Source organism: Rhizobium aethiopicum (assembly GCF_014197535.1).
Classification (GTDB): domain Bacteria; phylum Pseudomonadota; class Alphaproteobacteria; order Rhizobiales; family Rhizobiaceae; genus Rhizobium; species Rhizobium aethiopicum_A.
Map to the genome: position 1 here is coordinate 113,753 of NZ_JACIFV010000006.1, position 57,671 is coordinate 171,423.

48 protein-coding genes, 3 pseudogenes and 1 riboswitch (2 of these 52 running past the window's edge) are annotated in these 57,671 nt (G+C 61.9%); of the genes and pseudogenes, 28 read left to right on the top strand and 23 right to left on the bottom strand.

Going from position 1 to position 57,671, the window contains the following annotated elements; translation table 11 throughout:
• The 5 genes from GGD53_RS11250 to GGD53_RS11270 form a co-directional block, all read right to left on the bottom strand.
• Window positions 1–583: the 5' portion of an ABC transporter ATP-binding protein gene (locus GGD53_RS11250; RefSeq protein ID WP_184455883.1), read on the bottom strand. It extends 968 nt beyond the left edge of the window; 583 of the gene's 1,551 nt are visible here — the first part of the coding sequence; the start codon lies at window positions 581–583; its stop codon lies off the left edge, out of view.
• Complete coding sequence (biuH, locus tag GGD53_RS11255; RefSeq protein ID WP_184455884.1) at window positions 580–1,281, bottom strand: biuret amidohydrolase; 702 nt, start codon at window positions 1,279–1,281, stop codon at window positions 580–582. Before biuH ends, GGD53_RS11250 begins: the two co-directional genes overlap by 4 nt.
• A gap of 104 nt (window positions 1,282–1,385) precedes the next feature.
• Window positions 1,386–2,312 (bottom strand): ABC transporter permease, encoded by a 927-nt coding sequence (locus GGD53_RS11260; protein ID WP_184455885.1) that lies wholly within the window; start codon window positions 2,310–2,312, stop codon window positions 1,386–1,388.
• On the bottom strand, window positions 2,312–3,442 hold the full coding sequence (locus GGD53_RS11265) for an ABC transporter permease (RefSeq protein WP_184455886.1): 1,131 nt from the start codon (window positions 3,440–3,442) through the stop codon (window positions 2,312–2,314). The genes GGD53_RS11260 and GGD53_RS11265 overlap by 1 nt, the downstream gene beginning before the upstream one ends.
• A gap of 21 nt (window positions 3,443–3,463) precedes the next feature.
• Window positions 3,464–4,591 carry a BMP family ABC transporter substrate-binding protein gene (locus GGD53_RS11270; protein ID WP_184455887.1) on the bottom strand — a complete coding sequence of 376 codons (1,128 nt, stop codon included), beginning with the start codon at window positions 4,589–4,591 and terminating at the stop codon, window positions 3,464–3,466.
• Between the two features lie 338 nt (window positions 4,592–4,929).
• On the opposite strand from GGD53_RS11270, the gene GGD53_RS11275 reads away from it, so the two are divergent.
• Window positions 4,930–5,622 (top strand): GntR family transcriptional regulator, encoded by a 693-nt coding sequence (locus tag GGD53_RS11275; protein ID WP_184455888.1) that lies wholly within the window; start codon window positions 4,930–4,932, stop codon window positions 5,620–5,622.
• A gap of 238 nt (window positions 5,623–5,860) precedes the next feature.
• On the opposite strand, the gene atzF is transcribed toward GGD53_RS11275, so the two are convergent.
• From atzF to GGD53_RS11310, 7 genes are read right to left on the bottom strand one after another with little or no spacing between them, the layout of a single operon-like run.
• Window positions 5,861–7,672 carry an allophanate hydrolase gene (atzF, locus tag GGD53_RS11280; protein ID WP_184455889.1) on the bottom strand — a complete coding sequence of 604 codons (1,812 nt, stop codon included), beginning with the start codon at window positions 7,670–7,672 and terminating at the stop codon, window positions 5,861–5,863.
• 3 nt (window positions 7,673–7,675) lie between these two features.
• Complete coding sequence (gene uca / locus GGD53_RS11285) at window positions 7,676–11,215, bottom strand: urea carboxylase (RefSeq protein ID WP_184455890.1); 3,540 nt, start codon at window positions 11,213–11,215, stop codon at window positions 7,676–7,678.
• 2 nt (window positions 11,216–11,217) lie between these two features.
• The gene (locus tag GGD53_RS11290; protein ID WP_184455891.1) at window positions 11,218–11,868 is read right to left on the bottom strand and encodes an urea amidolyase associated protein UAAP2; all 651 of its coding nucleotides are present in this window, start codon (window positions 11,866–11,868) and stop codon (window positions 11,218–11,220) included.
• A 10-nt stretch (window positions 11,869–11,878) separates the two neighbouring features.
• Window positions 11,879–12,700 (bottom strand): urea amidolyase associated protein UAAP1, encoded by an 822-nt coding sequence (locus GGD53_RS11295; protein WP_184455892.1) that lies wholly within the window; start codon window positions 12,698–12,700, stop codon window positions 11,879–11,881.
• An 11-nt stretch (window positions 12,701–12,711) separates the two neighbouring features.
• On the bottom strand, window positions 12,712–13,521 hold the full coding sequence (locus GGD53_RS11300; protein WP_184455893.1) for an ABC transporter ATP-binding protein: 810 nt from the start codon (window positions 13,519–13,521) through the stop codon (window positions 12,712–12,714).
• Window positions 13,518–14,336, bottom strand: a complete 819-nt coding sequence (locus tag GGD53_RS11305) for an ABC transporter permease (RefSeq protein WP_184455895.1) — start codon at window positions 14,334–14,336, stop codon at window positions 13,518–13,520. The genes GGD53_RS11300 and GGD53_RS11305 overlap by 4 nt, the downstream gene beginning before the upstream one ends.
• A gap of 57 nt (window positions 14,337–14,393) precedes the next feature.
• A complete protein-coding gene (locus GGD53_RS11310) occupies window positions 14,394–15,467 on the bottom strand; it encodes a putative urea ABC transporter substrate-binding protein (RefSeq protein ID WP_184455897.1) in 1,074 nt (357 codons plus the stop codon).
• Between the two features lie 74 nt (window positions 15,468–15,541).
• Window positions 15,542–15,653, bottom strand: a riboswitch (guanidine-I (ykkC/yxkD leader).
• Between the two features lie 419 nt (window positions 15,654–16,072).
• Here GGD53_RS11310 and GGD53_RS11315 point away from each other — a divergent pair.
• From GGD53_RS11315 to GGD53_RS31635, 3 genes and pseudogenes are all read left to right on the top strand, one after another.
• Window positions 16,073–18,661 (top strand): caspase family protein, encoded by a 2,589-nt coding sequence (locus GGD53_RS11315; RefSeq protein ID WP_184455900.1) that lies wholly within the window; start codon window positions 16,073–16,075, stop codon window positions 18,659–18,661.
• A 23-nt stretch (window positions 18,662–18,684) separates the two neighbouring features.
• Window positions 18,685–19,020, top strand: a complete 336-nt coding sequence (locus GGD53_RS11320) for a hypothetical protein (protein WP_184455902.1) — start codon at window positions 18,685–18,687, stop codon at window positions 19,018–19,020.
• Between the two features lie 79 nt (window positions 19,021–19,099).
• Window positions 19,100–19,446 (top strand): annotated as a pseudogene (locus GGD53_RS31635) (hypothetical protein); the annotation flags it as partial.
• A 266-nt stretch (window positions 19,447–19,712) separates the two neighbouring features.
• Here GGD53_RS31635 and GGD53_RS11330 read toward each other — a convergent pair.
• Window positions 19,713–21,317 carry a hypothetical protein gene (locus tag GGD53_RS11330; protein WP_184455906.1) on the bottom strand — a complete coding sequence of 535 codons (1,605 nt, stop codon included), beginning with the start codon at window positions 21,315–21,317 and terminating at the stop codon, window positions 19,713–19,715.
• A gap of 247 nt (window positions 21,318–21,564) precedes the next feature.
• Between GGD53_RS11330 and GGD53_RS11335 the strand changes: the two genes are divergently transcribed.
• The 9 genes from GGD53_RS11335 to GGD53_RS11375 all read left to right on the top strand — a co-directional run bounded on the left by GGD53_RS11335 (window position 21,565) and on the right by GGD53_RS11375 (window position 34,299).
• Window positions 21,565–22,155, top strand: a complete 591-nt coding sequence (locus GGD53_RS11335) for a hypothetical protein (protein WP_184455908.1) — start codon at window positions 21,565–21,567, stop codon at window positions 22,153–22,155.
• Between the two features lie 123 nt (window positions 22,156–22,278).
• Complete coding sequence (locus GGD53_RS11340) at window positions 22,279–22,656, top strand: hypothetical protein (RefSeq protein ID WP_184455910.1); 378 nt, start codon at window positions 22,279–22,281, stop codon at window positions 22,654–22,656.
• A gap of 211 nt (window positions 22,657–22,867) precedes the next feature.
• Window positions 22,868–24,829, top strand: a complete 1,962-nt coding sequence (locus GGD53_RS11345; protein ID WP_184455912.1) for a DUF4384 domain-containing protein — start codon at window positions 22,868–22,870, stop codon at window positions 24,827–24,829.
• 21 nt (window positions 24,830–24,850) lie between these two features.
• Window positions 24,851–26,467 carry a caspase family protein gene (locus GGD53_RS11350; protein ID WP_184455914.1) on the top strand — a complete coding sequence of 539 codons (1,617 nt, stop codon included), beginning with the start codon at window positions 24,851–24,853 and terminating at the stop codon, window positions 26,465–26,467.
• Window positions 26,464–29,010: a trypsin-like serine protease gene (locus GGD53_RS11355; RefSeq protein WP_184455916.1), complete on the top strand. Its 2,547-nt coding sequence runs from the start codon at window positions 26,464–26,466 to the stop codon at window positions 29,008–29,010. Before GGD53_RS11350 ends, GGD53_RS11355 begins: the two co-directional genes overlap by 4 nt.
• A 14-nt stretch (window positions 29,011–29,024) precedes the next feature.
• Window positions 29,025–30,206: a serpin family protein gene (locus GGD53_RS11360; RefSeq protein WP_184456157.1), complete on the top strand. Its 1,182-nt coding sequence runs from the start codon at window positions 29,025–29,027 to the stop codon at window positions 30,204–30,206.
• Window positions 30,207–30,247: 41 nt separating this feature from the next.
• Window positions 30,248–32,653 (top strand): protein kinase domain-containing protein, encoded by a 2,406-nt coding sequence (locus GGD53_RS11365; protein WP_184455918.1) that lies wholly within the window; start codon window positions 30,248–30,250, stop codon window positions 32,651–32,653.
• A 293-nt stretch (window positions 32,654–32,946) separates the two neighbouring features.
• Window positions 32,947–33,699 (top strand): NYN domain-containing protein, encoded by a 753-nt coding sequence (locus tag GGD53_RS11370; RefSeq protein ID WP_184455920.1) that lies wholly within the window; start codon window positions 32,947–32,949, stop codon window positions 33,697–33,699.
• A gap of 288 nt (window positions 33,700–33,987) precedes the next feature.
• A complete protein-coding gene (locus GGD53_RS11375) occupies window positions 33,988–34,299 on the top strand; it encodes a DUF982 domain-containing protein (protein WP_183704633.1) in 312 nt (103 codons plus the stop codon).
• Between the two features lie 269 nt (window positions 34,300–34,568).
• On the opposite strand, the gene GGD53_RS11380 is transcribed toward GGD53_RS11375, so the two are convergent.
• Both GGD53_RS11380 and GGD53_RS11385 read right to left on the bottom strand, forming a co-directional pair.
• Window positions 34,569–35,192 carry a response regulator transcription factor gene (locus GGD53_RS11380; RefSeq protein WP_184455922.1) on the bottom strand — a complete coding sequence of 208 codons (624 nt, stop codon included), beginning with the start codon at window positions 35,190–35,192 and terminating at the stop codon, window positions 34,569–34,571.
• Window positions 35,182–37,092, bottom strand: coding sequence for a PAS domain S-box protein (locus GGD53_RS11385; protein WP_184455924.1), 1,911 nt, complete (start codon window positions 37,090–37,092; stop codon window positions 35,182–35,184). The genes GGD53_RS11380 and GGD53_RS11385 overlap by 11 nt, the downstream gene beginning before the upstream one ends.
• A 444-nt stretch (window positions 37,093–37,536) precedes the next feature.
• Between GGD53_RS11385 and GGD53_RS11390 the strand changes: the two genes are divergently transcribed.
• The 13 genes and pseudogenes from GGD53_RS11390 (at window position 37,537) to GGD53_RS11450 (ending at window position 46,357) form a co-directional block, all read left to right on the top strand.
• On the top strand, window positions 37,537–38,511 hold the full coding sequence (locus tag GGD53_RS11390) for an alpha/beta fold hydrolase (protein WP_184456158.1): 975 nt from the start codon (window positions 37,537–37,539) through the stop codon (window positions 38,509–38,511).
• Between the two features lie 98 nt (window positions 38,512–38,609).
• Window positions 38,610–39,236: a pyridoxamine 5'-phosphate oxidase family protein gene (locus GGD53_RS11395; RefSeq protein ID WP_184455926.1), complete on the top strand. Its 627-nt coding sequence runs from the start codon at window positions 38,610–38,612 to the stop codon at window positions 39,234–39,236.
• Between the two features lie 21 nt (window positions 39,237–39,257).
• A pseudogene (locus GGD53_RS31640) lies at window positions 39,258–39,455 on the top strand (DUF1348 family protein); the annotation flags it as partial.
• Between the two features lie 10 nt (window positions 39,456–39,465).
• A pseudogene (locus GGD53_RS11405) lies at window positions 39,466–40,283 on the top strand (GNAT family N-acetyltransferase).
• A 237-nt stretch (window positions 40,284–40,520) separates the two neighbouring features.
• On the top strand, window positions 40,521–41,312 hold the full coding sequence (locus GGD53_RS11410; protein WP_184455930.1) for an SDR family NAD(P)-dependent oxidoreductase: 792 nt from the start codon (window positions 40,521–40,523) through the stop codon (window positions 41,310–41,312).
• A 149-nt stretch (window positions 41,313–41,461) separates the two neighbouring features.
• Window positions 41,462–42,346 (top strand): LysR substrate-binding domain-containing protein, encoded by an 885-nt coding sequence (locus GGD53_RS11415; protein ID WP_184455932.1) that lies wholly within the window; start codon window positions 41,462–41,464, stop codon window positions 42,344–42,346.
• 94 nt (window positions 42,347–42,440) lie between these two features.
• Window positions 42,441–42,950: a nucleoside kinase gene (locus GGD53_RS11420; protein WP_184455934.1), complete on the top strand. Its 510-nt coding sequence runs from the start codon at window positions 42,441–42,443 to the stop codon at window positions 42,948–42,950.
• Window positions 42,951–43,242: 292 nt separating this feature from the next.
• Window positions 43,243–43,590: an ArsR/SmtB family transcription factor gene (locus GGD53_RS11425; protein WP_184455936.1), complete on the top strand. Its 348-nt coding sequence runs from the start codon at window positions 43,243–43,245 to the stop codon at window positions 43,588–43,590.
• Entirely contained in the window at window positions 43,583–44,086 is a 504-nt protein-coding gene (locus GGD53_RS11430) for an SRPBCC family protein (protein ID WP_184455938.1), read from the top strand. The genes GGD53_RS11425 and GGD53_RS11430 overlap by 8 nt, the downstream gene beginning before the upstream one ends.
• A 102-nt stretch (window positions 44,087–44,188) precedes the next feature.
• On the top strand, window positions 44,189–44,554 hold the full coding sequence (locus GGD53_RS11435; RefSeq protein ID WP_184455940.1) for a VOC family protein: 366 nt from the start codon (window positions 44,189–44,191) through the stop codon (window positions 44,552–44,554).
• A 44-nt stretch (window positions 44,555–44,598) separates the two neighbouring features.
• Entirely contained in the window at window positions 44,599–45,426 is an 828-nt protein-coding gene (locus tag GGD53_RS11440; RefSeq protein ID WP_184455942.1) for an aminoglycoside phosphotransferase family protein, read from the top strand.
• Window positions 45,427–45,590: 164 nt separating this feature from the next.
• Entirely contained in the window at window positions 45,591–45,875 is a 285-nt protein-coding gene (locus tag GGD53_RS11445) for a DUF1778 domain-containing protein (RefSeq protein WP_184455944.1), read from the top strand.
• The gene (locus GGD53_RS11450) at window positions 45,875–46,357 is read left to right on the top strand and encodes a GNAT family N-acetyltransferase (RefSeq protein WP_184455946.1); all 483 of its coding nucleotides are present in this window, start codon (window positions 45,875–45,877) and stop codon (window positions 46,355–46,357) included. Before GGD53_RS11445 ends, GGD53_RS11450 begins: the two co-directional genes overlap by 1 nt.
• A gap of 75 nt (window positions 46,358–46,432) precedes the next feature.
• Here GGD53_RS11450 and GGD53_RS11455 read toward each other — a convergent pair whose 3' ends face one another.
• Both GGD53_RS11455 and GGD53_RS11460 read right to left on the bottom strand, forming a co-directional pair.
• Window positions 46,433–46,840 carry a hypothetical protein gene (locus GGD53_RS11455; protein WP_184455948.1) on the bottom strand — a complete coding sequence of 136 codons (408 nt, stop codon included), beginning with the start codon at window positions 46,838–46,840 and terminating at the stop codon, window positions 46,433–46,435.
• 376 nt (window positions 46,841–47,216) lie between these two features.
• Complete coding sequence (locus GGD53_RS11460; protein ID WP_184456160.1) at window positions 47,217–47,987, bottom strand: SDR family NAD(P)-dependent oxidoreductase; 771 nt, start codon at window positions 47,985–47,987, stop codon at window positions 47,217–47,219.
• Window positions 47,988–48,180: 193 nt separating this feature from the next.
• Here GGD53_RS11460 and GGD53_RS11465 point away from each other — a divergent pair, with 193 nt between their 5' ends.
• Window positions 48,181–50,115, top strand: a complete 1,935-nt coding sequence (locus GGD53_RS11465) for an adenylate/guanylate cyclase domain-containing protein (RefSeq protein ID WP_184455950.1) — start codon at window positions 48,181–48,183, stop codon at window positions 50,113–50,115.
• A 364-nt stretch (window positions 50,116–50,479) separates the two neighbouring features.
• Here the strand turns inward: GGD53_RS11465 and GGD53_RS11470 are convergent, their stop codons facing one another.
• The gene (locus tag GGD53_RS11470; protein ID WP_184455953.1) at window positions 50,480–52,237 is read right to left on the bottom strand and encodes an adenylate/guanylate cyclase domain-containing protein; all 1,758 of its coding nucleotides are present in this window, start codon (window positions 52,235–52,237) and stop codon (window positions 50,480–50,482) included.
• Between the two features lie 398 nt (window positions 52,238–52,635).
• On the opposite strand from GGD53_RS11470, the gene GGD53_RS11475 reads away from it, so the two are divergent.
• Window positions 52,636–52,773 carry a hypothetical protein gene (locus GGD53_RS11475; protein WP_184455955.1) on the top strand — a complete coding sequence of 46 codons (138 nt, stop codon included), beginning with the start codon at window positions 52,636–52,638 and terminating at the stop codon, window positions 52,771–52,773.
• Window positions 52,774–53,034: 261 nt separating this feature from the next.
• Here the strand turns inward: GGD53_RS11475 and GGD53_RS11480 are convergent, their stop codons facing one another.
• The 5 genes in view from GGD53_RS11480 to cpaB are tightly spaced (at most 19 nt apart) and all read right to left on the bottom strand, a layout consistent with a single transcriptional unit that may run on beyond the window.
• Window positions 53,035–53,910, bottom strand: coding sequence for an FHA domain-containing protein (locus GGD53_RS11480; protein ID WP_184455957.1), 876 nt, complete (start codon window positions 53,908–53,910; stop codon window positions 53,035–53,037).
• A gap of 2 nt (window positions 53,911–53,912) precedes the next feature.
• Window positions 53,913–54,818 carry a type II secretion system F family protein gene (locus tag GGD53_RS11485; protein WP_184455959.1) on the bottom strand — a complete coding sequence of 302 codons (906 nt, stop codon included), beginning with the start codon at window positions 54,816–54,818 and terminating at the stop codon, window positions 53,913–53,915.
• A complete protein-coding gene (locus tag GGD53_RS11490) occupies window positions 54,815–55,678 on the bottom strand; it encodes a type II secretion system F family protein (RefSeq protein WP_184455961.1) in 864 nt (287 codons plus the stop codon). Before GGD53_RS11490 ends, GGD53_RS11485 begins: the two co-directional genes overlap by 4 nt.
• Window positions 55,679–55,690: 12 nt before the next feature.
• Complete coding sequence (locus tag GGD53_RS11495; RefSeq protein ID WP_184455963.1) at window positions 55,691–57,589, bottom strand: ATPase, T2SS/T4P/T4SS family; 1,899 nt, start codon at window positions 57,587–57,589, stop codon at window positions 55,691–55,693.
• A 19-nt stretch (window positions 57,590–57,608) separates the two neighbouring features.
• Window positions 57,609–57,671 carry the 3' end of a Flp pilus assembly protein CpaB gene (gene cpaB / locus GGD53_RS11500; protein WP_184455965.1) on the bottom strand. Its footprint extends 867 nt past the window's final position, so only the last 63 of its 930 coding nucleotides appear in the window; the start codon falls outside the window, past its right edge; it ends in the stop codon at window positions 57,609–57,611.

Sequence of the window (57,671 nt, forward strand, 5' to 3'; positions counted from 1 at the left end):
CGAGGCCGAGCATCTCGTCGGCTTCGGCGGGCGTCAGCACCGAGGTCGGCTCGTCGAGGACCAGAAAGGAGCGGCCGAGATAGAGCTGCTTGACGATCTCGAGCTTCTGTTTCTCGCCGGCGGCCAGTTCGCTCACCGGCCGGTCGAGCGAAATCTGGAAGGGCATGCGCTCCATGAAGGCGGCGAGATCCTTCCGTTCCTTCGTCCAATTGATGATGGCAGGGACTTCAGCGCGGCTGATGACGAGGTTTTCGGCACCCGTCAGCGACGGGACCAGCGTGAAGTGCTGATAGACCATGCCGAGGCCGTAGCTCGCCGCGTCCCTGGGCGATGCGATCGCCACTTCGCGACCATCGACGGAGAGCGAGCCCGCTGTCGCGTGATAGAAACCCATGATGCATTTGACCAGTGTCGACTTGCCGGCACCGTTCTCTCCGAGCAGCGCATGGAAACTACCGGCTGGCACCTTGATCGAGACATGGTCAAGCGCGGTGAAGCTGCCGAAGCGCATCGTCATGTCAATCGTATCGATGCCGACGGCCTTGCCGGCCTGCGGGAGTGGCGTGTCGCGGATCGTGCTCATGGCAGCTGGCTCACGAGCGCTGCGGAATTGGAGACGGAGCCGAAGACGCCGCCCTGCATCTTCACCATCTTGATGGCGGCGAGATGATTGCCGTAATCGGTCGCGCCGCAGCAGTCTTCCAGCAGCAGGCATTCGAAGCCGCGGTCGTTCGCCTCGCGCATCGTCGTGGAAACGCAGACGTCGGTGGTGATGCCGGTCAGGATGATGTTCTCGATGCGCTTCTGGTTGAGGATCAGCTCCAGGTCGGTGGCGCAAAACGAGCCCTTGCCGGGCTTATCGATGATCGTCTCGCCTTCGATCGGGTAGAGTTCTGTAATGATGTCCCAGCCGGGTTCGCCGCGTGTGAGGATGCGTCCGCACGGGCCAGGATCGCCGATGCCTGCGCCAATGCGCTGTGAACGCCAGCGCTTGTTGGCCGGCAGATCGGCGAGATCGGGGCGATGGCCCTCGCGGGTGTGGATGATGTGGTAGCCCTTGGTCCGCATGGCGGCCAGGACCTTTTTGATCGGCTCGATCGGTGCCTGAACCAGCGACAGGTCGTAGCCCATGTGGTCGACATAACCGCCCTTGCCGCAGAAATCGGTCTGCATGTCGATGATGATGAGGGCCGTATTGTCCGGGCGCAGGGCGCCGTTATAGGGCCATGGATAGGGATCGGCGTCGATATAATGTCCTTTGGTCTCGACCATGGCGTCCATCGTCTTCTTCTCCTATTCACCGGCAAGTTTGAATGTTTTGCTGCCGCGGTTCGACCGTTTCGATCCGTTCAATGCGCCGCGGTTGGACATCAGCTGCTCCCGCCTCACTTCGTCAGCGAGAGCGCCCCCGGCGCACCGGCAAGCGAACGTGTCGGTGAGGAGGTCGCGATCATGATGACGAGGGTGAGCACGTAAGGCGCGGCATAGAAGAGATAGTAGCCCTGGGTCACGCCGATCGATTGCAACGCCGGCCCGAGCGCACCGGCGCCGCCGAAGAGCAGCGCGGCGAGGAAGCAGCCGATCGGGTTCCAGCGGGCGAAGATGACGAGGGCGACGGCCATCAGGCCTTGGCCTGAAGAAATGCCCTCGTTCCACGATCCGGGATAATAGAGCGACAGGTAGGCGCCGCCGATCGCCGCCAGCGAGCCGCCGACGGCCGTGGCAAGCAGGCGCACCCGATCCGGATTGATGCCCATGGCGCGCGCTGCATCCGTGCTGTCACCGACGACGCGCAGGATGAGGCCCAGCCGCGTATTCCGGAAGGCCCACCAGAGGACGAAGGCAAGCAGGGCGCCGAGGATGAAGAGGACATTGATGTTCAGAGCCGCCTGGATCTGCGGCAGGCTCGACCAGAAACCGAAGGGAATCGACGGCAGATGCGGCGCGGCCGGCTGAATGAAGGACTTGCCGAGGAAGAAGGCGAGGCCCAGGCCGAACTGCATCATGGCGATGCCGATCGCGATGTCGTTCACCTTCGGCCATTTGCAGATCCAGCCGTGAACGAGACCGAAGATGGCGCCGGTCGCCATGGCAGCGAGCACGCCGAGCCAGGGCGAGTTGGTCATGACGGCGACCGCATAGGCCGTCATCGCACCGAAGACGAGCGTCCCTTCCAGCCCGAGATTGATGCGGCCGGAGCGCTCGGTGATCGTCTCGCCGAGGCTGACGAAGATGAAGGGGGTGGAAACGCGGATGGCGCCCGCCAGGATTGCGAGCGGCACGCCCCAGATGCCGATGCCCGTCTCTTCCATCAGAGGCTCCTTTTCCAGAGGTCGGGATTGAAGATCTTGAAGCGCCCGTAGAAGGTCTCGCAGAAGAGGATGATGATGAAGAGCGTACCCTGCAGCACCAGCACCGTGGCATCGGGCAGGCCCATGCGGCGCTGGATGAGGCCGCCGGAAGCATCGATGCCCCCGAGCAGGATCGCGACCGGGATGATCGCCAGCGGATTGTGGCGGGCGAGGAAGGCAACGAGGATGCCGGTATAGCCATAACCCGCGGCGAGCGAGGCATTGGCGCTGCCCTGGACGGCAACGACCTCGATCATGCCGGCAAGACCTGCGAAACTGCCGGCGATCGCGGTGAAGCCGGCAATCAGCCTGCCGACTGGCAGACCCTGGATTTGGGCGGCGCGCACGTTGCCGCCGGCGATGCGGGCGGCGAAACCGAAGCTCGTCACCTCGATCAAGATCCAGGAGAGGATGCAGGCGAGGATGCCGATCACGAGCCCCCAATGCACATCCATGCTGGGAATGTTGCCGAGCATGTATTCGGGTGGCAGCGGCTTGGTCGAGGGCTTGTTGAGGCTGGCCGGATCGCGTAGCGGCCCTTCGACAAACTGATTCATCAGAGCGATGGCGATATAGGAGAGCAGCAGCGAAGAAATGGTTTCGTTGACGCCGCGGTAATGGCGCAGGAAGCCGGCAAAGCCGATCCAGATGCCGCCGACGACCATGGCGGCAATCGCCATCAGAACAAGAGTGGGAAACGCGGGGGCCGCGCCGACAAGCGGCATGGCCATGGCTGCGGCGGCAACGCCGCCCAGCACGACCGCTCCTTCCCCGCCGATGATGACGAGGCCGAGGCGGGCGGGCAGGGCTACGCAGAGTGCCGTCAGGAGAAGGGGTGCGGCACGGCTTAAGCTGTTCTGCACCGAAAACCAGCTGCCGAAGCCGCCGGTATACATGAGCTGGAAGAGCATGGCCGGCGATTTGCCGATCGCCAGGATAAAGAGGGAGAAGAGCCCGAGCCCGATCAGGATGGCCGTAAGGCCGATGACCACAGGTTCGGCCCTGCGTGCGATCCATTCGAGCAGGGGACGCAGCGCGGCTGGGTTGTCGGAAGCGACTGATATTGCAGGATCATTGGCCTGAAAGGTCATGGCGCTTCTCCCTCACGCGGTTTACGCCGTGGACCCGACGACACCCTCGACCAGATAGTTCATGCTTTCGAGCTCGATCGCGTCTTCCGCATAGCTCTTGTCGGCTGTGACGACGGTGTTGCCCTTGTTATCCTTCAGCGGCCCTTTGAACACCGAGAAGCCGCCCTTCATCATTTCGGCATGCGCCGCTTCGAATGCCTTGCGGCCCGCCTCGGAAACGCCGGGGCCGAGCGCACTCATCTTGACGAAACCGTCCTTCAGGCCGCCACGCACGAAATTGCCGAGCTTTTCGCCGGCCTGCGCCTTCTTGACGAAGTCGCCATAGACATTGCCCCAGGCCCATTCAGCGCCCGTGAGGTATTTCTCCGGCGCAAGCGGGCTCTGATTGGCGTGGTAGCCGCAGACGAAGGCGCCGCGGCCGGCGGCGGTTTCCACGACCACCTTTGGACTGTCGACATGGCAGGTGATGACGTCCGCGCCCTGATCGACCAGCGCGTTGGTGGCTTCCGCCTCCTTGACCGCAAGCGACCATTCGCCGGTGAAAATCACCTGGCAGGTAATTGTCGGATCGACTGCGCGTGCGCCGAGTAGGAAGGCATTGATGTTCTGCAGCACCTGTGGGATCGGCTTGGCCGCGACGAAGCCGATCTTCTTGCTCTTCGTCGCATGGCCGGCGGCGATGCCGTTCAGATACTGCCCCTGGAAAATATAGCCGAAATAGGAGCCGGTATTGGCGGGGTGTTTTCCCTCCTGCCACATCCCGCCGCAATGACGGAACTGGATATCGGGGTATTTGGCGGCCATGGCCAGCATATGCGGATCGAAATAGCCGAAGGAGGTCGGGAAGAGCAGGGTGGCGCCATCGAGATTGATCATCGATTCCATTGTCTTCTGAACGTCCACCGTTTCCGGCACGTTCTCTTCTTCGACGACGGTGACGCCGGGCAACGCCCTGACGGCGGCGGCACCCTCGGCATGCGCCTGGTTGTAGCCATAGTCATCCTTGGGACCGACATAGACGAAGCCGACGGTCAGGGCCGCCTGCGCGAGCGCGCGGGAGGAGAGGAGACCGGGCGCCGCGCCGACGAGAGTGGCGGCGGCGGAAGCCTGAAGAAAATGACGTCGTTTCATGGAAAGGAGTCTGGTCATCGGAATGCTCCCCTAACGGCGGTTTTGCCGTTTTAGATTGGTTACAGAAAAGTGTATGCAATGGTCATGCCAAATTTTAGTGCATTGATTTTATGTGTGAAATTGTCACGCCTCCGGCCGATGTCCGAAAAGTGCATGCAATTTCATCTTAAAATTAGATGAAAAAATATGCACAGCCTATAAAATCGTCCGACATCTCAGTCGTTTGGCTGGAAGTGCTGGGAATCCGATAGTGCAGAATACACTTTTGCTAGGTATATCAATCAGATATACTGATGTTTGACTTTGCCCGCTTGAGCGGGCATGTGTATGCAATCATAACAGTGTAGAATCATTCCTTGAAGCAAGTCAGGCGCAGAGAAATCATCAGAGCAGGGACAACCGTCGAGCAGATGGTGCGGGCGATCGCGGACATGATCGTGACCGGACAGATGCTGCCGGGCGAGAAGCTTGATGAGGTCTCGCTGGCGGCTCGCTTCGAAGTGTCGCGCACACCGGTGCGCGAGGCGCTCCGTGAACTCGGAGCGATGGGGCTTGTCGACCGGGAGCCGAACCGCAGCGCCGTCGTCACCACCGTCACCGAAACTTATCTGCATTCGATGTTCGAGGCGATGGCTGAACTCGAAGCGATCTGCGCCAGGCTCTCGGCCGAGCGTATGACAGTCGATGAGCGGCGCACGCTGGAGCTGGAGCATAAGGCATCAATGAGGCTCGTGCATGCCGGCGCGGAAGAGGAGTATTCGGTGCATAACACGGAATTCCACACCCGCCTTTATCGCGGGGCGCATAATGATCACATCTTGGAGATGGTGACGCAGACACGGGCGCGGCTCGCCCCATTTCGACGGGCGCAGTTTCGTCTGCCTGGCCGCTTGGCAAAGTCCTACGAAGAACACGGCCGGATCGTGATGGCAATCATGCGGGCGGACGGCATCGCTGCCGCACAGGCGGCCTATTCCCATGTGGAGATGGTCAGCGATGCGAGCGCAGTGTTTGCAACAACCGGAGAGCCGAGCGCGCGAGGCACCTGAAGTCTTGCAGGTCATCTGCGACAAGGCGAAAGCCATGGCGGCCGCAACTGCAGCGGCTGCCCTTTGTCCAAGCGCAGCGAACTTCTTGTTCGCAATCGTCCTCAGGCGTCGAAGCAAATATGGCAAATGCGGTCTCGGCCACCTCGTCATGAAATCCTGCGGCGGCCGAACCGCCTTGAAGCACTTCGTGCCTCGAGGCCCGCAAGTATCGCCAGCAGGATTTTCTTGAGACGATGCTTCATGCTTTTTTCATTTGATCTGAGACGTAGGCGCGCCAGCCCCCCAATTCGGTGATTTCGCGCGCGCCTTCGATGGCATGAGCCTCGCAGAGAAAACCGGAAATTTGGGAACCGTCGTCGAGCGTTACCTTGCCGATGCCGAGCGGGGCCGGGATGTTCTGGACAAAGCGCCCGAAAGCCTCCGGAGTGACTTTCCACACCTCAACTTCGAGACCCGTGCCGTCAAAACCGGGTTCACGGATCAGGCCTGGCTTCGGCGGGACGGTGCCCGGCAGAACGAAGAGGCGGTAATCCGGTGCCGTACGGCAGGATCTGATGCGCCTGCCGCCCGGTCGCGTCAGTTCGTGGTTGAGAGGCATGCCGGTCAAATGCGCCCCGACGACGACGATCGGCACCAAGCCGTCATCGGCCGGCGGCACGCGGCTCGCCTCGGGGATTGCCGACAGGCGGTCCTTGCCCATTCCCGCGTTCGCCGCCCGGTGCATTGCGTCGGCGAAGGCGGCTAGGGCATCATCGGTGAAGGCGGGGCCGATCAGAGTCACGCCGGCCGGGAGATGATCATCGGCGTCGAAGCCGGCTGGAACGGCGATCGCCGCGCAATCGAGCAGATTGACGAAATTGGTGTACCGGCCGAAATGACCGTTTTTCACAATCGGATCCGCCATCATTTCTTCAACCGTATAGGTCGTCGGCGAGGTCGGCAGCATCAGGATATCAGCCTTTTCCCATTCCTTCCCGGTCTTCTGACGTAGCGCTTCGAGCGTGTATCTGCCTTCGAAGGCCGCGACTGCGTCATAGGCTTTCGCGCACTCGATGATGGTGCGAACCGTCGGGTCGAAGTCGACGGCATTGGTGGCAAGAAAATCCTTCACCGCCGCCAGTCGTTCGGCGACCCAGGGGCCGTTGTAGAGCAGTTCAGCCGCCTGCCGGAACGGCGCGTAGTCGCAGGCAACGATGGTGGCGCCGAGCGCGCGCGCCCTTTCGATCGCGGCGTCATAGAGAGCTTCGACTTGCCTGTTGCCGAAGAATTCCCGCTCGGCACCGTCGAGCACACCGATCCGCAGACCGGAGGCTGGCAGGCTGGCTGGAACCGCCTTGCGCGAGAAGGGATCGGCGGCATCGTAACCCTCCATCACCTTGCGGATGGCGACGCCGTCGCCGACCGTTGCAGCAAAGACGGTGACGACATCGACGCTGCGGCAGGCCGGCACGACGCCGCCATTCGGCACCAGTCCCGGCGTCGGCTTGATGCCGACGAGATTGTTGAAGGCCGCCGGCACACGCCCGGAGCCGGCGGTGTCGGTGCCGAGCGCGAAGCTCGCCAGGCCCGAGGCGACGGCAACGGCCGAGCCGGAGCTTGAGCCGCCCGACACATAGTCCTTGTCGAACACCGAGCGCGGCGCCCCATAGGGCGAACGCGTGCCGTTGAGGCCGGTGGCAAACTGGTCGAGATTGGTCTTGCCGATGACGATTGCGCCTGCGGCCCGCAGCCTCGCAACAACGGTTGCGTCTTTCTCCGGCTGGTAGAAAAAGGCAGGGCAGGCAGCTGTCGTCGGCAAGCCCGCCACGTCGATATTGTCCTTTACCGCGAAGGGAATGCCCCAGAGCGGCAGGCTGTTCGGCTCCGGTGAACGCTCCATCAGAGCTCGTGCCTCGGCCCGCAAGGCTTCATCAGGTGCCGGCGTGATGAAGATAGCGGGATCCGTCGCGTCATTGCGACGGGCAATGACGATCTCGATAATATCGAGCGGGCTTTTGCCCGCCTCATAGGCTGCGCGGAGGCTGGTCAGATCAAGAATGGTCGGCAGCATGGGTCAGCACTCCTCCAGAACAACAATGATATCGCCCGCTTTGACGTTTCGTCCGGGCCCGGCGCGCAGGTCGCGGACACGGCCTGGCGCATGTGCGGTGACGTTGATTTCCATTTTCATGGATTCGATGATGGCAAGCGTGTCGCCGGCCGCGACCGGTGCGCCCGGCTCGACCAGCAGTTTCCAGATATTGCCGGGCACGGCGCTGGCAACACCGAAGCAGCCTTCAGGGATGTCTCCGGCTGGGCTTTCGCCGGTGCCTTCGTCGGTAACGAAGCTGTCGAGACCCGCCTCCTTCCAGCGCCGGCGTTCGGCATCGAAGGCGGCCTGCTGGCGTGCCTTGAAGGTCGCGATCGAGGCGGCATTCGCCTGCAATTCCTGCTCATAGGCGGCGTAGGAGAATTCCGTCTCCTCGATCTTGACGGGATAATCGCCATGCGGAAAGGCGCTGCGGGCTTCCGCCAATTCCTGATGGCTGACCGGGAAAAAGCGGATCTGATCGAAGAAATCGAGCAGCCACGGTTTGCCCCTGGCAAAGACCGGCGTCTGCCGCCATGTATTCCAGACCTGGATGGTGCGACCGAACAGCTGGTAGCCGCCAGGCCCTTCCATGCCATAAATGCACATATAGGCCCCGCCGATGCCGACGGCATTTTCAGGCGTCCAGGTGCGGGCCGGATTGTACTTCGTCGTTACCAGCCGATGGCGCGGATCGACCGGGGTCGCCACCGGCGCACCGAGATAGACGTCACCGAGGCCGAGCACGAGGTAGCTCGCATCGAAGACGATATCGCGCACCGCCTGTTCGTCCGCCAGCCCATTGATGCGGCGGATGAACTCGATGTTGTCGGGGCACCAGGGCGCGTTTGGTCGCACGAGTTCCTGATATTTGCGCATCGCAAGTTCCGCATCCGGATCGTTCCAGGAAAGCGGCAGATGCACGATGCGGCTCGGCACGGTGACGTCCTGGGCCGCCGGCAGACTCGTTTCGATTTCGGCCAGCAGGCCAAGCAGGCGTTTGCGCGTCAGCGTCGTGCCGTCATAATGGATCTGCAGCGAGCGGATGCCGGGGGTGAGATCGATGATGCCGGGCAATCGGGCCTGCGAAACGGCCTGCATCAAGAGATGCACCCTCAGCCGCAGGGCGATGTCAAGCGTCATCGGCCCGTATTCGACCAGCAGATTGTCATCACCCTGGCGGCGGTAGAGCACCGAGACCGGCCCGTCGTCGCGCTTGCCGATGACAGGCGAGCCCGTTTCTTCCTGCCCCCGATGCACGACCGGGCCGGCAATCGGATCTTCGGACCGAGCAACGGGATGAAAGCGGATGCGATCACCCGGCTTGAACTGGCCCATTTTCCATTGCTCGTCGCGTGCGATCACCGCCGGGCAGACGAAGCCGCCGAGGCTCGGACCATCAGGACCGAGAATGATCGGCATGTCGCCGGTAAAATCGATCGCCCCGATCGCATAGGCATTGTCATGCAGGTTGGAGGGATGGAGGCCAGCCTCGCCGCCATCGCTGCGTGCCCATTTCGGTGCCGGGCCAATGAGACGAACGCCGGTGCGGGCGCTGTTGAAATGCACCTCGTAATTTGTCGAAAACAGCGTCTCGATATCGCCGTGCTGGAAGAAATCAGGCGCGCCATGTGGACCATAGACAACGCCGACATCCCACTCGCGCATCAATTCCGCAGGCTCGGTTGCCGGCTTTGCGGCATCGGCGGTCGCCTGACGGGCAAGATGCAGCACATGGCCGGTCTTCAACGTCCCGGTGGCGTTGCCGCCGAACTGCCCGAGCCCGAAGGTGGCGCGTGAGCCGAGCACGACCGGAGCGGCAAAACCGCCCGCCACGGCGAGGTAAGCCCGCTGCCCCGGTCCATCGATGCCGCCGATTACGAGGATCTGGCCGGCGCGGATGGTGACGGCCTCGCCATGCGGCAATTTCACACCGTCGACGCTCATCGCCATCCCGGCGCCGGCAAGGGCAACTGTCGTATCGGTATGGAATTTCAGCATCGGACCGGAGACCGTCAGCTCCAGCGCCGCAACCATGTCGCCATTGCCGACGAGGCGGTTGGCTTGGCGGAAGGAACGTTCGTCCATCGGCCCGCTCGGCGGCACGCCGACATGCCAGAGACCAAGCCGACCCGGCAGTTCCTGGATGCTCGATTGCGCGCCCGGCGCGATCACCTCGATGACATCGGGTACGAAGGAAAAATCGCGCAGCGCCGTCGTCGCCACCTTGCCGCTCGCCAGAAGTTCGGAGCCGGCGATGGCCCTGAGATAGTCGAGATTGGTTTCGATGCCCGATATCGATGTTTCCGCAAGGGCCGTCTTCAGCTTTTCGATCGCCGCCGGGCGATCCTCGGCGGAAACGATCACCTTGGCGAGCATCGGATCGTAGAAGGGTGTCACCTCCGTGCCCGTCTCGATCCAACCGTCGATGCGCGCATCTTGCGGGAAGGACACCTCCGTCAGCAGCCCGGCGCTCGGGCGGAAATCGGCATGCGGCATCTCGGCATAGACACGCACTTCGATCGCCGCTCCCTTCGGCTGCAGGCCCTCGGCGCCCGAGAGCACGTCCTCGCCGACCGCTTGACGGATCATCCATTCGACGAGATCGATGCCGAAGACGGCTTCGGTGGCGGGATGTTCGACCTGCAGGCGGGTGTTGACCTCAAGGAAGTAGAATTCATCGCGCTGGGGATCGTAGATGAATTCCACTGTGCCGGCGGATTCGTAGGAGACCGCAGCACCAAGATCGACGGCCGACTTATGCAGGCGGGCGCGGGTCGCGGCCGAAAGGCCGGGGGCGGGAGTTTCCTCGACCACCTTCTGGTTTCGCCGCTGCAGCGAGCAATCGCGCTCCCCGAGCGCGATGACCTTGCCTTGGCCGTCGCCGAAGATCTGCACTTCCACATGCCGGGCCGCGGCTACGAAACGCTCGATATAGACGCGTGCATCGCCGAAGCTTGCCCGCGCCGTCCGCTGCACGCTTTCGAAGGACGCCTTCAGGCTTTCGGCATCGGCACAGAGCTGCATGCCGATGCCGCCGCCGCCGGCCGTGCTTTTCAGCATCACGGGATAGCCGATCGTTTCGGCCGCAGCGAGCGCTTCATCGGCGCTCGACAGCAGGCTCGTGCCGGGTAGCAGCGGCACGCCGCTCGACTTGGCGAGCTCACGCGCCGTATGTTTCAGCCCGAAAGCGGAGAGGTGCTCGGGCCGCGGCCCGATGAAGGTGATACCTTCGGCAGCGAGGCGTTCGGCAAAACCGATATTTTCCGACAGGAAGCCGTAGCCCGGATGCACGGCCTCGGCCCCTGTCGCCTTGCAGGCGGCAATAACCGCATCGACATTGAGATAGCTTTCGCTGGCAGGCGCCGGCCCCAGGCGGATTGCCTCATTTGCCATCATGGCGGGCTTGGCGAAGCGGTCGGCATCGGAATAGACCGCAACGGAAGCAATGCCCATCCGTCGCAGCGTCTTGATGACCCGAATGGCGATTTCGCCCCGGTTGGCGATCAGGACTTTCTTGAACATGCTCAATCCTCGCCATCCCAGATCAGCACCCGGATCGGCGTCGGATCGAAGCCGTTGCAGGGATTGTTGATCTGCGGGCAGTTGGAGATGACGCAGAGCACCTCCATCTCCGCGACGAGTTCGATATAGTCGCCCGGCGCCGAAATACCGTCCACGATCGTCATTTCGCCATTCGGCTTGATCGGTACGTTCATGAAGAAATTGATGTTCGGCACGATGTCGCGCTTGCCCATGCCGTGTTTGCTGACCTCGAGGACGAAGTTATCGCGGCAGGCATGCAGGTATTTCGTGCCATGGCCGAAGCGCACCGTATTGCTCTCGCAGGAGCAGGCGCCGGCCGAGGTGTCATGGCGGCCGCAGCTGTCGGCCGTCATGGTCAGCATGACATTGCCTTCATTCGACATGATTTTGGTGCCGATGCCGATATAGGCAGCACCCTGCATGCGCATCGTATCCTGATTGGAATAGCGCTCGGAGAAATCATCGGCACGGTAGAACAGCGTGTCGATCGCCTGCTGGCCAAGACTGTCCTCGATGCGGATCGTCTGGCCCTTGCGCACGACGCCGGACCATGGGGCTTCGGCCGCGATGAGATGATCCTGCGCGGCATTCTGCAGGCTGCGGGCAGGGGAGGTCTGGATGAAATCGGACATCGCCTTCTCCTCAGGCCTGCATCAGGGCGTTGTTTTCGAAACCCCGCACGGCTTCGGCCGTTGCCGTGCGGCAAAGGTCGTCAGCAGCCGGGGCGGCTGCCCGGTAGCGGGTGATGACGACGGGCTTCGGCTGATAGGTGGGATCCGGGTCGAGCGGATGCGGGCAGGTGGAAAAGCCGACCAGCATATCCATTTCAGCGCGCAGTTCGACATAATCGCCACTGTTCGAGCGCTTGCTCTGCCAGCCGAAACCTCCGCTCTCTGCAAGGCGGACGGGCGCGAAAAGATTGAGGATGCCGGGGATATCGCGCCTGTCGAGGCCGAGCTTGACGGCGACGAGGATCAGGTTGTCGCGGGTGTTGCGTGTCTTCTCGCCCGGATATTTCGCGGCATTCGAGGCGGCCGTCGAGCCGCCCATCAGGCAGTCATGGCCGCCGGAACTATCCTCGATGATCGAGAACATGACGCGGCCCATGTCGGAAAAGATCACCCGCCCCTTGCCAAGCGCGGTCGTCCACTGGACCTTGGCGGTGTCGACGAGATTAATCCGCTCGCTCGTATCCTCGGCATTCCAGGCGACGAGCGCCACGGTTGAATTTCCTTCGCCCTGGTCGATTCGGATCGCCTCGCCGCGCGAGACTTTCGTCGACCAGTACCAGCCGCCCGGTATGATCTCCTGATGAATGATCGCGGCGGCGGCGATGGCGGGCGCCGGCAGCGGGCTGGGGCCGGGCAGGGCCTTGGGGGCGAATTCCAGCCCCTTTTTCTGGTGCTCCTCGTAGCGCGCGCGATTGGCGGCGATTTCTGCGGGGGACCGTCTCACATGCATCATAGCGTCTCTCCTTATGATGCCAGGTCGTCCCGGCTGTGCCCCAGGGAAGCGACCGGGCCGTCCCGGTCGGGGCTGAAAATCGATGGCTGGCCGGCAAGGCGCGGCGGCCAGATGGCAATATCCTTGGTGATGGTGGCGCCGTAACGCTCTTTCTCCTCCGGCCGGTCGCGGCGACGTTCGAAGGCAACGACGCGGCTTGCGAGCGTGAAGGCCTCGCGCATGTCATGGGTAACCATGACGACGGTCATCTGCGTTTCGTGCCAGAGCCGCTTCATCAGCGTGTGGATTTCGGCGCGGATGCCGGGATCGAGCGCGCCGAAGGGTTCATCGAGCAGCAGCACCTTCGGCTTCATGATCAGCGCCTGGGCGAGCGCCAGGCGCTGCTGCATGCCGCCGGAAAGCTGGGCCGGATATTTGTTCTCCGAACCGGCGAGCCCGACCTCGGCAATCAACCGGCGCGCTTCTTCGATCGCGTTGCGGCGGGCGGTGCCGAAAAGCCTGGCCTTGTAGCGCGCATCGGAAAATTCCTTGCCGAGCAGCACGTTGCCTAGCACCGTCAGGTGCGGAAAGACGGAATAACGCTGGAAGACGACGCCGCGATCCGGGCCTGGCTCCGACGGCAGAGGCTCGCCGTCGAGCAGGATCTTGCCCTTCGTCGGCTGCTCCTGGCCGAGCAGCATGCGCAGGAAGGTGGTCTTGCCGCAGCCGGAAGGGCCGACGAGGGCGACGAAGGCGCGCGAGGCGACGGTCAAGGACACGTTTTCGAGTACGATCTGGTCGCCATATTCCTTCCAGACCCTTTCGATCTTCAGCTCGCTCATGCCTGCTTCTCCAGCTCCGACCAGGGGAAGACGACGATGCGCAGGCGATCGAGCAGGGCGTTCATGACCACGGCGAGCAACGTGATCCAGACGACATAGGGGAAGATGATATCCATCGACAGATAGCGGCGGACGAGAAAGATGCGGTAACCGAGGCCGGAATCCGACGAGATTGCTTCGGCGGCGATCAGGAACAGCCAGGCCGGGCCGAGCTGCAGTCTGAGGCAGGTGATCAGCCGTGGCAGGATCTGCGGCAGCACGACGCGCAATCCGATCTGCCAGGAGGAGCCGCCGAGCGTCTCGGCCTTGACGATCTGTTCGCGCGGCAATTCCAGCGCCTTCAGCGCCAGGTCACGGATCATCGTCGGCGCGACGCCGATGACGATAAGCGCGATCTTCGACGTCTCGCCGAGCCCCATGACGGTGAAGAGGATCGGCAGCAGCGCCAGTGGCGGCACCATGGAGATGACGGCGACGAAGGGGGAAAGCAGCGCTCTGAGATAAGGCAGCATGCCGATCAGCATGCCGATAACAAGCGCGATCGCTGTCGAGATGCCAAGGCCGGAGAGCAGGCGGATGAGGCTCGCGCCCGTGTCCGACCAGAGCAGAAACTCGCCGGTACGCGGGTCGGCGACGAAGGCCAGACGGTTGATCGCGTCGGCAAAGCCGGCAAGGCTCGGCAGAAGCTTGTCGTTGGCGTTGTCAGCCAGTCTCGCCGCCGAGCCGAAGGCATAGGCAAGGGCGAGCAGCACGAAGGGCAGCATCGTCAAGGCGAACTGGGCGCCCCGGCTCGGCCTCGTGTTGATCCAACGCATGGGAAATGCTCCGCTGATGAAGGGGAGGGAGCGCGGGCAGACCGCGCCCCTTTGCGATCAGAGCGAACCGTCGGCGGCGGCCTTCATATAGGCCTCGGTGAAGCGCAGCTTCACGTTGCCGGTGTCACCCAGCACCTTGCCATCCGGCATTTCGATGCCGATGACGTCGGCGGATGGCGCGCCATTGCCGAGCAGTCCCTTCTCGAAGAGGAAGTTGCGCACCAGATCCATGGTCTTCGGCAGGCTGGGCGAAGCGGTGAAGGCAACGGCATCGGCCGGCTTGTCGAAGAGCTTGGTGGCGGCAAGTTGGGCCTCGAAGCCGGAAAGATCGGTGCCGGAAGCCGAGCCCATGGCCTCGCGGGCGGCCTTGCCCTCGGCGCTGTCTGCCCGCAGCAGAGCTGCCGTCTCATACCAGATGCCGGCAAGCGCCTTGCCGAAGTTCGGATTGTCCTTCAGCACGCCGCTATTGGCGACCATCAGGTCGATGATTTCGCCCGGCACTTGCGAGCTGTCGAAAACCTTCTTGGCCGAGGGATCTTCGAGGATGGTGGAAACCAGCGGATTCCAAGTGACGACGGCTGTGACATCAGGTGTCTTATAGGCGGCGACCATGTCGGCATCCGATGTGTTGACCACCTTCACGTCGCGCTCCGCCAGCTTGATGCTTTCGAGCGCGCGCGCGAGCAGATAGTGCGAGACCGAGAACTCGACGAGGTTGACGTTCTGGCCCTTGATATCGGCAAGGCTCGCCTTGTCCTTCAGGATCACGGCGTCATTGCCGTTCGAAAAGTCGCCGACGATCACGGCCGTCGTGTCAACGCCGCCGGCGGCCGGGATCGACAGCCCATCCATATTGGTCAGCGTCACCGCATCGAAGGCGCCCGCCGTGTACTGGTTCATCGATTCCACGTAGTCGTTGAACTGTGTGACCTCGATCTTGATGCCGTATTTGTCAGCCCATTTCTTGACGATGCCGTGGTCGGCCGCGTAGCCCCAAGGCATCCAGCCGACATAGATGGACCAGGCCACCTTGAATTCGCTCTTCTGTTCCGCCTCTGCGACGGAAGCAAGCCCAAGCATCAGCGATAGCGCCAGCGCTGTGGCGGAAACAATCTTCGAAAAAGTCTGCATTGAAATTCCCCTTCTGCTTTTCTTCAAAAGGGATCGGCAAAGACCATCGTGCCACCAATCCCTTGGCTTACGAGGTCTCCCGGGCTTTTGTCCCGCCGTGCACCCGGCGGGATTTCTCCTCCGCCGGTGGTGGCTCTCGGACCAGCCGCGCTTCAGAAAAGCGCCGGAACCCTAGCCACCAACTCAGCAAATTACCTGCAAGAGGTGTGCCACCTTATAACCGTTTGATTCTTTTAGCCCCTGGTCCTTGGCTGCCTATTACTGTGTACACTTTGCGGCATTTGCCGAATTTTTGAGCAGCAATCGGCGAGGCCATCCGATCAACGTCGGTTCTTTCGCGGGCACATACGGTGCGACGGCACCGTGTCTGTCCTTGACTGGGCTGGAACGGGTTTTTGCTTGCATCGATCACATTCGGGCAGCCCTCCATCTGCATAAGCCCCGGTAAAGGTTCAGATTTACTGATGGTTGACCCTTGACGATACATTTTTTGGAAGCCCTCCAATTGCCTTGGAAGTAACCAAACTTGCTTTTTTACAGTCGCAGGAATATTTTTATTCGGCCGGTCAATACATCGTCCAACCAGTACTATCTGCGGTGGAGCTATGCCCGAGTTTCACGGAAAGAACCGCCTTGCGGCTATATTGCTGATCTTCTTGGCAGCAGTGGTTTTTCTCGGGCTTGAACGGCCCGCTGTCGCCACATCCGGTGACCAGGATGGCCGGCGGATCGCCTTGATCGTCGGCAACTCCGTTTATAAGACGCTGCCCTCATTGCCCAATCCTGCCAATGACGTCCAGGAAGTCGCGAACACGCTGCGCAGGGCCGGTTTCGACGTGACGATCGGCATTAATGTCGACCGCATCGGTCTTGAGAATACGGTGCGCAGCTTCTTGCGCTCGGCCAATAATGCGGAGGCCGGTCTCATCTATTATTCCGGCCACGGCATCCAGGTCGGCGGACAGAATTTCCTCGTGCCGGTCGATGCAACGCTGGAAACGCCCTATGACGTCGAGACGCAGACCATGCCGCTCGACCTGATCTTGAACCATCTCAAGCAGAATTCGCGCGTGCAGCTTATCTTCCTCGATGCCTGCCGCAACAACCCGTTCAATACGCAGAAATTCTGGATGGCGGAAAAGCTGGAACCGGTCGGCGCGACGCGCGGGCTGGCGCGCATCGACAGCGATCTCGGCAGCCTGATCGCCTTCTCGACGGAGCCGGGCCAGGTTGCGCTCGATGGCGAGGGGGCGCTGAGCCCTTATTCCGAATCCTTCATCAAACGCGCCAGCGAGCCGAACAAGGAAATCCGCCAGGTCCTGACCGATGTGCGCCGCGACGTGATCGCCATGACCAATGGCAAGCAGGTCCCCTGGGAAAATTCCTCGCTGATGGACAGCTTCTATTTCATCCCGGCGCCGCCGCCGCCGAGCGTCGAGCCGATGCAGCAGGTGAGCGTGCCGGAGGGGGCGGCCGCGACCCAGCTGCCGATCGCCCCGCCGCATGACGAAACCGGCTCGGCGCTGCTCGTTACGCTCAACCAGCTTCCGCAGACCGGCAAGCTCATTTTCGACGGCAAGCCGGTGGAGCAGGGCGCCAAGCTGTCGGCCGCGGCGCTGACGGCGCTGAGCTATGATTCATCGGGCGTTGCCGCCGGGACGATCGGCCTGATCGGCTATACGGTCAGCGATCCCTATGGCCAGGCGACCCAGGGCGTCGTCGCCATCACCGTCTCGGCCGATGCCGGCGCCAAGCTCGCCCAGCTCGAACAGGAGAAGCAGGCGCGGCTTGCCGATGCCGGCGCCTATCTGAAAGCGCTGCCGCGCGACGTCGACACGACGATCGGCGTCGGCCCCGTCGAAGCCCGCCTGCCTGAAGTACCCGCATCGGCCGCCGAGATGACCTTCAAGGTCGCGGCCCTGCCCGAAAAGGGCACGCTGCGCGCCGGCGACCGGGTGATCGGGCCCGGCCACGTGCTTGAAGCCGCCGATATTCCTGCACTTTCCTACGAGCCGCAGATCGGCACCGAAAACCAGCCCTTCGCGCTGACGCTGCAAGCCGCCAACGACGACCTGCAGCCCGCCACCGTCACCTTCAAACCGACGCTCAACGACTGCGATACCGCAGCCGCCGCCCCCCTCGATCTGCAAGGTGTGACCGCTGGCAAACTCCCGAATGAAATCGATCCCGCCGTCGCGCTGCCTGCCTGCGATGATGCGGTGAAGGCCTATCCCGGCGTTGCCCGCTTCGTCTATCAGCTCGGCCGCGCCCAGCTTGCCAACCGCGACGCCAAGGCAGCCTTTGCGACGATCAAGAAGGCGATGGATGCCGGCCATGTCAGGGCGATCCACCACCTTTCGAGCATGTACGAAATTGGTGCTTCAGTACCGCGCAACGTCGAAAAGGCTGCAGAGATCGTCCAAGCGGCAGCCAAGAAAGGCGACCCTTACGCGTTGCACAGCCTCGGGAACGATTTGTATTATGGCCGTGGCATCAAAGCAGACCAGCAGCAAGGATTACGCCTGATGCTGCAGGCTGCCGATCTCGGCCATACCTACGCCATGAATGCTCTCGGCTATATCTTTCTCAATGGCGTCAAGGTTCCGGCCGATCCGGAGCGCGGCATTCGCTTCTACGAGGCAGGCGTCGAGCGTAACGACATCTATTCCCAGAACAATCTCGCGCTAGTCTACCGCTTTGGAAAAGGCGCGCCGCAGGATCTTCCAAAGGCGCTCGATTTATTCACGCGGGCAGCAGAGGGTGGTCAGCCCTATGCTCCGGCAAATCTCGGGCGCATGTACCGCGATGGTGTCGGCGTCGCGGCGGACAAGGCAGAAGCACTAAAATGGCTGGAGATAGGCGCAGAACGTGGCGACTATTGGGGAGCTTTCGACCGCGCGAAACTGGCCAAAGATGACGGCGTTGACCCCGACAGCATTGTGATCGCGGCACGCTATTTTGCGCTGGCGATGGCGGTAAACAGGCCAGGCAGCGGCGATCCGAAGAACCAGGCCCTGGCGGAACTCAAGGCCTTGCCTGACGCTGCGAAGAAAAAGGCGGAAGGAATTTTCGCCACGGAGCTAACTGCTCAGGAACAAAAGGCCCTTCCGAAAGCCAAATCACTGAACGACAGACTCATCCAGCTCGCCAAGGCGACATGGGTAAAGCGAAATCCGAGGTACGATCTCTTCTGAACGGCGGTATGGGGGCGCCTTATATGAATAGCAATCAAACCATCCGAGTCCTATTGTGCTCGACGTTCATCGTTGGCTCCGGCGCAATCCTGCAAAGTTGCATCTTCGACCCAAGCGCCAGGACACTTTTCACCAGTGAAGAGCCGGCTGCCAATAAACAGCCGACGGTAAAACGAACGCCCACCGTCAAAAAGGTAACAGCAAGAAGCAATGAACCGGCTTTTGTGCGTTCTGAAAACGGATCCGGCGGAAATTCCAGTTCTGGCGGCGGCATGGGCGGCGGCGACAGTGGTGGTGGCGGTGGCGGCTCTAGTGGCGATGGCGGCAATGGCGGCGATGGCGGCGGCAGTTGGCATTAGGGACAGGTTACGGTCGGCGTCCATTTTAGCTAATATTTTGTTCAGAATTCGTCTCTTCGTGGCTCAAGGCCTGAGACTCAGCGTCGCGACGCTGTCCTGCGCGATAACCTACGGCTGGGCGACCATTGCCTTCGGCCCTCGTTTTTCCAACCTAACCCATCACGGCATCACGGCCTATGTCTCGAAGAACATCTCCTGGTGTCTGTTTGCGGCCCCGAGCTTTGTCGCCAGCGGGTTTGCCGAAGGACTTGCGCGGGCCCCGGCATGCTGGCGATCGTCAGTCTCATCTACCTCATGCGCGCCCGCGCCAAAGAGCGCATGCTGAGCCGGGATCCCGCATATCAGGACTATGCCGCGAACGTCACGGCGCATGGGCTTTTAGCGATGGCGAAGCGTCGTCTGGCGCCGACGGCGCCACGCGTCTGAAGACCCGCGGGATGTAGGCGAGGGTGAGTTTGGCGGAACAGCGTCCCCCACTCCGTCGTCCTCGGGCTTGACCCGAGGACTCATGCCGCGGCTGCTGGTGGGTGCCGTGTGGATGCTTGGCTCAAGGCCGAGCATGACGGAGGACGAGGTGGGCGGACGTGGCAAACGTGAAACCCACGTCAGGACTGTGGTCCGCATGCCTCAGACAGCGGCGGCCGCTATAATACTTTGAATGCAGCAGACAGCCGACACGACGCTTCCGCCCTTCAGCCCTCCAACCCCTTGAAGCGCACCGGCTGGTAGCCGCGCAGCAGCAGGCTGCCGAGCGAGTAGGTATTGCGGCAGACGCGGCCCTTGCAGGCATTGGGGGTCGCCTCCATCACCTCCACCTTGCGGTCGTCGGTGAAGCGCATGAACAGCATCACATGCGAACCCGGCCGGTTCAGCGCGTCGCCCGGCTGCAGCGACCAGGGATCGGCAAGCCGCCTGGTAATGCCCGGGATCGCCCGCGTCGAGACATGCATCTTCAGACCCCAGGCTTCGCTGACGAAACCGGAGCAGTCGACGCCGAGAATGTTTGATTGCGGCGCGCTCTTGGTGCAGACGTTGCCGGCCGTCTGGCCGTCGACGACACCCTCGGTGAAGTCCTCGAGCGGCGTTTTGCAGCCCCAGCAATAGGGCACGCCCTTCACCGTCTGGCCGCGTTTTCCGAACAGGTAGATCGGCCGGCGCAGGCGGTTCATGTTGACGCAACCAGGTCCCGGATCCTTGCCGTAGGCCGCCGGCGTCACCAGCCAGTTCAGCGTCTCGAAGCCGATCGCCCGCTCGATCACGGCGCCGCGCGATTTCGGCAGGATGGCGACCTTAGGTCCCTTTTCGGGTTTGGCCGCAATTGCCGGCTTGGCCGGCCTGGCGACGGCAAGCTTGCGGCCCGGCTCGCGCCCCTCGAGTTTCAGCACCTGCGCCCGGCTCTCCCCAGAGCGCAGAAACAGCACGTCGCCGCGCGGGCCGATCGCCACGAAGCGCCTGGAAAAAACCGTGCCGGGTTCGATCGGCAGATCGTAGACGCGCTCCAGCACGCCGTTCGGCGTGAAGCGCACCACCAGCATGCCGGTCCGCTCCGGCCGGTCTGCGGGCACGAGTTCGACAAGCGCATAGGGTCTGCCCGTGGTGTCGATGTCGAGCAGTTCGACGGTGCCGATCCGGTTTTCCCCGGCGAGCTGAAGCGAGAGGAAATTCTCCTCCGAGCTCGCGCGCCGCAGCAGGATTTCCGCCTTGTCGTTTGCCGCCGAGACTTCAGCGATGATATCGCCGAGGCCGCGGCTCGGCACATATTGAACGACAGGCGGGCGGACTTGCGGCCGGCTGGTGCTGCGGCCGATCTCGTCGATGATGCTGTTCAGCGGACCGGGCGACACCGAGCCCATCGAGGCGAAGACCGAGCGGGTGTAGTCGTCGGCATCGCCGCCATCGAGGGCGCGCAGGGTCTGCGAGCGGCCATCGGCGCCAGGGGAGCGCTCGAGCGGCACGATGCCGTCAGACCAGAGGTAGAGTTCGTTGTGAACGACAGCGAGATCCTCCGGCGCCGCATTTTCGGGCAGCGGCAGGATCTCGGGATCGGCCTGCGAGCGTTCGCCGTCGACGGCGAGCACGCGGCCATTGTTCTGGTCGAGGATGTAGACGGTGCCGTCGTCGCCGACGGTGATCGCCGCCGGCCCGGATGCCTCGACCTCCTCATTGGCGGAGATGATGCCGACCGAGCGGGCGCCGTCGCCGCCCGGAAGCTCGATCATCACGGTGTCTTTTGCGAGGACAGGCCAAGCGATTGCGATCGCTGCGGCCATCAGAATATGCGAGCTTAAACTGCGCATTGCCGTGAACCCCGAAACAGGATCATTTTGGCCATGGGGCCCCAATCTGAAGCCTGTTCACAATTAGAGAGCGAGAGAATGATGTCGTCGGAAAACCGTTCACAACTTTCGGCATCATACCCCAAGTCCTTAAAATGTTAGGATAGAAGCGGCTCGTCAGCAAGGCGTGGCTTTCCAAACGATTTGGAGATCGGCGTCGGCAATAGTACAACTTCATCATCTTCAAGTTTTACTGGCAGGGAAGCCGATGCTGGACTGGAACGGTGACGAACTGGCGCTCGACGTCAGCCTGCTGGAGCAGGTGCGCGCGGCAAGGATCGACTTCTCTGATCGTGTCTGCGCCGCCTCGGCCAGCAAGGACGAAAAACATCTGGCGCAGCTGCGCTCGGAGCCGACCTATCTGATGGCCGAGTTTCTCTATTCGATGAAGGTCTTCGGCATCAACACGGCTGACGATATCGAGCGTTTCGCCGATCTGCACAATGATTACGTCGTGTCGCTCACCCGCGATCCGGCCAAGCTGCAGCGCCTCGGCCTTTCGCAGGATCGCGCGCTCGCCTCAATGTTCACCGCCGACACCAAGCCGCGGCTGATCCAGAACTGGGCGGAAAAATCAGGCGCCATCGATCAGTCCAATCTCGCCCGTTTCCTGGTCGCCGTCATGTCGAGCGAGACCTGCCGCAAGACGCTGATCGATTTCGAGACGGCCGGCTTCATGCAGCGCAAGCGCTCGCCCTATGGCACCATGGTGGTCTGGTCGACCGGCAGGATCGAGGAAATCTTCGGCGAAATGCTGCGCAACCTCCGCCTCGGCCTGCAGCAGCTGAAGATCCTCTGAGCTCTCTCCAGCCGATTTCAACCCTCCCAATCGATTGGCGCCGAGCGCCGTTGCCTTCCATCCGGCCTCTCCTTATTGTCCTTTTGTCGCGCGATGGCGCCCCCTTGGACGGATGTGACGACGATGACGAAATCCCGGCTCATAAGCTTGTCGATCGGCCTGCTGCTTTCGCTTGAGATGCCCGGGCTCGGGTTTGCCGGGCCGGTCGAGGATGCGCTGGCGGCGCGAAACCCCGCGCTTGCGACGCTGCGCCAGCATGATGAAAAGGCCTTTGCCGCCGCCGTTGCTATTATCGCCGACCATGAAAGCGCCGAGGGGCTGATACCGGGCCAGGGCAAGCTGCCGCAGACGACCTCGCCGGGCCGTGACATGGGCTCGGGCTCCGGCAAGGAATTCACATCGGACAATCCGGATATTCTCTGGCTCTACAATTCCTCGCCAGAGGGAATGAGCGACCTGATCTCGATTCTGAAATCCGCCGGCCAGAAGCCGAAGAACTAACGCCCTCACTCTAGTCCAGTCCGACTATAAACGGACGCCCGATATTGCCGGGCGTGAGTCTTGCCGCGTCTGTGCCTTCGCGCAATCTTCCCGGCTCCAAATAATTTGTAACCCTCCCTCAAGCAAGACAGCCAAAGCCATCCCAATTTCGCCGGTCAGTGCTATTCTCATCTTCAGCACAGTGTGAGATTGTTCGAAGGGGGAGGTTCCGATGCTCAGCCGCAAAGCCATCCTAGCCGCAGCCACATGTCTTTCGCTTTTTTCGCCGATCCCCGAGGTCGGGGCGCAGAACGAACGCACGCTGACGGAAGCGCCGGCTCAGACCGGGCCTGTCAGCATCACCTTCGATCGCGCCGAGGCGAGATACGCCGTCGGCGAAGTCGTCGGCCTGTTCATCCAGTCGAGCGAGAACGCCTATGTCACCGTGCTGAACGTCTCGCCGAACGGCTCCGTCACCAAGCTCTTCCCGAACAAGTACCAGACCGATGCCCTCGTCGCCGCCGGCAGGCGCGTGCAGGTGCCGGATCCGGCCAGCGGCGCCAGGCTGCAGGTGTCCGGCCCGGTCGGGCAGGAGCAGATCAAGGTCTTCTATTCCTCCAAGCCGCTGACCATCTTCGCCGATCTCGGCGGCAGCGGCAGCGGCATGTTCCGCTCGATCGACGGCGGCATGGATGCCGTCTCCCGCAGCCTCGAAGAAGCCCGCAGCCTCGGCACCAAGATCAGCAGCAAGACGCTGATGCTGACCACCGTCGACAGCACGGCGGCCCTGCCGCCCTCCGCCGTCCCGCCCGTCGCCGCCGTTCCCGCCGCAAAACCCGCGCCGGTCGAACAGGCGGCAAAGCCGCCCATCGCGCCGAAACCGCAAGCCGCTCCGAAGCCGAAGCCGGTCGTCAAACCCGAGGTCGCCAAGAAGCCCGAGGTGATCGAAAAACCGAAGCCCGCGCCGAAACCGGTCGAGCAGGCGACGACGCAGCCGCCGAAGAAATACAAGATCGTCACCAATCTGGCGCCCGGCCAGGAGCTCGCCGCCGACGAGCTGCAACTGATCGGCCCGGCCGACACCACCTCATCCACCCGGCCCAGCCAATATAAACAACCGAGCCAATATCAGCAGCCGTATAAGCAGCCGTCCCAGTCTGCGCAGACCAAGATGCCGAAACTGCCGATGCCGCAGATCAAGATGCCGCAATTCAAGCTTCCCGGCGGTTTCAGCATCAAGATGCCGCCGTTGAGCTTCGGCCGTTCGGCCGAACCCGGCCAGGCCGGCGAGGAGATCGAGGTCGCCAATGCCGATACGCCGGCCTGCAACGCCCTGCTCGACAAGCTGAACACCGCCGTTGCCGCCAAGGACATCCCGGCGGCCGCTACGCAAGCCGATGAAATCGCCGTCAGCGCCGATTGCGGTCAGTTCCAGGTGAACGCCCAGCGCCGCGTCGCAGCCCTGAGGCTCGCCGCCGCCCAGGAAATGATGGCCGCCGACAAGCCGGTCGCCGAGTATGAACCGCTGCTCGTCGCCGCCGACAGCCCGCAGGTGCTCTGGCAGGCCTCCGCCACGCTCGGCGAGATCTATTTCTCCGCACGCCGCTTCGCCGATGCCGCTGCCGATTACCAGCAGGCGATCGAGATCATCAAGAACGAGACCCGCACGCCGAAGGCGCCGCCGGCCGATACGATTTCCGATCTCATCCAGCGCGCCGCCCAGGCCCGCATCCTTGCCGCCAATCCCACCAGCGACAATCCGCAGGGCAGCTTCGTGCCGGCCGAGAAGGATCACCGCAGCGGCGTCCTCGGCGGCATCTATTCGGAGAATGTGCGCGGCATCGTGCCGGTCTCCATCCCGGTGCCGATCACCTTCGATTTCGACAAGTCGACCTTCACCTCGATCGGCACGGAGGCTGCTGAGGAATTGCTGGAAGCGCTGAAGGAGCAGAAGCCCGGCCGCATCATCCTCATCGGCCATACCGATCGCAAGGGCGGCGACGATTATAATAAGAAGCTCTCCGAGCGCCGCGCCCAGGCGGTTGCCGATTTCCTGAAGAACCACGGCATCGACGCCACCATCGACGCCGAAGGCCGCGGCGCCTCCGAGCCGGTTGACGTGACCGCCACCGCCAACCTCACCGAAGACGATATCGACGCGCTCAACCGCCGCGTCGAATGGCGCCGCGAATAGAGGGGCGAGGGGGAACCGGCCATGTCCACATTCGCTCCCATGGCCGCCGCACTCGCCCTTCTTGCCCTGGCGGGCACCGATGCCCTTGCCAGGACGATCGAAGCTCCCGAGCGCGGCACGGTCAGAGCCGTCCTGATCGGCATCGATCTCTATCGTAATGTCCCGCCGCTGCACGGCGCCGTCGCCGATGCCGAGGATCTTTCCCTGTCGCTGCGCTCCCTCGGCGTCGAGGACATGACGCTGTTGAAGAACGGCGCTGCCGACCGCCAGGGCATCTTCGATGCGATCGGCGCCGTCACGGACAGGGCCGGCGAGGGCGATCTCGTCGTGCTCGGCATCGCCGGCCACGGATCGAGCGAGCCGGAGCGCGTCAAAGGCTCCAAACCGAGCGGCCGCGACGAGGTCTATGTGCTGGCCGGCTTCGATACGAGGCTGCCGGGATCGCGCGAGCGTATCTTTGGCGACGAATTCAAGGTGCTGATCCACAAGCTGGAGGAAAAAGGCGCCGAGGTCCTGTTCATCGCCGATACCTGCCATGCCGGCGGCATGACCCGCAACGTCGATCCGCGCGGCGCCGAGATCACCTGGCGCCAGGCGCCGTCCTATACGATCGAGGAGGATGACCTCGCGCCGATTTCGACGACGTCAGACGCCCTGTCCACCGGCTTCGATTACCAGCGGCTGACCTTTCTTGCCGCCGTCGACGACCATACCAAATCGCCGGAGATTTCGATTCCCGGCATCGCTGAGAAGCGCGGGGCGCTGAGCTATGCCACCGCCCGCGCCTTCGAAGGCGCGGCCGACCGCAACGGCGACGGCACTGTGACCCGCCGCGAGCTGTTCGAATATGTGCGCCAGTCGGTCTATCAGTTCACCGACCAGCGGCAGAACATCTTCACGCAAAGCTCGCCTGGGGCGGATCTCGACCACGCCATCGTCTATGCCTATGACACGGCAGGCCCGGCGGAAGCGCAGACATCGAACGTGCCGCAACCGCCGCCCGAGCCTGCCCCGATCACCGTCGCCGCCCTCGGTTCCGAGCCGGTACTGCAGGGTATCGATTCGGCCGTCACGCCGTTCAACTTGACGGACGGCGCCCATGCCGAACTCGTCTTCGATCCGCAAAAGCGCGAGGCGATCGCCGGCGGCGATGTCGTCGCCTCCGAAGTCGGCGGCGGCGACATGCCCTTCGTCGTCGACCGGATGGCCGCACTCGACACGCTGAAGCGGCTGTCGGAGATCAATCCGCAGACCGTGCGGGTGACACCCTCCGACAAAGTCCATCGTGACGGCGAGCGCGTCGGCGTCACGGTGTCCGATCTTGCCGGGCGCAAGCTCGTGCTTTTCGACGTCACCGGCGATGGCACCGTGCAGTTCCTCTATCCCGGCGACAGGGAAGCCGATGCCGAGATGTCCGGAACGTTCGATCTCGACCTTTCCGTCGTCGCCCCCTTCGGCACCGACCTGCTCGTCGCTGTCAGCTCCGATCAGCCGATGCCTGGTCTGGTGGAATTCCTGAAGCAGAACGACAGGCGCCGCACCGCCGGCAACATCGCCAGACATCTCGGCGAACTTCTGCCCGAGGGCGCACGCGTCGGATTTACGGTCCTCTATACCTCCGCCGGAGCCAGGCTATGAGCACGTCGATCAGCAGGGTCCTCAACATTGCGGCCGTCCTTCTGCTTCTGGCCACTCCCGCCTTGGCGCAGCAGGACACGGATTTTGCCGGCGAGGATGGCGGGCGGGTGATCGGCGGCCAAGCGGCGAAAAAAGGCGAATGGCCCTGGCAGGTGAAGATCCTGGCGCCCGATCCCGAGCAGCGCGGCCGCTTCGGCGGTCATTGCGGTGGCTCGCTGATCTCCTCGCGCTGGATCCTGACCGCCGCCCATTGCGTCACCAGCGGCCGCTCCGGCAAGCAGGATCTCTTCGCCCGCGACCTCCTGATCGTCGAGGGAAAGCAGAAGATCGACAAGGTGATCTCGGTCGACGGGCCGGACAAGCCGGGCCTCACCGTCGAAGACGTGATCATCCACGAAGATTTCGACCGCAAGGTCTTCGCCAACGACATCGCCCTGATCAAGCTTGCCGAACCCGCCGTCTCGAAGCCGGCAATCCTCGCCTCCGCCTCGGACGAGGCCGTGGAAAGCCCGGGCCACACCGCCGTCGTCACCGGCTGGGGCTATACCAAGGCCGATCACGGCTGGGATGACAAATACCTGCCGACCGAACTGCAGGAGGTCGAGCTGCCGCTCGTCTCGCGCGAGGATTGCCGCGCCGCCTATCGCGAGAGCTCGATGCGCATGAACCCGATCGACGAGCGCAATGTCTGCGCCGGTTACGCCGAGGGCGGCAAGGATGCCTGCCAGGGCGACAGCGGCGGGCCGCTGGTCGCGCAGCGCCCCGACAAGCGCTGGATCCAGCTCGGCATCGTCAGCTGGGGCGCCGGCTGCGCCGAGGCCGAACATTACGGCGTCTACACCCGCGTCGCCGCCTTCCGCGACTGGATCGCCGAGAAGACCGATGGCGACGTGCCGAACGCGCCCGACACCTCAGGCGCTTCCGCCGGCGACCAGGTGGCGGCGATCGACACCAAGCGCCGGCCTGCTGCGACCGGCCCGACGGCCGGGACGACGCAGAAACAGACGCCGGCCGATGAGCTCGACGCCAACCTTGCGATCACCACGCCGCCCGACGCCACGAAGGCGCCTGCGGTAACGACGGAGACTCCACCCGCCGCTTCGCCCGACGGCAACCAGCCCGAGGTTCAGGCCCCGGCTGCCGAGCTGCCGATCACCGTGCGTTCTCCCGGCGACCGCGCGCTGCTGATCGGCATCGACGATTATGAGATGCGCGAGGCGAAGCTGACGGGCTCGGTCGACGATGTGAAGGCGATGCAGCTCTTCCTCGTCAAGACGGTCGGCTACCGTCCCGAACAGATCCATATGCTCACCAACCGCAAGGCCAGCCGCGCGGCGATCCTTGCCGAAATCGACGACTGGCTGGTGCGCCAGTCTGAAGCCGGCAGCCGCGTCTTCCTCTATTTCAGCGGCCAGGGCTCCGAGGAAATGGGCGCCGAGGCGACGACGAGCCCGACGCTGGTTGCCGCCGATGCCAAGCTGGTGCGCGAGGGGGGCAAGGTGACCGTCACCAACCAGATCCGCGAGACCGAAATCGCCGCCCGGCTGAACAGCCTCAAGGACCGCCGTGTCACGCTGCTGATCGATGCCTGCCATGTCGGTCCCGGCAGCCGCAGTGCGGTGGCCGCACCCGCCGGCGGCACGGTGCGCTGCCTCGGCCCGGCACTGGCATCGCTGCAGCCGCCGAACCGCTCCGGCAAGGAAGCAAAATTCTCCTTCGGCGGCGAAACGGCGATGGTCTGGTCGGCGGTCAATGCCGGCCAATGGGCGCTGGTCGATACCGAGGCCAAACCGCCGCTCGGCGTCTTCACCCGCCGCTTCATCGAAGGCGTGGAGGAAGGGGTGGCGCGCGCTTCCGACAAGCCTGATGTCAGCAACGCCGCCCTGCTCGATTACGTCAGGCGCAAATCGGACGAATATTGCCGGGCGCATTCTGGGGACTGCCGCTTCACGCCGGTGCCGCAATTCTACGGCCTGCCGGACGCGCTCGGACGCGATGTCGTCACCGGCGAGGAGGCAAAGACGCCGGTCGCCGCCGTCGAAAACACGTTGAAGACCGACAATGAGGCGGGCGTTGCCGTCGACGTGCTGCCCGGCACCTCGGTCAGCATCGGCGACAAGGTGGCGATGCGCGTCTCCACCAAGAAATCAGGCTATCTGATCCTCGTCGATATCGACGCCGCCGGCAAGCTGACGCAGCTCTATCCGAACAAGCGCTCGATGGGCCTGAAACCGACGGCCAAGGGCGGCGACAACAGGCTCGATCCGGCACGGCCGGTGGTCGTGCCCGATGCCCGCAATCCCTATATCGGCTTCGAATATGTGGTGGAGGGGCCGGCCGGCGTCGGCATGGTCGTCGCCATCCTCAGCGACAAGCCGATCGAAGTGCTCGACCTGCCTGACGTGCCGACACCGCTCGTCGGCCAGCGCGCCGCCTTCAACTATGTCTACGACCTCGCCCGCAGCCTCAGGATCGTCGGCGACGACGAGACCGGCGTCCAGGGCAAATGGTCGTTCGATTCCAAATTCTATCGCATCCGCTGAAAGAGGAGCGAATGATGCCGAAATCCATTCTGCTGGTGGGCCTTGCTGCTTCCCTGATGGCGCTGGCGCCCGCCCATGCGGGCGATGCCGCCGATACCAGCGCTGTCCTTGCCGCCCAGGCCGGGCTTGCCGTCGACCTGATCGACCGCACGCTGGCGAAGGAGGGGGCGGCCAACATCATGGTATCGCCGGCAAGCCTTGCCGCTGCGCTCGGTCTCGCGAGCCTCGGCGCCTCGGACGCGGGCAAGGCGGCGATCGCCCGGGGGCTGGGTTTCGGCGATGCGGTCAATGGGCCGGAGAGGGTGCTCGACGAGATGAACCCGAAGACGCCGCCGGCGGCGGATGCGCCGCTCGCTTCAGGCGTTGCGATCGTCTTCGACGACAAGCTGGCGCTCGTCCCCGATGCGCTTTCCATGCTGGCCGGTCATCGCATCAAGCCATCGATCGAGGATCTCGACCAGGCCCAATCGGTCGAGCACATCAATGGCTGGGTCAGGCAGGCGACGCGCGACGCCATTCCGGCGATCCTCGAAACGCCGCCCGGCGGCGGCTTCATCAGCCTCGGAGCGCTTTCCTTCAAAGCCCGCTGGAAAACCGCCTTCGAGGAGAAGAGCCCGGCGGCGCCCTTCCGGCGGCCGGACGGCTCGACGGTCTCGGTGCCGATGATGCATCTTGCCGGCGACGGCCAGAAATTCCGCGTCGATGATCGTTTCGCAGCCGTCGACCTCGCCTATTCAGGCGAAACCTACCGTATGGTGGTGATCGCGGCGCGCTCGGAAAAGGGCGTCGGCGGCGCCGATCTCAAAACCCTTGCGTCCTGGCTTCAGGGGGAGAAATTCGAACCCGCCAAGGGCGAAATCTTCCTGCCCCGCTTTTCCCTCAACGACGGGCGTGATTTGATGCCGACACTCCACGCGATGGGCCTTTCGCCCGAAAAGGCGAGCGATGCGGCTTTTCCCGGGTTCACCACGGAAAACATCAGCTTGTCGCGGGTTCTGCAGAAGACGATGATCAAGGTCGATGAGAACGGCACTGAAGCGGCGGCGGCAACGGCCGTGGTCACGGAGCGCAGCATCGATCCGAAACTGGTGCGGGTGAGCGCCGATGCCCGTTTCGCCTTTGCGCTCCGCGATACGAAGACCGGCCTGTTTCTCGCCGCCGGCCTGATCGGCGATCCGCTTCTGGCGGGTGAATGACATCTGGTTTGATGAAGACAAAATGGCAGGGGGACACGTGCATGAGAAGTGATCTGATCGCCCGCTACACGATCGGCGAGCCGGTCTATGAAAACGAGTTCATCGTCTATCCGGCTCAGGACAAGCGGATGGATCGTTCGGTCTTCATCGTCGCGCCCGATGTGGCGCTGAAGCTGGACAAGGCGCGCTTCGAGCGGGTCTGGACCTCGGTCAACGAGGCCAAGTCGCTGACGGCGCGACGCTTCGTCGAAATCGAGGATCTCATCCCGCCGTCGCCGGAAGACGACAATTTCTACATCGTCGAGAAGCGGCCGTCGAAGACGCTGCACCAATATCTCGAGGAAACCGAGATGGTCGCCTATGACCGCGCCATCGAGATCGGCCGCCACATCCTCGAAGGGCTGGCGACGCTGCACGGGGCGGGTTACGCCCATAATGCCCTGACCGACCAGTGCATCTACGTGTCGGAGGATTATTCCGGCCTCTCGGTCAGGATCGGCAACCTGCACCTGATCTCCAAGATCGGCGAGCATATCATCCCGCCCTATGCGCCGGAATTCGGCGCGCCGGAGATCTATGCCAGCGGCACCTTCTCGGCTTCCGCCGCGCTCGACATCTATGCGATGGGCATGATCGCCTACAAGCTCTTCCTGCCGCGGCAGACCTATGCCAGCGTCTTCGACAGCGTCATGGTCTGGGAGGACGAGCACCAGCGCGAGCAGAGCTGGAAGAACATCCATCTCGACCCCTCCAATATCTTCCCGCGCCTCGACGTGCTGATCCCCGGTTTTCCCGAAGGTCTGGCCAGCCTGGTCGAGAGAATGCTGAGCCGCGACCCGGCCCAGCGCCCGCGCATGGGCGCCGATGCGCTCGGCGAATTCAGCCGTGTCACGACAGGCATCCAGCCGATGGCCTGGGATCCGCGCGGCGGCATGCCGCAACAGCCGGAAGCGCTGAAGCGGAAGAAATGGACGCTCGCGCATTTCTCGATGATCGGTGCGCTGCTCCTGATCTGCATCGGCGTCGGCGTCGTCACCATCCCGAAGCTGCTGCGCCCGGATCCCAAGCTCGTCGCCGATGTCGGCACCTGGAAGAAGGAGGCCGAAAGCCGCAGGGACAAAGCCATCGCCGCCAAGGCGCCTGAACGCCCCTCCGGCGACGAGGCGAGGCTCTCCTATGATGCCGGCGCCGCGGCGCTGACCGAGGCCAATGCCCTGCTCAAGGACGAAGACTATAAGAAGGCGCTTCCCGGCTATCAGAAGGCCGCCATCAGCCTCGGCAAATCGCTAATCACCATCGCGAAAGAAAATGCCGAAAAGGCCAAGTCTGCCGCTGCCGCCGCCGGCGGTGACAAGGCGCCGAGTTTCGCCGAGGCCGACAGCAAGATGAAGGCCGCAGCCGACAACGCCGCCGCCCAGCAGATGCACGGCGCGGTCGATAATTACGAGGCGGCGAGAACGGCTTACGACGATCTCGCCAAGGCGCTGACCGCGCTGACGGCGGCCGAAAAGGACGCTGCGGCAAAACGCGAAACCGTCACCCGCATCGGCGCCGGCGACAGCCCCGACGCCGCCAAGGCGAGCGGCCTGATGACGGAGGCGAAAGCCAAGGCCGAGCAATGGCAGCTGCCGGCCGCGACCTCGGGCTATGGCGACGCCGCCAAACTCTTCGCCGCGCTGATATCGGATGTCATGGCGGCCAAGGATGAGGCGACGGCGCTGAGGCAGAACGTCACCGATCTCCACGCCTCGCTGACGACACGCGCCGGGCCCGCAGATCCGACACTTGCCGCACTGGCGCCGAAACTCACCGAGGCCGATGGCCGCTACACCGCCGAGGCCTACAAGCTCGCCATCGCTTCCTACCAGCCGATCCTCACCGACCTCGAAGCGCTGTCGGCGCGCGGCTTCTGTCCGGTTGCACCGAATGTCGCCTTCGAGACCATTCCGGCCGGTAGCTATTCGCTTGACAATGTCCGGCTGATGACCTCGTCGCTGAAGGAGCTCGGCGGCATGCTCGGCGTCGCCAATGGCGCCGTGAAGGTCGAAAAATCCTTCTGCATGCAGGCGAAAGCGGTCACCCGCGCCGAGATGGCAGAGTATTACACCGCCAACTCCGACCCGGCCTCGGCCCAGGCCTATGCCGGCAATCCCGAGCAGCCGGCCGACGACGTGCCGCTCGCCGAGGCGCAGAACTATACCGCTTGGCTGTCGAAACAGCTGAACGCCCCCGTCCACCTGCCGTCGGCAACCGAATGGATGGCGAGCGCCGTCAAGCTGACGACGGAAAAACTGCCCGACAACGGCGACATCATCCTCCAATGGAGCGCCACCCCCTGCGAAGCCGGCGGCAACGTCGCCTTCATGGCGCAGGAAGGCTCCACCTTCGTCGTCTGCTCGGATGCTTCGGCCGGCGGCATTTTTCGGGTCAGTGCTGAGTTGAGGTGAGGGCGGCGACCTGGAAAATGAAAAGGGAGATTGGTGTGCCGCTGAACAACTGAGTGGGATGATTCCAGGATGGCGCGTCTCGTTCGGGAAGTGTCAGCGGGCCTTGCTCCCCCTTCTCCCCAGCGGGGAGAAGGTGCCCGTAGGGCGGATGAGGGGGCCACACGGCACACCATTCATGAGCCCATTAGCTGCTTCCATTCGCTCTAAACGATAGGCGATGCAACCGCTTGGTCGAAGGAACTACAGGTTAGCCAACTCAATTTTGGGCCCATCAATCACCACGGAGCTTCGACATGCCTGAACCACGCTCGCCACGCCTTGCGGTTCTTATCGATGCCGACAACGCCTCCGCGAAGATCGTTGACGGTCTATTCGAGGAAATAGCCAAGATTGGTGAAGCGAGCGTGCGGCGCATCTATGGCGACTTCGCCAATGCTCGCTCCAAGGCATGGATCGACGTCCTTGCAAAACACGCGATCATCCCTCAACAACAGTTTGCCTACACCACGGGTAAGAATGCGTCCGACATCACGCTGGTCATCGATGCGATGGACCTGCTCCATAGTGGCCGCTTCGACGGTTTCTGCTTGGTGTCATCGGATAGCGATTTCACGCGTCTCGCCTCACGCATCCGAGAACAAGGGATCGATGTCTTCGGCTTCGGGGAACAGAAGACGCCGGAGAGTTTCCGCCAAGCATGCCGGCGGTTTATCTACACGGAAAATCTGGCGCCTTCAGTCGTATCGAACGGAGCGGGCACCGTACAGGCCGCGTCTTCATTACGGCCGCCTAGCGCCGCAACGCCGATCATCAAAAGAGTAATCGCAGAGATGGAGACAGAGGATGGATGGATCCCGCTCGGCGCGGTTGGAGCCCGACTCGCCAATCTGGCATCTGACTTCGACCCACGGACGTTCGGATTCAAGAAGTTGAGCGATCTGATTAAGAAGACGAACTCCTTCGAGGTCGATCATGCCGAAGGCCGTCCGCTTCGAATCCGCCTGAAATCTGCGCCAACAAAAAGCAGCGTGAAGTCGGCAACCTAACGCATCGGCAGATAACGCGAGATTGGATCTTAGATCCGCCAGAAGCGCTCGCGGGTTTCAGCCGAAACATCGGAACGTCCGAGGACATTCGCATTTCGATATGAATTGGATCGTCGCTTCCTCTTCCGGCGTCGGCCTCCTCAGCGTCAGCGCTGAATTACGGCGAACTATCAATCACAAATTCGCGCTTAAGCCGTGCCTTACGATAGATTTCAATTCCAAATTTTTAAATACGCGCGTACATTGAACATGGGGACTGCAGTATCCGTGCGTTGAGGGGTCGGGAAAATGTGCTGGAATACATCATCAGCATTCACGCCTGTCGGGTTTGCTTTGCGAGGTCCGAAATCTCGCAAGATCGTGTGGACATTGGGCGACGCGGCGCGTCTCCTGATGAACGACTGGCCTTGTGATGACGGCGAGGAATATATGGCTGCCGTCAAAGCCTGCGTCGACGCCATCACCGGCAAAATTGCCCCGGAACAATTCCGCGAAGTGCTTCTGCGTGCGGCCGACGAGGCGGGTATCCGTACTCTATCGCTCGTTCCGCAGGGAATGGGTGAGCGGCGGCCGGGTTTGCTGCCGATAATGCGATCGTAGGCCGCACGTCCAGCGACCAATCCTTTTAGACGTCACCTCCGCGCCTACAGAAGCGCTCGCTGGGCTCGGCGAGAGGAACGGCAGATTTGGGGCCTGTAGCGGACTGGCAGCTCCCGGTGATCGTTCACTCAGTAGAAGACGTTCAAATCGATGCGCGAAGTTTTCAGGTCCGGATTGTGGCACAAAGGTACCGGCTCATCACCATCTGTCGATGTAGGAGCCTCAGCTCTTGCAAGTGATAACACCCCGTTTTCTCCAAATAGCTGCTTTCAGTCCTTCAGAATGCCAGCGATCCTAACCAAATCTGCAACTGACGATGCTTGCATTTTCCGCATCATGTGGCCGCGGTGAAGCTTTACGGTGGCCTCGGCGAGCTGAACCTCAGCCGCAATCTGCTTGTTCAGTTTCCCGGCGACGACCAATGCCATGATCTGCCGCTCACGCTTGGTAAGCTTGGAATGCCTCAAGCGCAACCCAGCCATTTGGTTTGCTTCTTTGCGTCGAGCATCATCATCCGCCAAAGCGCGGTTTACCGCCTCCAGTAAATCCTGTTCACGCACGGGCTTTGTCAGGACATCAATAGCTCCGGCTTTCATTGCGCGGACCGCCATCGCGACATCGACATGGGCGCTGATCAGCACCACCGACCTTGGATGTCGGCTTTTCGTCAGAGCTTCTTGAAACTCCAGACCGCTCTGGCCTGGCAGACGAATATCCAGAACAATACAGCCTGCCCGGTCGGGATCATCCGCAGAAAGGAACTCCGGCACCGAGCAATGGGTTTCAGTGGCGTGCCCTACGGATTCGAACAATCCCCTCAAAGCTTCGCGGACGCTTTCGTCGTCATCTATGATGATGACGGTCGGCGGACTTCTTTTGCGATCATCGATCATAGTCGGCTGTGACCTCCGCCATGGGCAATGTAAACGTAAACACCGTACCAATCCGACTCTCTGCCGACGAAGCCCAAATCCGACCGCCATGGGCTTCAATAATGGAGCGGCATATGGAAAGTCCCATCCCGATACCGTCGGCCTTCGTGCTGTAAAATGCTTCGAACACTCGGTCCAACTCGTCGGGAGGAACACCGCGTCCCGAGTCCGAGACACTCACTCTCACGAATTGTTGCTCGTCCTCGGTGCATCTGATCCTGATACGTCTGTCGCTTGAAGCAGCGGCCATCGCTTCGGCGCTGTTCATGACCAAGTTCAGAACTACCTGTTGCAGCTGAGTTCGATCTCCAATGACCTCCAGAGGCCATTTCGGAAGATCGAGATCGAGTTCGATCTCTCGGTGACGAAGTTCCCCTCTCAAAAGATCCAGCACATCACGCACGGCGCCCTTCAAGTCAGTTCGCTCCATCCGGGCTGGTGACTTCTGAGCCAGTGCTCTGATACTTGCGATGATGTCGCCGGCGCGATGACCATCGTTGACGATCCTCTCCGCCGCGAGCCGGGCCTGTTCGATATCGGTATGCCCCGGTTGCAGCCAGCGCAGACATGTGCCGGCATTCGTGACAATTGCCATTAGCGGCTGGTTGACTTCATGGGCAATCGAAACGGCAAGTTCACCTGTGGCGGTCATTCGGGTCACATGGGCGAGGTCACTCTGGCTTTGCCGCAAGGACTCTTCCGCCCGTTTGCGATCCTCGATGTCCACGACGACGCCGTACCATCTCACAACATTTCCATCTGAATCCAGAAGAGGGCTTTGTCGAAGGTTAAACCACCGATATTCGCCATCGGCCCGTCTGATACGGGCGTCTACCGGGCGGCTTTTTTTTGAGGCTACGATATCGTCCCAGGCCATACGCATCAGCTCGACATCATCAGGATGAAACATGCGATAAAAACCGAAGCCGACGATCTCTTCAAAAGGTAGACCGACATAATCGATCAAGTTTCGATTAAAATATTCAAGCCGGCCATCCGAGGTGCAGGACCAAGCCATGGCGGGTATCGTGTTGATGATAAGGTTGAGTTTGTGTTCGCTTTCCCTGAGCGCTGCTTCGCTTTCTCGAAGAGCAATCTCCGCACGTTGCAGGTCTTCGATATCGATATTGCAGCCAAACCATCGCACGACCCCGTTGGCATCAACCAGCTTGCGGCCTGAGAAATAGAACCAACGGTAGTTGCCGTCGGCTCCACGGATGCGCCCCTTCAGAACAGTGTGGTCGGAATGCTCGAGGTCTCTCTTCCAGATGTCCACCATGCCTGGAATGTCGTCCGGGTGGTAAAGCTCCAGAAAACACCACTCGAGGATTTGGTCTGCAGGACGACCCGCGTAGTCCAGCCAGCTTTTATTGACAAAATCAGCGCTACCATCCGGCCGCGCCGACCATACGAGAACAGGCAGCGAATTGATGATGAGGCTGAGATTTTCCTCGCTGGCTGCAAGTGCTGTCTTCGTTTCTTTCAATGCGTTTTCGGCCTGTTTGCGGTCTTCTATATCGAGGACCACACCATACCATCTCACGACATTCCCTTCAGGATCGAGCCGCGGCTTCTGCCGAAGCGTGCACCAACGATATTGACCATCTGCGCGCCTGAGCCTGCCCACGACCTCTCTGGCATGTTTCGAGGCCATGATGTCGTGCCATTCCGAAGCGAGATGTGACGTGTCGTCGGGATGAAACAGCTTGTAGAATCCCACTCCGGAGATTTCCTCAAGCGGCGCCCCGATAAACTCGAGAAAATGCTGGTTGGCAAAATCCAACATGCCTTCCGACGTTGCGGACCACACCATGGCGGGGATCATATCGATAATGGGATCGGTTTCCGGTTCTCGTTCCACCGCACACTCCGTTCAGTGTTTGAGACGTTACGGAGCTCAAACGTTCCGACTCCATGTCAGGAAATGTCGAAAGATGGCCGATCGTCCGTCGGAAATAGTTACGAGATTTCTATGACTTGGGTAAGGGAAAATCGATATACGAAGGTCTATGGTTGCAATGCCATCGTCTAGTTAAGCGTGACCTAGATCGCAATTGAGCGAGGCCACAAACCGGCTTACTCCTTAACGCCGAAGCCCTTTGAGGAACGGTGAGCTCAGCGGGTCCCTCGTCGCCTTCACATCGAGCATTCACGTGCAACGAAATTCTACATCACTGCCATTCCTGACCTGAGGCAACAGCCTCCGGTGACGTTGTTAATCGCCACGGCGCTTGCGCGGTCTGAACGACCGACAGCAGCCCTCATTCGAGATCATTTTTTCATCTCGACCTATAGGGAGACCATCATGCGTAGCTTGATTATGTGCCTGATGCTGGCGACCGCCAGCATGACTGCCGCAAATGTAGCGGCAGCGCTTCCCGCGCAGGCCACGACGTACGTTCGCGAGGTCCCGGTTCCCGTCCACTACCGAACCGCAAAGATCGAGGGTCTCGATATCTTCTACCGGGAAGCGGGGCCGGCCGACGCTCCGGTCGTGCTGCTGCTTCATGGATTTCCGACGTCATCCCACATGTTCCGTAATCTGATACCGCTCCTTGCAGATCGATACCACGTCATCGCGCCTGACTATCCGGGTTACGGGCAAAGTGCATCTCCCGATCATAGCAACTTTGCCTATACGTTTAGCGGCGTCGCCAATATCGTCGACAGGTTGCTGGATCATTTGGCGGTCGAAAGCTATGCGATGTACGTCATGGATTATGGTGCACCGGTGGGATACCGCTTAGCGCTGAAACATCCGGAACGGGTCAGTGCGCTGATCATCCAGAACGGCAACGCCTATGATGAAGGGCTCAAGGAATTCTGGGATCCCATCAAGACCTACTGGTCCGATGGATCGAAGAAGAGCCGTGAGGCGCTCTCCGGTCTGGTCACGCTCGAAACGACCAAGTTCCAGTATACCGATGGCATGGAAGACGTGTCGCGCATCAGCCCTGACAACTGGGTTCACGACCAAGCTCTTTTGGACCGACCAGGCAACAAAGATATCCAGCTCGATATGTTGTATGACTATCGCACCAACGTGCCGCTTTACCCTGCGTTCCAAAGTTTCTTTCGTGAGCGCAAACCGCCCACGCTCATCGTCTGGGGCAAGAACGATTATATCTTTCCTGAGGCCGGCGCTCATCCTTATCTCAAGGATCTTCCGAATGCCGAAATTCATATCCTGAACTCGGGCCACTTCCTGCTCGAAGAAAAGCTTGACGTCGCCGCTCCGCTAATCAACGACTTCCTGAATCGCAACGTCGCAAAGAAGTGACCATCAGCCATGGTCACCGGCGGTGCGACCAAGGTTCCGCCACGCCGAGGTCGCTCCGCTGAACAGTGGTTACTAAATTCCAGATTTTGGAGATCCCCATGCCGTACCATTTTTTGGAAGTTGCAATCACTCCGAATGTGCGGCTTGCACAAGCTGAAATGGGTACCGACCAGATTTGGTTAGGCGACCACCATCGAGAATCCGACCACTTCACCGACAGCGAACTGGCTTTCATCTCTGAACGGGACAGCTTCTACATTGCCTCTGTGTCGGAAACCGGCTGGCCATATGTTCAGCATCGCGGTGGGCCAAAGGGCTTTCTGAAAATAGTCGACAAGAAAACGCTGGCTTTTGCCGACTACAGGGGCAACCGCCAATATATCAGTACCGGAAACTTTGCCGCAAATGACCGGGCCTGTCTTTTTCTGGTGGATTACCCGCGACGAGCACGCCTCAAGATATATATGCATGTCGAGAAGCTAGCACTCGATGCCGACCCGGCACTGACCGACCTTGTTTTCGACGCCGGCTACCGAGCAGAGGCAGAACGGATTTTCCGGCTGCGGTTGGAAGCCTTCGATTGGAACTGCCCTCAACATATCACACCGCGTTACACCGAACACGAGGTCGAGAAAGCGGTAAGACCATTGCGGGAACGCTTGGCCGAATTGGAGTCGGAGAATGCAGAATTGCGTACTCGGCTCGAGGCATTGGGAGGAAAATAATGGACGCCACACAGACCCCCGTTGCCGCCCTTTTCATGGGCTTCTGCAGCAGAAAAGGTTCGGCTTGCGGAGGATGGCTGGAACAGCCGCAATCCCGAGAAGGTAGCGCTGGCCTATAGCCATAACAGCCGGTGGCGCAACCGCTCCGAGTTTATAAACGGCCGCGAAGCGATCATCGGCTTTCTCACACGGAAATGGCAACGTGAACTCGCATACAGAGGACACTACCATGGATCGCCCGTCAGCATCGCACCAAACGGTGCCGGAAGAAGATATCATCGAAGCGAAAGCTTTTGTCGACCTGTTCATGGTCGCGCCCCAGACGCTCGTCAACCAGGCTGAGTTTCGCTGCATGCAATTGGCTGTAGGTTGCGCAATATCGCTGCCCAGCGCGCCCGCCATCGGTCTAAATCGTGTGCTCGGCATTGTAGCACTTGAAGATCTCGATACGGCCTATGAATGGATGAGCAAAAAGGCAGGCCGCCGTTACTTGCAAATGAACGCTGCCACCGCTCCTCAACAGACACACGATTGGATGAGAAACGGGGCCTTGTACCCCAAGGTAACGGATGGGCAAAGCTACGGCGAACGGCGCCTTCTACGCCACTCATCCATTCTGGAGAGGTCACTACCCGCCAGGTCAAAGTCACCGAAGCCGAAATCTTCGGCTCGATGATGTGCGCCGGATTTAACTTTCCGGCAAACCTGACACCGCTTTGGTCAGCGATCGTCGGGAAGGACGGTTGGAGCTGCTTTTTCGCGGAATTGGACGGCAGGCCGATTGCGACCGGCGCGATGTATGCAGCAGACGGCTTTGCGTGGCTTGGCGGTGGCGCGACTGTTCCCGAGTTTCGCAATCGAGGGGCACAGAAGGCTCTCATTACCGCGCGTCTGAACCAAGGCGCCAGTCAGGGCGTTCAGACATTCGTCGCCGAAACCGCCCAGCTTTCAGCCGATGAACCGAATGTCTCTCACGCCAATCTCATCATTGCCGGATTCGAGCAGATTTATACGAGAATGAATTACCGGTTTCCGGACGGTTTATAAGGGACGGCAGACACCTTAGGTCTGCTAGTCGAGCTGTTGCTGTCTTTCCAATTGTCGCGCTTGCCGGATCAGTGCTTCGAACTCTGAGAGAGTGTCATCTGCTTCTGGATCAGACTGCAAACCCGCTCCCAAGCACCGCCACCGGCCCAACCCGACAGGATCATCGACGTCGAGGGCTGTTGCGAGACCGACCGCCAGGTCATACGTTCTCTGATCCAACCTCAGAAGGAGCAGCAGATGCAGATCGACCTCGCAGGCAAGACCGCTCTGATTACTGGATCTACCGAAGGCATCGGCTACGCGATCGCCCGCCAGCTCGCGAGGGCTGGCGCGGACGTGGTGATCAACGGACGGTCTGAAGAAAAGACAGCAAAGGCCGCCGAACGCCTGAAAGGCGAAGGTGCCAGGGGCACCGTAGCCGCCGTCGCAGCCGATATCGCAACCGCTGAAGGGTGTGGCGCTCTCGTCGCCAAGGTTCCTCATGTCGATATCCTGATCAACAATGCGGGCATCTTCCAGCCGCTCGACTTCTTCGAGGCGAACGACGAGGTATGGAATCGCCATTGGCAGGTAAACGTCATGTCGGCCGTCAGGCTTTCGCGTGCCTACCTTCCGGGTATGCAGAGCGTTGACTGGGGTCGCGTCATCTTCATCGCATCGGAATCCGGCTTTAACATTCCGGTGGAGATGATTCATTACGGCGTTAGTAAGACCGCCGATATCGCGGTTGCCCGCGGGCTCGCCAAGCGCATGGCTGGTACAGGCGTTACTGTGAACTCGGTTCTCCCCGGCCCAACACTGTCCGAAGGCGTCGAGGCGATGCTTGCCGAAGAGCGTGCGAAGACGGGCAAGCCGATCGAGGAGGTCGCGGCGGACTTCGTCAAGAAGCATCGTGGCAGTTCGATCATCCAACGAGCTGCAAACGTCGAGGAAATCGCCAACCTCGTAACCTATCTGGCGTCGCCTTTGGCATCCGCGACGACCGGAGCTTCCATGCGCGTGGACGGCGGGCTGATCGACACGCTCTGAGGTGGTCCTTCATCTCGCTTGCCAGTTGTTCATGCGGCGGAGCCTTCCGATCGCCTCCCCGACGATCTGCGACAACGAAAGAGCCCCTGTTAGGACAGACTCTAAATAAGCTCCTGGTATCGTCATTCGAAACCTCGAGGTAGGCAATTGTGGACAAGCTGGCCGGCATGGCGATGTTCGTCAGGGTCATCGACAATGGCAGCTTCGCGGCCGCCGCGGAGATCGCGCGGGTGTCGCCGGCCGTGGTTGCCAAGCACATCAAGACGATCGAGACCCGGCTCGGGGCCAAGCTCATTCATCGCACCACCCGGCGCCATCAGCTGACGGAGGTCGGCCAGCTCTATTACGAGCGCTGCAAGCGCGCGCTTGCCGAAGTGGCGCTGGCCGAAGCTTCGGCAAGCGAGCTGCAATCGGCGCCGCGCGGCCGGCTTCGGCTGGTGGCGCCGGTCAGTTTCGGCACGCAAGTGCTGGTGCCGGCATTGATCGAATACCAGAATGCCTACCCCGACCTCAGCATCGAGCTATCGCTCGACAACAATGTCCATGATCTCGTCGGCGAGGGGTTCGAGCTCGGCATCCATATCGGCCCGCTCTCAGACAGCAGCCTCGTCGCCCGCCCACTCACGCCCTATCGGCGCATTCTCGCCGCCTCGCCCGACTATCTTGCCCGCCATGGTCGGCCGGCCTTGCCAGAGGATCTGACGACCCATCTCTGCCTCGGCCATTCCTATTGGCGCATGCATGACCGCTGGCACCTGGTCGGACCGGGCGGCGAAATGCGCGATGTGCCGATCTCCGGAAAATTCTCCACCAATCAGGGCGCGGCACTGCGCATGGCAGCGCTCAGCGGCGCGGGTATAGTGCTTCAGCCGGAACTGCTGCTCGCCGCCGATATCGCCGAAGGACGGCTCGAGCAGGTGCTGCCGGAATGGTCCTACAGGCCTGTGCCGATGTTCCTCATCTATGCCCCGAACCGGCGGCCGACAGCGATGTTGCGGACGGTGATCGATTTCCTGGTGGAACGGTTCGGTTAAGCCGATCGGCGTCGACATAGCGACGGGCATGCCGGCACATCGTCCGCACGGTGAGGCCCTTCTCACCGGATTGCAGGCCGTGATAAAAGCGCTCATGGGTATCAAGAACTATTTGATCGAAGGCAGTTCGGGCACTGGAAAAACGTCCGTCGCTTCCGAACTGGAGCGGCGGGGCTACCATGTTGTCCATGGTGACCGCGTCCTGGCATATGTGGGCGACCCCGAGACAGGCCATGCGCTCGCAGGACCACCCGAAGGCGCCGATCGCATCGCTTGGGGATACGCGCATTGGATCTGGCCTGCCGAAAAGGTCCGGGCCATTGCTGCCGACACTACTCACCCTGTTACTTTCTTCTGTGGCGGCTCGCGCAATTTCCACAAATTCCTGCACCTGTTCGATAAGGTTTTCGTGCTCGATATCGACGTTGAGACTTTGAACCGACGGTTGGATGGGCGGCCCGATGAGCCGGGCTTCGAGCCGGCGGAGCGGGCTCTGGTGCTCCGCTACCATGACACCCGAGAGTATCTTCCCGTCGGTATCAATATCGACACGGCGGCTGGCATTACAGATGTCGTCGACGATATCCTCGCTCAACTCACCTGAAGTCCTAAACTGAATCGGATGCGAAGCGCTCGGCCTTTGTTGGAAACGCTGGCCGCCTGAACGCTGATCGGCGGCATCTCCCTGCGTAGCCGCCGGCAGCTTTCAGAGCGACAAACGGCGTGTCGTCGTGGCTGCAATGAGGGCGCGAAACTGCCGAGGCACTTGGCTGTCGGCCCGCGCCAGACGACTTCTTTGCCGCCGCCGCGGTGCATGACCTCGAATGATCGGTCTACCGCAGGGAAAGTTCGGAAGGCTTGCGCTTCCGGCGCGATCAGGTTATACACTGAACCATATGGTTCAGTATGAAAGTCCTCCCCTCGATCTCTCGTTCGCGGCGCTGTCCGATGCGACCCGCCGCGGGATCATCGATCAGCTTGGGCGAGGCGACGCGTCGATCACCAGTCTCGCGGATAAGTTCCAGATGACGCTGACCGGCATGAAGAAGCACGTCCAGGTTCTCGAGCGGGCGGGGCTCGTCGTCACGCAGAAGGTCGGACGGGTGAGAACCTGCAAGCTTGGAAAACGCGGCCTCAAGGCGGAGGCCGAGTGGATCGAGGCGCATCGCAGGCTCTTCGAGGCCCGCTTCGAAGCATTGGATGAGATCATCAGCGAAATGAAACAGGAGGGAAGCGATGACTGAGCAAATTGACAGGGCAGGTAGCGCGCAGAACCGGACGTCAGTCGAGCGCAGAGGAGATCGCGAACTCATTGTGACGCGGACATTCAATGCGCCGCCGAGCACGGTTTACAGGGCGTGGAGCCAGCCCGAGCTGTTCCAGCGCTGGTGGGTGCCAGAATCAGCACCCGGCATTTCGCTCGTATCGTGCGAAATGGACGTCCGCACCGGGGGCAAATATCGGCTGGAATTCGGCGCCGGCGGTTCGGATACCATGGCCTTCTATGGCAAGTATCTCGAGGTGGTGCCGAATGAGCGCATCGTCTGGACCAACGACGAGGGCGAAGAGGGCGCGATCACCACCGTGACCTTCGAGGATCAAGGCGGGAAGACACTGCTGATTTTCCACGAAGTCTATCCGTCCAGGGAGGCGCTTGAGGAAGCACTGCAGGGCTCGGCTGTCGCATTGCCGGAGCAGTTGGAACAGCTCGACGAATTGCTTTCCAGCCTGACCGAGTAGCGGACGGCCTTCAGGCCGCCTTTGCCGCCATCCACGCACATTTGGAACGCAACTCGTCCTGTTTCATTACCGTGGAGTCGGCAAGCAAGGGGAGTTATGGGAATGCGGATCCAAGGAATCTACGCCGCGCTCGCAACGGCAGACATGGATAGAGCGGAGAAGTTTTACACTCAGCTGTTTGACCGGGGGCCTGATGATCGCCCCATGGAGGCGTTGATCCAATGGCGCAACGTCGCCGGAGCGAACATTCAAATCTTCCTCGACAAGGAGAATGCCGGGTTCGGCAGGCTGACCATTGTGGTGCCGAAAATGGATGAAGCCCGCAGAGCGCTCGAAGAAATTGGGGTGACGCTCACAGGCGAATCCGAGGGCGACTACGGAAGGATTGCCCAGATCGCGGATCCGGATGGCAATCGCATCACCCTTGCGGAGCCGCCCTCTCGGCCGTTCGATACGCAGCGAAGATAGCACCGCCGCTTGACCCTCTGGTTTGCCCGTGCCTAAGCTTGGGCATGGGCGAGCCGGAAATTCCTCTCACAGGCGGTGCGGATTCGAATGTTGTCCGGGTCGGCGGCACGGTTCGGCGGGATGGCCGCGCATGGTCTTCCGCCGTTCTCGACCTGCTTCGCCACGTTGAACGGCAAGGATTTGAAGGGGCTCCCCGAGCGCTCGGCTTCGATGATGAGGGACGCGAATGTCTCACTTACGTCGAAGGTGACGTTGGCTTGGGCAAAGGCTTCATCCCGGATCAACTTGGCCGCTTCGACGTCCGGCTTCCCGACTACGTCTGGAGCGACCGGGCCCTTGCCGAACTGGGGAAATTGCTGCGATCCTACCACGACGCTGCCGCAAGCTTCCCCTGGAATGAGCGCAACTGGCGTCTTCAACCGCAGGAACCCGTCGAAACGATCTGTCACAATGATCTCTCACCGTGGAATACCGTCTTCCGAGCTGGGCTCCCTGTCGCGTTCATCGATTGGGATGCCGCAGCACCGGGACCCCGCTCTTGGGACCTTGGCTTCATCGCGTGGCGTTGGGTGCCATTTTGGCGTGACGACAAATGCGAAGCGCATGGTTTGCCGAAAGGCGTCCGCGAGAAAACGCGGCGCTTCCAGCTCTTCCTAGACGCCTATGGGATAGAGCCGGAGCTTGAGATCATGCGGGCAGCCATCGAAAGGGTGCGGCAGATGCAGCAACATATGCGCAATCTCGCTGCATCCGGCTCTGCATGGGAAATCGAATTGGAACGCCGCGGCGTCCTTGATGAGGGAGCGCTCGAGCTGGCCTGGATGGAAGAACACGCAGGGGAATTGGTGCAGCGACTTGGTTCGTCGTCATAGCATCTGGATCAGACTGCGCGAGCAAGGCAACACTTGGCAAGGTGCGAACGGCACATCGCTTACGGTGTAGAGAGCCAGTGGCCAGCCGAACCGCTGCGCGGCAAGAAAATAGATACACGTTGTGTATGCGCTTGTGGTATAGGCTGATCTCGAAGGAAAAGACCATGGCCAGCAAAAACGCAACCGACACCCACAAACACGCCGTCAATTTGAAGGTTCGTGACGACATTCGCAGCCTGATCGACCGTGCAGCCAAGGCTCACGGGAAAACCCGGTCGGATTTCATGATCGATGCCGCGCGCCGCGCCGCCGAAGACGCGCTTCTCGACCAGACATTGGTGCAAGTCGATCCAGGCAGCTATAAACACTATCTGACCGTCCTCGACCAGCCGCCAAGCGGCGAAGGTTTCGAGCGGCTGATGAATGCTCCCAAACCCTGGCAGCGGTAATGTTGTCACCTCCGGCGCTTCTCGGAGAAGCGCACGATCTCCAACTATTCGACAGCGGGCACGATAGTCTCGATGAATGGCTGCGCCGCCGCGCGCGGGCCAATCAGGTCAGCGGCGCGTCGCGAACCTACGTGGTTTGCGATGGCGAGCGTGTCATCGGTTACTATTGCCTGTCATCGGGGGCGCTCGCGGTCGCGGACGCGCCGGGAGCTGTCCGACGCAATATGCCGGACCCCGTTCCTATGGCAGTGCTCGGCCGTCTTGCTATCGATCGGAACTGGCAGGGAAAGGGCATTGGAGCTGCGCTGTTGCAAGACGCCGTTTTGCGCACCGGACAGGCGGCGCACATCATGGGCATTCGCGGCCTTCTGGTTCACGCAATCTCCGACGAAGCCAAGGCCTTCTACGAGCATTATGGGTTCGTCGCGTCGCCGGCAAACCCCATGACCTTGGTGTTATCGTTGAAAGCACGACAGGCTTGATCGATTCCCCAAAAAATCGCCCGGTCCGATGAATATTACGAATAGGCTTTCTGACGCGCCGGCGCTCCCGGCGCTCTACTTGACGACGTTAACGTCGAAAGTCACGTCGCGAACGAAGCCATCTCCGTAGGACTCCCTGAACGTTGTTTTATCAGGGCCGACATACCCGGCTGCAGAGGTGTAGTAAACAACCACGCCGGCGGTTTTCACGCCTTCGCATTTGGAAAACTTCTTCGAATTCGCGAGTACATCTTCCGGTACGATTTCGAGTTTCCCATGAGCTGGCGGAAAAACTGTTCGAACGTTTGGACGGCTTGCTTGTGAGCAATCGGCTTTGAGGTGCCAAGCCTGCCCCAGTCGCGTCCGCTCGGCGCTGACTGCAGTCAGGTTCTTGTTCTCCGTAGCAACGCCACCCGAGGTGGTCGTGCAACTCGCCAGTATTGGAAGAAGGAGAGCGGAAATTGCTGCAGCCGAAATTCGCATCACTGGTTTCCTGTTGCGGATGAGTATGCGTATCGACGGCCTTTAAAACCGTCAATCGCGTGAGGCATTGAGCCGCAGGGGCCAAGTCCTGCTGACGGCGCAGAACCCGCGAGGTCATCCTCGCCCTTGTGCCACGGCTCTGCGGTTCGAGCCGATGTCTGCCCCTCACCCTAACCCTCTCCCCGTTCTGACGGGGAGAGGGGACGTGCCTTGCAAGAGGGTAGATGGGGACGGAAAGGTTGCGGCTATCCCCCTTCGCCCCGCAAGCGGGGAGAAGGTGCCGGCAGGCGGATGAGGGGCCGCTCTCGCCGATTTCCTGCGCCGGGATGCTGCGTTTCGTCTTGTCTGCTCGAGCTGCCGTGCAGAAGCCTCGGCCTCAGGCGACGGACCAACCACCGTCCACCAGCAGGTTCGCGCCGGTGATCAGGCTCGCAGCCGGCGATGCCAGGAAGACGACGGCCCCCACCACATCATCGGTTTCACCGATCCGGCCAAGCGGAATGTGATCGAGTGTCGCCTGGCGATTGGCGGCGTCGGACAGAAAGGGTGCCGTGCCATCGGTGTGGATGAAGGTCGGCGATACGGTGTTGACGGTGACATTATAGCGGGCCCATTCGGCGGCAAGGCAGCGCGTCAGGTGATTGATGGCCGCCTTGCTCATACAATAGATCGCCTCGCCGCGCAGCGCCACGGTGCCGGCCTGTGAGCTGATGCTGATGATCCGGCCACCATTCTGCTTGATCATCTGACGCCCGACGGCCTGCGTCATCAGGAAGGTGCCCTTGATGTTGACATCGAGGGTCTCGTCGAGGTCCTTCTCCTCGACGAGTTCGGCGAGATTGCCGGGCGCCACACCGACATTGTTGACGAGGACGTCGATCCGACCAAATGTCGTCAGCGCCCGGTCGACGGCTTGGCCGATATGGGCTTTATTGGGAATGTCGAGTTCAACAGCGAGGACTTTTCGTCCCGCGCCCTCGAGCTCGGCAACCAGATCCGCCGACGCTTCGACATTGCGGACCCCCAAAACAATATCGGAACCTGCCGCGGCACAGGCGAGCGCGCAAGCTCGGCCGATGCCACGGCTCGCTCCTGTTACCAAAGTCACTTTGCCCTCAAGGCTGAAGTCAGGCGCATTCTTCTGCATCATCATTCCTCCCTCGATGAAATCAATTTATGGCAGGGTTGGCGGGCGGATGCCAGATTTTGTGCGCCTGGAGTGTCGCGTTGGGACGCAGAAGCACCCCAAGCAGACATACCGTGCTGGCGGTGCGCTAGTTGCGGCGCTTCGATGGGTGTAGACTGCGGAGACGATTGCATGTTCATGCAAGGCAACGATGATGGGCACCCCCGCGCTCGACCGAAAGCTGCTCGCGATCCTCGCGGCGGATATGGTTGGCTACTCAAAGGCGATGGAGGCCGATGAGGCCGGCACCATCAGGCGGCTGAAGGCCATCCGCGCCGAGCTGATCAATCCCACTATCTCAGAGCGCCATGGCACCATCATCAAACTGATGGGCGACGGCGCGCTCGTCGCCTTCGACAGCGTGGTTGATGCGGTTGCCTGCGCCGCGGTGTTTCAGAATGCCGTGGCGGCGCGCAATGCCGCCCTGCCGGAGCCTGAGCGCATCATGTTCCGCGTCGGGATCAATCTGGGCGATGTGGCCTTGGTGGATGGCGATGTTTATGGGGATGGGGTGAATGTCGCCGCGCGGCTGGAGCATTTGGCCGAACCGGGAGGCGTGGTGGTGTCGGGCACGGCATACGATCATCTCCAGGGCAAGCTCGACTGGCCGCTCGATTTCGCCGGCGAGCGGCAGGTCAAGAACATCAGCCGCCCGGTGCGGATGTATCGGCTGAGGCTCGACGGCAAACGGGCACGCCGCCGCCCGCTTCTCGCGATGATGCCGCGCTGGATCGGACCGACTGCAGCGGCGATCGTCGTTCTGGCTCTGGCAGGTGGCGGGGCCGCCTGGTGGTTCCTCCAGCCGGAACCTTTGAGCGGCAAGCCGTCGGTAGCGGTGCTGCCCTTCGAAGATTATGGGGGCGACGAGGCGAGCGGGCGTCTGGCCGATGGCCTGACTGAGGACGTCATCACCGACCTCGCACGGTTTCCCGAATTCGAGGTGGTGGCGCGCAATTCGACGGAAATTTACAAAGGAAAGCCGGTGGATGCCCGCCAGGTCGCAACTGCGCTCCATGTCGGCTTTGTCCTGGAAGGCTCGATCCAGCGGCAGAGTGGCCGGGTCCGGATCACAGCGCAGTTGATCGATGCAAAAACCGGCCGCCATCTTTGGTCGGAGAATTGGGACCGGCCGGCTGAGGACGTGTTCGCCGTTCAGACCGAAATCGCAGAGCAGGTCGCCAACCGCCTCGGCGGCGGCGTGGGACTGATTCAGGAGGCCGGGCGGGCCGCAGCCAAACGCAAACGGCCCGAAAACCTGAATGCCTACGATTATTATCTGCTCGGGTCGGAGAAGATCGAAAAGCTCACCAAGGCCGATGACGAGGAGGCCATCGCCTTTCTCAACCGCGCCGTGGAGCTGGACCCGGGGCTGGCGCGGGCCTGGGTAGAACTTTACCACGCTCATGATCTGATGGGAGTGTTCGGAGTCGATCCCGAGGGCAACCGCAAGGCGGGCGCCGATGTGGCCGAACGCGCGGTCCGGCTTGATCCGCGCGACGCTGAAGCCCATGTGGTGTTTGCCATGAGCCTTGCCAACAGGGGCGACATGGGTCGCGCCAAGTCCGAATTCGACACGGCCCTTCGCCTGGCGCCCGGTTCGTCCGAAATTCTGACTTTTTACAGCGGTTATGCCGCACGCTTCAACGACCCGGAACGCGGTGCTCAAATGGTCGACAAGGTCATGCGGCTCGACCCGAACTATCCGATGTGGGCGTCCAACTTCTTCGCCCCTGCCTATTTTATGGCGGGGCGGTATGAGGACGCGGTGACGATGCTGGAGCGGATGACGCCGAACAACTACCAAAGGTGGACTTGGGTGATCCGCAGCAGCTCGCTTGCGGCACTGGGTCGAACCGATGAGGCGCATGCTTCAGCGATGGAAACTCTCAAACAGCACCCCGAAGTGACCGTCGAGAGCATGATCAACGAACCCGGCCTCAGCACGGTGGAGCGCAATCGGTTCATAGAGACAATGCCGCTCGCCGGCTTCCCGGTATGCGCCAAGCCCGAGGCGCTGGCGAACCTCGTCAAACCTGTGCGACTGCCGGAATGCGACGCGGCGAAGGCGAAGCCTCCCGGGCAACCGTAAAATAGCCGTGCAACGCGGCCCTCCAAGAGAGCCTCATCCTGAGGTGCCCCGCAGGGGCCTCGAAGGACGAGGCGGGTGCTCAGCCGTTGATACATGCAAGAAGCAGCGTTGCAGCGTGCTTCGAGGCTTCGCCCTTTCGGGCTGCGCACCTCAGCATGAGGGACGTTGGAGGATGCCGCGCTCCAATAACAGGCGCTTGGAGATGCATATACAAATCACGGGGTGGAGAATGCAGCGTCGGGTTTCAAGAGAGCCTCATCCTGAGGTGCCCGAAGGGCCTCGAAGGGCGAGGCGGGTGCTCAGGCGTTGATCCATGCAAGAAGCAGACAAACGCCACCATCGGTTCTCGAGGTCAATCCACCCGTCAATTCAGGCCGGCACGCCTAAGTCCTTCGATCAGGCGCGCCCGATCCTCGGCGCGGACGAAAGAAGATGTTGCTCCGACCGCGTCCCGTGAGATGTCAGGAACTAGCGATTTAAGCCGTCCGAGCAAGTCCGCGGCAGCCTCCTGGTTGTCCAGAAGTCCGGCACAGGCCGTGCCGATGACCAGCGGAACCGCGTGGCCGGACCGCAAACGATTCGCCTCCCGTGCGTAACTCAATCCAAGCTCGTAATCCGCGCCCTGGAAATAAGCCATAGCGTAGTAAAACTGAAAGTCGCCGAGAAAAGCCTCGCATGGGCTCAGTCTGAGGGCGTAGTCGATGCAAGGAATGGCGTCCACCGCGCGGCCCCCGTTGGCATGCGCAAGTCCCAACTGGCCGTGTGCAAACGCGGAGTTGGGGTTGATCGCGACAGCCTGGCTGATCGCTGCCACCGCCAGGACATTGTCGCGCGTCGCAAAGGCTATCATCGCCTGCGCAAGGTAAGTCCACGGTTCCTTATCGTCCGCGGCAATGGCTTGTTGGACGACATCCCTGGCAAGGGCCAAGGCATATCCCATGTCCTCCCACCCCTGGAACGCGCGCCACATGGTAATCCAAGCTTTCATGGCGAGCGCCTGGGCATAACCGGGAGCCAGTTCGATTGCCCGATCGAGCAGGGGGAGCATCTTCCCGCTGCTCTCCTCAGATAGTTGGGAACACAGAAACACCGCCCGTACGACACATTCCCAGGCATCAAGGCCATGATTCGGCTTGGGGCTTTCGCGAGCATGCTCCGCCGCCAGGAGTTCCGGCCCGATGCGGCCGACGACGCTTGCGGTAATTTCGTCCTGAATGGCGAAGATGTCGCCGACGTCGCCGTCGTACCTTTCGGCCCAGAGATGGACGTCGGAGGCCGCATCGATGAGCTGCGCGGTCACCCTCATCCGGTTGCCGGACTTGCGGACACTCCCCTCGAGAACATAGCGGACCCCGAGTTCGCGCCCGATGGCGCGCACATCCACGGGCTTTCCCTTGTAGGTGAACATCGTGTTGCGGGCGATCACGAAGAAGCCCTTGAGCTTGGATAGCGCGGTGGTGATGTCCTCGGTCAGCCCATCGCTGAAGAAGTCCTGCTCCGGTTCGGCGCTCAGGGCGTTGAACGGCAGCACGGCAATGGATGGCCGCTCCGGAAGTGCAGACCTCAACGATGCCGTTCCTGCGGCCGTCCTTTCCTGAAGGGGGCGGTACAGTCGCACCGGCCTTTCCATATTCTTCAGCGCGCGCTCGCCGAGGTATTCGTAGTCGCAGTCAAGCTTGCCCGCGAGGTGATCGTAGGCCGTGCCGGAAATGCAAATGCCGCCCGGATCCGCCAAGGTCTGGAGGCGGGCCGCGATGTTGACGCCATCGCCGTAGAGATCCCCATCGAGCTCGTGGATCACATCACCCAGATTGACGCCGATCCGGAAGACGATGCGTCGCTCCGTCGGGATATCGGCCTGGTTCTCGGCAACCCCCTTCTGGATGGCGACCGCGCACGCGACGGCATCGACGACCGAGCCGAACTCCACGAGCGCACCGTCGCCCATCAGCTTGACGATACGCCCCTGATGCTCGGCCAGCAGCGGATCGATCACCTCCCGGCGCAGAACCTTGAGGGCCGACAACGTCCCAGTCTCGTCATGTTCGACGAGGCGGGAATAGCCGACGACGTCAGCGGCCAGGATCGCGGCCAGCCGCCGCTCTGCTCTTGCGGTTGCCATGGCTGTCTCCCTCTGGAGATCCGCCGAATGAAGCCCAGGCGATTGACGCGACATGCACCATCCGGCTGCCCGATACCGCGACCGTGCCAGTTCATGATACCACTGAGACGGTCATATGGCGACGCTTCACAAGGGTGCCGCCTCCAACGGAACAGGAGCCGCGAAGCGGTCTGTTGCCGCTTCGGAATTTGGAACCCACCGGCGTGGCTGAGGTGCCCCGCAGGGGCCTCGAAGGACGAGGCGGGTGTGCCGACATCAGGCCTCCGATGAGAACGCACGGCACTTCCTCTTCATTATGAATAACAGAGTCTGATCCCTGACGTGTGCAAGTCTACTCACGTCTTAGCCCGAATTAGACGTTTGCTGCCAGCAGCAATTCACGGGACCAGGCCACAACCATGGGCGAAAGCGGCAACCCGCCGCCGAACGACAACGCAGGAAGCAGCAGCGGCACCAAGGACACCTCGTCAAACAAGGGCAACCCGGACAACACCAACTGCAACGACTGCGGTTCGACCGGGCCCGGCAACAAATGAGGCTAATCCGGACGGCATCAAGTCCGGACAAACGTAGCAAAGCCAAACCATTGAACGGCTAACTGCCGGAGCAGATTTTCGTCAGGCGAAAGGCGTGGCGAGGGCATACTCAATGTGCCTCCGGCATTCAGGGGTCTCGCAGGTTTGCCAGGCGAATCTGCGGGCCGCCTGATCGACCGGCCGGCTTGGCCGTAGGCGTGACTACGACGCGCGCTGGCCGGTCGACCCTCCGAGCCGTTTTGAAGAGTTTCGACCCGGCGATCACCGCCGCGCCGGCGGCTTGGTGGCGGCGCGGCGCTGCAGCGCGAAACGCGCGGCCGAGCAGTTGACGTCGGGAACGAGATCGTAGGTCTGCTGGTAGAGGCTCTGCGCCAGCGTGTTGTTGCCGCGGTTTTCCGAGGCAAGCGCTGCGAGCGCCGTGCGCTTGTAGGCCTCGACGATCGGCTCTGCGACCTTGGCCAGTGCCGCATCGTCGGCGGGTTCGGACGCCAGCGCAAGCGCGGCATAGGTGACATCGCCATCACGGCCGACGCGGCCGCCGACCGCGCCGTTGAAACTCGGCTCGGAAACCTGGCGCATGCGCCTGGCATTCTTGATGCATGTCGGGATGCGGGCGGCTTCCGCATTAATGCGCTCGGCCGTCGGGCCGGCCTCCGTGCTGCCGCCGCCGGAGAGGATCACGTAGCCGATGATCCCGACGACGGCGAGGTAGACGAGGCCGATGCCGGCGAGGAAGGCAGGCTGTTTGAAAAGTGGTTTTTTCGGCTTGCCGTCGCCTGCCTTGGCAACCTCCTTCTTCGGCGCCTCCTTGGCCGGCGCCTTCTCAAGAAACTGGAACTCGACATCCTTACCGAGGCGGAAGCTGTCGCCGGCTTTCAGCGAGGCCGTCTGCAGCAGCGCCTCGCCGCGCAGCATGATCGGGTTCAGCCCCATGCGGCGGATGATGAAGCCGCCGTCGCTCTGCTTTTCGATGCGGGCGTGGATCGGCGCCAGGAACGGATCGTCGACGACGATGTCGGCATTGGCTGCCCGCCCGATCGACATTTCCGCCCGATCCAGCACATGGCTGCGGCTCTGGCCGCCGGGGCCGGTCTGCAGAAGGCTGGGTTTGTTGCCGCGAAAGAAGGAAAAGACCATGATCAGAACATCCCACTCGACATCATCTCGACGATAGCAGGCGCCAGCACCAGAAGCAGGATCGACACGACGATCATCATCGCCGGCATCACGATCTTGGCTTTCAGCTTTTCACTGGCCCTGTCGGCCTTTTCCCAGCGGCGGAAGCGCAGGTCGCGCGCATGTTCGCGCAACAGCTCGACGCGGTTGCTGCCCTCGACCTCGCCCTGGATGACGGCGCGGATGACGCGCACCACCTCCTCGGCCGTCATGCGCGCCTCCAGGCGCTGCAGCGCCTCGATCATGCCGGTGCCGAGTGCTACGTCCTTCAGCGTCTGCTCGATCTCCTCGCTCATCACGGTGCCGGGTGCGGCCTCGGCATAGAGCCTCAGGCTTTCCGGCAGGGTCGCCTGCGCCTGCTGCGTCATGACGACGAGATCGAGGAAATAGGGAAATTCGCGTGAGATGCGTTCCTTGCGGTCCTGCATCTTGTCGTCGGCGACGACCCAGAAATAGATGGCGGGGATGAAGCCGAGGATCAGGCCGGCGACCAGCCCGCCGATGACGCTGCCGCTCGCCATGCCGAACAGTACACCGAGCAGAATGAAGCCGAAGAGGCTGAGGACGATGAGAAGGGCGATATATTCACGCCCCGTGACGCCGCCGAACGGTCGGCCGCCATAGATCAGCTTCTTTTCGAGCTGTGCGCCGAAATCGGCCAGAAGCGGCTCGAAACGTCTCAGCACGAATTCAACAGGCGTGCGCATGCCGATGCTGTCGACGATATTCGGCGGCGGCCCGTCGCCGCCGGCCGTGCGCCGCACCACCTGGATGCTGCCGATGAGATCGCCGATCCACCAGACGATGAGCGCCGCGGTGATGCCGGCAAGGACGATGATGATCGGGGCGAGGGGGATTTCCGAGATCATACCGACACCTTCATCATCGAGCGCATCCAGAAGAAACCGGTGGCATAGAGAATGGCGCCGACAATGGCGATGACGATGCCGATGGCGTTGCCGAACACCTTGTCGATCAGCTCCGGCTGGCCGAAGAAGATCATCAGGATCATGAACAGCGCGCCGCCATTGACGACGCGGAAGTTCATCCGCGCCTGCGACGACGAGGTGCTGATCTTCTGGTCGAGCTTCCAGATCTCCTTGAAGGATTTCGACATTTCCGTCAGCGGCTCGGATATGTCGCCGCCCTGGCGGGCAAACAGGCCGAGCGCGGCATCGACCATCTTGAAATGCAGGCTCGGCACGGTGCGGCCGTGACGGTCGAGCGCCTCGACCAGGCCGATGCCGAGCTTCTGTTCGCGGGCGATGCGCTCGAACTCGCGCGAGGAGGGCATCTGGCCGGTATCGGCGACCGCATTGACGGCGACGGCGAGCGGCTTGCCGGTGCGCACCGCCGAGACGATCTGGTCGACGGCATAGGGAAGCTGGGATTCGATCTGCAGCCAGCGGCGCTGCAGAAAATAGCGGATCGTCGCCTTGGGCAGGAAGAAGGCGACGGGAATGGCGACGACGATGCCGACGATCGGCCCGAAGATCAGCGAGATCAGAGCAAAGACGACGATCGCGGTGATGGCATAGGCGATAATCATCGTATAAGGCGGCACGGCATCGCGGCCGAAGACCTGGGCTGCCTCGCTGGCGAGCGCGATATCGCGTTCGGTGGCGCGCAGCAGCGGTGCCGGCCATTGCACCGGTGCGCCCCAGACGAGCAGTCCCGCGGTCACCGCGCCGAGGGCGATCGTCAGGATCTGCAGGATGCTGATGTCCATGATTTTCTCCCCTCAGACGAACATATCCAGGTTCTTGATCTCGCCGTCTTCGCCGAAGGCGACGAGTTCGGCGACGAAGCTCGGCAGATAGCCGGTGAAGGCATGCACCGCCTGGCCGCCGGCGCGGCCGACGAGATTGAAAATCGGCTCGACCATGATGAGGCCGGTATCCGGATCGATGCCGATTACCTCGGATATCTCGGTGACGGCGCGCCGGCCGCTTTCCAGTCGGTTGAGCTGCACCACGAGCTCGACGGCGGCGACGATCTGCTGGCGGATCGCCGTCACCGGCAGCGAACTCTGGCCCTGCAGCACCATCACCTCCAGGCGGGTCATCATGTCCTGCGGCGTGTTGGCATGCGCCGTCGTCATCGAGCCGGCATGGCCGGTGTTCATCGCCTGCAGCATGTCGATCGCCTCCGCACCGCGGCACTCGCCGACGATGATGCGGTCGGGCCGCATGCGCAATGCATTGCGCACCAGGTCGCGGATGGTGACGCTGGTTTCGCTCTCCGCCGTCTTCGGCCGCGACTGCAGATAGACGACGTGAATGCCGTCGAGCTGCAGTTCGGACGTGTCCTCGACGGCAACGACGCGCTCGCCGACCGGGATGAATTGCGACAGGCTGTTCAGGAGCGTCGTCTTGCCGGAGCCGGTGCCGCCGGAGACGACGATGTTCTTCCGCGCGCGCACCGCCGCCTCGAGGAAGGCGCGCATCGGTTCGCTGAGCGCGCCGGCGGTCACCAGCTTGCTGATGTCGAGCCGCGACTTGCCGCCGAACTTGCGGATGGTGAGGCAGGCACCCTTGACGGCGAGCGGCGGGATGACGGCGTTGACGCGCGAACCGTCTGGCATGCGGAAGTCGGCCATCGCCTCGCTCTCGTTGATCGAGCGGTTGGAATCGACGGCGATGCGCTCGATCACCTTCATCAGCTGCCGCTCATTGGCGAAGGCGAAGGGATAACGTTCGAGCAGGCCGAATTTCTCGACATAGATCTCGTCATACCGCGTCACCATGATTTCCGAGATGACGTCGAGATCCATCAGTTCCGAGATCGTGCCCCAGCGATACATCAGCTCCTCGATATTCGAGCGCAGGTGCATATGGGCGATCTCGTAACGGTCGCCGGCGTTGAACAGCGCCTGGCGGGCCTGGAAGGCGGCGCCGAACTTGGTGTCGAGCTGGGCGAAGTCGGAACGGGTGGATTCGAAATTGAGCTTCAATTGCAGCGCCGAAATCAGCGCCTTGCCGACATCGAAGAGCCGCCGGTTGTCCTGTTCCTCGCGCGCCAGCGTCGCCGCATTCGACGCGCCGTCGCGCCTTCCGGTGCGGGCAATGCGTTTTGCCAGCCAGCGGTAGACGGCGTTCTTGATGACGAGGATGACGAGATCCTGCGGCGCAGCATCGAGCGCCTCCTTGATGAACAGGTCGAGACGCTCGCGGATGCGGCTGCGCGTCTCCTCGCGGCCGAAATCGGAGGATTTCACCAGCCGGTCATATTGCGTGTCTTTTAGCAATCGCTCATGGACTTCCATCTGCAGCGCCAGCACCCGCTCCTGGTCCGGAAACTGCGTCACCGCCTCCGGCGCCGCCGCCGGCTCGACGAGTTCGATGGTGACATTCGGCACCCAGATCGACATGCCGGCCGAAACCGCCACCGGAGTCCCGGCCCTCAGCGGCTGGTCGTCGACGCGCGTCGGGTTGCGGCCATGATGCTGCACCGACCAGCCCTGGCCTGATTTGCGCAGCACGAATTGCGGCGAGGAGACATGGCTGCCGCGCAGCCGCACGACGCCGGCGCCGGCGGGAAGCGAAAGCGTGCTGCTTTCGCCGACGAAATAGGTCTCGTTCGCCGAGAGCGGGATCACCTCCCGTCCGCTGCCGTCCTCATAGGAAATCTTCAACAGCATGGCTCAATCCCCGCAACGATCACATGCGCGTCCAGTTGATGCTCGGCAGGTCTTCGACGCTATTGTCCGTCGGATTGCGCAG

Excerpts from the sequence above, each read along its gene's own strand:
- GGD53_RS11310 (WP_184455897.1), bottom strand. The coding sequence starts at position 15,467 with ATGCAGACTTTTTCGAAGATTGTTTCCGCCACAGCGCTGGCGCTATCG.
- GGD53_RS11345 (WP_184455912.1), top strand. The coding sequence starts at position 22,868 with ATGCTCAGCCGCAAAGCCATCCTAGCCGCAGCCACATGTCTTTCGCTT.
- GGD53_RS11365 (WP_184455918.1), top strand. The coding sequence starts at position 30,248 with ATGAGAAGTGATCTGATCGCCCGCTACACGATCGGCGAGCCGGTCTAT.
- GGD53_RS11360 (WP_184456157.1), top strand. The coding sequence starts at position 29,025 with ATGCCGAAATCCATTCTGCTGGTGGGCCTTGCTGCTTCCCTGATGGCG.
- GGD53_RS11305 (WP_184455895.1), bottom strand. The coding sequence starts at position 14,336 with ATGCGTTGGATCAACACGAGGCCGAGCCGGGGCGCCCAGTTCGCCTTG.
- GGD53_RS11460 (WP_184456160.1), bottom strand. The coding sequence starts at position 47,987 with ATGCAGAAGAATGCGCCTGACTTCAGCCTTGAGGGCAAAGTGACTTTG.
- GGD53_RS11425 (WP_184455936.1), top strand. The coding sequence starts at position 43,243 with ATGGTTCAGTATGAAAGTCCTCCCCTCGATCTCTCGTTCGCGGCGCTG.
- GGD53_RS11395 (WP_184455926.1), top strand. The coding sequence starts at position 38,610 with ATGCCGTACCATTTTTTGGAAGTTGCAATCACTCCGAATGTGCGGCTT.
- uca (WP_184455890.1), bottom strand. The coding sequence starts at position 11,215 with ATGTTCAAGAAAGTCCTGATCGCCAACCGGGGCGAAATCGCCATTCGG.
- GGD53_RS11475 (WP_184455955.1), top strand. The coding sequence starts at position 52,636 with ATGGGCGAAAGCGGCAACCCGCCGCCGAACGACAACGCAGGAAGCAGC.
- GGD53_RS11335 (WP_184455908.1), top strand. The coding sequence starts at position 21,565 with ATGCTGGACTGGAACGGTGACGAACTGGCGCTCGACGTCAGCCTGCTG.
- GGD53_RS11375 (WP_183704633.1), top strand. The coding sequence starts at position 33,988 with ATGTGCTGGAATACATCATCAGCATTCACGCCTGTCGGGTTTGCTTTG.
- GGD53_RS11340 (WP_184455910.1), top strand. The coding sequence starts at position 22,279 with ATGACGAAATCCCGGCTCATAAGCTTGTCGATCGGCCTGCTGCTTTCG.
- GGD53_RS11390 (WP_184456158.1), top strand. The coding sequence starts at position 37,537 with ATGCGTAGCTTGATTATGTGCCTGATGCTGGCGACCGCCAGCATGACT.
- GGD53_RS11270 (WP_184455887.1), bottom strand. The coding sequence starts at position 4,591 with ATGACCAGACTCCTTTCCATGAAACGACGTCATTTTCTTCAGGCTTCC.
- GGD53_RS11485 (WP_184455959.1), bottom strand. The coding sequence starts at position 54,818 with ATGATCTCGGAAATCCCCCTCGCCCCGATCATCATCGTCCTTGCCGGC.
- biuH (WP_184455884.1), bottom strand. The coding sequence starts at position 1,281 with ATGGACGCCATGGTCGAGACCAAAGGACATTATATCGACGCCGATCCC.
- GGD53_RS11430 (WP_184455938.1), top strand. The coding sequence starts at position 43,583 with ATGACTGAGCAAATTGACAGGGCAGGTAGCGCGCAGAACCGGACGTCA.
- GGD53_RS11465 (WP_184455950.1), top strand. The coding sequence starts at position 48,181 with ATGGGCACCCCCGCGCTCGACCGAAAGCTGCTCGCGATCCTCGCGGCG.
- GGD53_RS11370 (WP_184455920.1), top strand. The coding sequence starts at position 32,947 with ATGCCTGAACCACGCTCGCCACGCCTTGCGGTTCTTATCGATGCCGAC.
- GGD53_RS11440 (WP_184455942.1), top strand. The coding sequence starts at position 44,599 with ATGGGCGAGCCGGAAATTCCTCTCACAGGCGGTGCGGATTCGAATGTT.
- GGD53_RS11260 (WP_184455885.1), bottom strand. The coding sequence starts at position 2,312 with ATGGAAGAGACGGGCATCGGCATCTGGGGCGTGCCGCTCGCAATCCTG.
- GGD53_RS11490 (WP_184455961.1), bottom strand. The coding sequence starts at position 55,678 with ATGGACATCAGCATCCTGCAGATCCTGACGATCGCCCTCGGCGCGGTG.
- GGD53_RS11480 (WP_184455957.1), bottom strand. The coding sequence starts at position 53,910 with ATGGTCTTTTCCTTCTTTCGCGGCAACAAACCCAGCCTTCTGCAGACC.
- GGD53_RS11330 (WP_184455906.1), bottom strand. The coding sequence starts at position 21,317 with ATGCGCAGTTTAAGCTCGCATATTCTGATGGCCGCAGCGATCGCAATC.
- GGD53_RS11495 (WP_184455963.1), bottom strand. The coding sequence starts at position 57,589 with ATGCTGTTGAAGATTTCCTATGAGGACGGCAGCGGACGGGAGGTGATC.
- GGD53_RS11410 (WP_184455930.1), top strand. The coding sequence starts at position 40,521 with ATGCAGATCGACCTCGCAGGCAAGACCGCTCTGATTACTGGATCTACC.
- GGD53_RS11445 (WP_184455944.1), top strand. The coding sequence starts at position 45,591 with ATGGCCAGCAAAAACGCAACCGACACCCACAAACACGCCGTCAATTTG.
- GGD53_RS11320 (WP_184455902.1), top strand. The coding sequence starts at position 18,685 with ATGAATAGCAATCAAACCATCCGAGTCCTATTGTGCTCGACGTTCATC.
- GGD53_RS11455 (WP_184455948.1), bottom strand. The coding sequence starts at position 46,840 with ATGCGAATTTCGGCTGCAGCAATTTCCGCTCTCCTTCTTCCAATACTG.
- GGD53_RS11435 (WP_184455940.1), top strand. The coding sequence starts at position 44,189 with ATGCGGATCCAAGGAATCTACGCCGCGCTCGCAACGGCAGACATGGAT.
- atzF (WP_184455889.1), bottom strand. The coding sequence starts at position 7,672 with ATGCTGCCGACCATTCTTGATCTGACCAGCCTCCGCGCAGCCTATGAG.
- GGD53_RS11355 (WP_184455916.1), top strand. The coding sequence starts at position 26,464 with ATGAGCACGTCGATCAGCAGGGTCCTCAACATTGCGGCCGTCCTTCTG.
- GGD53_RS11300 (WP_184455893.1), bottom strand. The coding sequence starts at position 13,521 with ATGAGCGAGCTGAAGATCGAAAGGGTCTGGAAGGAATATGGCGACCAG.
- GGD53_RS11380 (WP_184455922.1), bottom strand. The coding sequence starts at position 35,192 with ATGATCGATGATCGCAAAAGAAGTCCGCCGACCGTCATCATCATAGAT.
- GGD53_RS11450 (WP_184455946.1), top strand. The coding sequence starts at position 45,875 with ATGTTGTCACCTCCGGCGCTTCTCGGAGAAGCGCACGATCTCCAACTA.
- GGD53_RS11470 (WP_184455953.1), bottom strand. The coding sequence starts at position 52,237 with ATGGCAACCGCAAGAGCAGAGCGGCGGCTGGCCGCGATCCTGGCCGCT.
- GGD53_RS11295 (WP_184455892.1), bottom strand. The coding sequence starts at position 12,700 with ATGATGCATGTGAGACGGTCCCCCGCAGAAATCGCCGCCAATCGCGCG.
- GGD53_RS11290 (WP_184455891.1), bottom strand. The coding sequence starts at position 11,868 with ATGTCCGATTTCATCCAGACCTCCCCTGCCCGCAGCCTGCAGAATGCC.
- GGD53_RS11315 (WP_184455900.1), top strand. The coding sequence starts at position 16,073 with ATGCCCGAGTTTCACGGAAAGAACCGCCTTGCGGCTATATTGCTGATC.
- GGD53_RS11350 (WP_184455914.1), top strand. The coding sequence starts at position 24,851 with ATGTCCACATTCGCTCCCATGGCCGCCGCACTCGCCCTTCTTGCCCTG.
- GGD53_RS11420 (WP_184455934.1), top strand. The coding sequence starts at position 42,441 with ATGGGTATCAAGAACTATTTGATCGAAGGCAGTTCGGGCACTGGAAAA.
- GGD53_RS11265 (WP_184455886.1), bottom strand. The coding sequence starts at position 3,442 with ATGACCTTTCAGGCCAATGATCCTGCAATATCAGTCGCTTCCGACAAC.